Consider the following 52,739-nt stretch of genomic DNA (forward strand, 5'->3'; position numbering starts at 1 on the left):
CAGCATGCCGTTCAGGTAGTAACGCACGTCCTGATGGGCCATCGAGAACTGGGTGGCTTCGATCAGGCGCTTCAGCGTCGCCTGCGGCAAGGTGAACTCCACCTCGCTCTGCCAGTCGTCCAGGTTCGGGAAGTCCGCCGCGGGCAGCGTGGACAGCGAGAAGCGGCTGCGGCCGGACCGCACCAGCATGCGCTCGCTCTCCAGCGTGACGGCAATCTCCGCCCCTTCCGGCAGGCCACGGCAGATATCAAAGAATTTGCGCGCGGGCACAGTCGTCGCGCCCGGCTCGTGCGGCTGGGACAGGGCGACGCGCGCCACCATCTCCATCTCCAGATCGGTGCCGGTCAGCAGCAGGGAGCCTTCCGTCACCTGCAGCAGCAGGTTGCCCAGGATCGGCAAGGTCGGGCGGCCGCCCAGCGGGCTGCTCACCTGTTGCAGCGGTTTTAGCAGATGCTCACGTTCAACGATAAATTTCATAGCGCTATGAAGATAATGTTCTGATTAAATTGGAGAAATCTTCTTTGATGTCGTGACTTTCCTCACGCAACTGCTCGATCTTCCGGCAGGCGTGCAACACCGTGGTATGGTCGCGGCCACCAAACGCATCGCCGATTTCCGGCAGGCTGTGGTTGGTGAGTTCCTTCGCCAGCGCCATCGCCATCTGGCGCGGGCGGGCAACGGATCGCGAACGCCGCTTGGACAGCAAATCCGCGACTTTAATCTTGTAATACTCCGCCACCGTCTTTTGGATATTGTCGATGGTGACCAGCTTTTCCTGCAGCGCCAGCAGATCGCGCAGCGCTTCGCGCACGAAATCGATGGTGATGGCCCGGCCGGTAAAGTTGGCGTTGGCGATCACGCGGTTCAGCGCCCCTTCGAGCTCACGCACGTTAGAACGCAGGCGCTTGGCGATGAAGAACGCCACTTCGCCCGGCAGGCGAATGTCGTTTTCGTCGGCCTTTTTCATCAGGATCGCCACGCGGGTTTCCAGCTCCGGCGGCTCGATCGCCACCGTCAGCCCCCAGCCGAAGCGGGACTTCAGACGATCTTCCACCCCGTTGATCTCTTTAGGGTAGCGATCCGAAGTCAGGATGATCTGCTGATTGCCTTCCAACAGGGCGTTAAAGGTATGGAAGAACTCTTCCTGCGAACGCTCCTTGTTGGCAAAGAATTGGATGTCATCGATCAGCAGCGCGTCGACCGAACGGTAGTAGCGCTTAAACTCTTCGATGGCATTGTTCTGCAACGCTTTGACCATGTCCTGCACAAAGCGTTCCGAGTGCATGTAGACCACTTTGGCGTTGGCCTTGCGCGCCATGATGCCGTTGCCGACCGCGTGCAGCAGGTGAGTTTTACCCAGGCCGGTGCCGCCATACAGGAACAAAGGGTTGTAGGCGCCGCCCGGATTGTCCGCCACCTGGCGAGCCGCCGCGCGCGCCAGCTGGTTGGACTTACCCTCGACGAAGTTGTCGAAGGTGTGTTTAGGGTTGACGTTGGAACGGTAAGAGAGCTCGGGTTGCGCCGCCGCGTTGTCCCAGCTCGGGCGCGAAGGCGCGGCCGTGCGCGCCGCCGGAGCCGCAGGGGCGCTGCTGACGCTGGCGGTCACGGTCTGGCTGATCACCTGCGTGATCGGCTTGCTACCGACTTCAAAACGCAGCAAAGGCGCATCCGTGCCGCAGAAATCATTCAGCAGACCATTGATGTTGTTTAAGTACTTATCGCGAACCCAATCCAGCACAAAACGGTTAGGCGCGTACAGCGCCAGGGTGTTGTCACTCAGTTCCGCCTGCAATGGGCGAATCCACATACTAAATTCTGTGGCAGGTAACTCATCCTGCAATCGGGCAAGACACTGCTGCCAAAGCGAAAGTGACACGGCGGACTCCACTCGAACAAGATCAATAAAGAAAAGAAACGGGCAACTTTTTTATAACTCATGATTTTTGACACATACCCGGCATCGGCTGTTTGCCTGTGGGGGATGCGAACCGCCTTTCACGGTTTGTGTCCCTCACGATCCCGGCATGAGGGATCGCGATCGGAATGACGGATCATAGCGCAATCCGCGCAAGAGATCCTCCCCTTCCTCACAGATTAGATCCATTTTATCCACAGGCCGCGGCCGGCGGCGATCTTTTCACCGCCGGCGCCGAATGACCGCGCAGATCCCGGCCGCTGCGCCGCGTTTTTTACATTGTCAACCGGTTATACCTTGTTATCCACGCCGGATCCTGCGATCGCGCGCAAAGGATCTCACGGGGATCCTTGCGATTTCACCCCGAGTCCGTATAATCTTCGCCCTACGTGTGATACCTGGTTCCTTATGGTGCGTCATTAGCCAGACAGGATTCTGCGGTGACCACGGGCCAAGACCGGATTTTGTTCCGTTATTGGCAGACAACCAGGTAGGCTGGCGCGATGCGAATTGACTCAGGACTGTACAATTATTACAATCCCGCTTCTTTATGTATTGCGATTGAGGCGTCGGTCATCTTCACGCCGAGTAGCCAAACGCGTTTACTGATCAGTAATTATTTTAAGTTTAGGTAGAAATCGCTATGAAACGCACTTTCCAACCGTCCGTATTGAAGCGCAACCGTAGCCACGGTTTCCGTGCTCGTATGGCCACCAAAAATGGTCGTCAAGTTCTGGCCCGCCGTCGTGCGAAAGGCCGTGCTCGTCTGACTGTTTCTAAGTAATAAAGCTAACCCGCTGAGTGGTTAAGCTCGCTTTTCCCAGGGAGTTACGTTTGTTAACTCCCACTCATTTCACTTTCGTCTTCCAGCAGCCACAACGGGCTGGCACGCCGCAAATCACCATCCTCGGCCGCCTGAACCAGCTGGGGCATCCCCGCATCGGTCTTACCGTCGCCAAAAAACACGTCAAACGCGCGCACGAGCGTAATCGGATCAAACGCCTAACCCGCGAAAGCTTCCGCCTGCGCCAGCACGAATTACCGGCGATGGATTTTGTCGTGGTGGCCAAAAAGGGGATAGCGGATTTGGATAACCGCGCGCTGACGGAAGCTTTGGATAAATTATGGCGTCGCCACTGTCGCCAGGCTCCCGCATCCTGATCGGGCTGGTGCGGGCCTATCAGCTCGTCATCAGCCCGCTGCTAGGGCCTCGTTGTCGCTTCCAGCCGACATGCTCTCATTACGCAATTGAGGCATTAAGCAGGTTTGGCATGATAAAAGGCAGTTGGTTAGCATTGAAACGCGTATTAAAATGCCACCCTTTGAACCCAGGTGGCGATGATCCGGTGCCGCCAAAAACCGACGATAACAGAGAACACTAACGATGGATTCGCAACGCAATCTTTTTCTCATCGCTCTGCTGTTCGTGTCTTTCATGATCTGGCAGGCATGGCAAACGGACAACGCTCCGCAGCCGGCCGCACAGACCACGCAACAGACTTCGAACGCAGTAGCCGGTGATGCCGCCAGCCAGGCCGTGCCAGCCAGTGGTCAGGGTAAGCTGATTACCGTGAACACCGACGTGCTGTCACTGACCATCAACACCCGTGGTGGCGATATCGAGCAGGCTAAACTGTTGGCCTACCCGGATACTCTGGGTTCATCGACTCCGTTCCAACTGCTGGAAACCACCCCGTCGTTCGTCTATCAGGCGCAAAGCGGCCTGACCGGTAAAAACGGCCCGGACAACCCGGCCAACGGCGAACGCCCGCTGTACCAAGCGGCGCAAGACAGCTACACCCTGCCGGAAGGCCAGGACGAGCTGCGCATCCCGTTGACCTACACCGGTAAAGACGGCGCGATCTACACCAAGACCTTCGTGCTCAAACGCAACCACTATGCGGTCGGCGTGGATTACAGCATCGACAACAAAGGCGCGACGCCGCTGGAGCTGACCCTGTTCGGCCAGCTGAAGCAGACCACCGAATTGCCTAAGCACCGTGACACCGGCAGCAGCAACTTCGCGCTGCACACCTTCCGCGGCGCGGCGTACTCATCCAGCGAGGACAAGTACCAGAAATACGCGTTCGACAAAGACGAAAACCTGAGCGTCACCACCAAAGACGGTTGGGTTGCGATGCTGCAGCAGTACTTCGCCACCGCGTGGGTGCCGGCGACCAAGGGTGACAACACCTTCTACACCGCCAAACCGGGTGACAACCTGTCCACCATCGGCTTCAAATCTACGCCGGTCGTGGTGCAACCGGGCGCTCAGCAACAGCTGAACGCGACCCTGTGGGTCGGCCCGGAGTTGCAGGATCAGATGGCTCAGCTAGCGCCACACCTGGATCTGACCGTGGATTACGGTTGGCTGTGGTTCATCTCCCAGCCGCTGTTCAAACTGCTGAAGTTCATCCACGGCTTTATCGGTAACTGGGGCTTCTCCATCATCATCATCACCTTCATCGTGCGCGGCATCATGTACCCGCTGACCAAGGCGCAGTACACCTCGATGGCGAAAATGCGCATGCTGCAGCCGAAGCTGCAGGCGATGCGCGAGCGTATCGGCGATGACAAACAGCGCATGAGCCAAGAGATGATGGCGCTGTACAAGGCGGAGAAAGTGAACCCGCTCGGTGGCTGCCTGCCGCTGATCATTCAGATGCCGATCTTCCTGGCGCTGTACTACATGCTGATGGGTTCGGTCGAACTGCGCCACGCGCCGTTCGCCCTGTGGATCCATGACCTGTCGGCGCAAGACCCGTACTACATCCTGCCAATCCTGATGGGCGTGACGATGTTCTTCATTCAGAAGATGTCGCCGACCACCGTGACTGACCCGATGCAGCAGAAAATCATGACCTTCATGCCGGTGATCTTCACAGTGTTCTTCCTGTGGTTCCCGTCCGGTCTGGTGCTGTACTACATCGTCAGCAACCTGGTGACCATCTTGCAGCAGCAGCTGATTTACCGTGGTCTGGAAAAACGCGGTCTGCACAGCCGCGACAAGAAAAAAAGCTAAGCGTAGTGTAGGGGTTCGGCGCGCCGACCCTTGCAGTCACACCAAAGGCGGTCATTAGACCGCCTTTTTGCATCTTAATCGTCAGAGAGAACCGTTATGAGCACCACCGATACCATCGTAGCCCAAGCCACCCCGCCGGGACGCGGCGGCGTCGGCATTCTGCGCATTTCCGGAAGCAAGGCCAAAGACGTCGCCCAGGCGTTGCTCGGCAAGCTGCCGAAGCCGCGCTACGCTGACTATCTGCCGTTCCGCGACGCCACGGGCGCCACCCTCGATCAGGGCATCGCGCTGTGGTTTCCGGGGCCAAACTCCTTCACCGGCGAAGACGTGCTGGAGCTGCAGGGCCACGGCGGGCCGGTGATCCTCGATCTGCTGCTCAAGCGCGTGCTGGCGCTGCCCGACGTGCGCATTGCGCGGCCCGGCGAGTTTTCCGAGCGCGCGTTTCTCAACGACAAACTCGATCTGGCGCAGGCCGAAGCGATCGCCGATCTGATCGACGCCAGCTCCGAGCAGGCGGCACGTTCGGCGATGAACTCGCTGCAGGGCGCATTTTCCACCCGCATCCACCAGCTCGTGGAAGCGCTCACTCACCTGCGAATCTACGTGGAAGCGGCGATCGACTTCCCGGACGAGGAAATCGACTTCCTGTCCGACGGTAAAATCGAGGCGCAGCTCAACGACGTCATGGCGGATCTGGACAACGTGCGCGGTGAAGCGCGCCAGGGCAGCCTGCTGCGCGAAGGGATGAAGGTGGTCATCGCCGGGCGCCCCAACGCCGGTAAATCCAGCCTGCTCAATGCGTTGGCCGGGCGCGAGGCGGCGATCGTCACCGATATCGCCGGCACCACCCGCGACGTCTTGCGCGAACATATCCATATCGACGGCATGCCGCTGCACATCATCGACACCGCCGGCCTGCGCGACGCCAGCGACGAAGTGGAGCGTATTGGCATCGAACGTGCCTGGAACGAGATCGAACAAGCTGACAGGGTGCTGTTTATGGTGGACGGCACCACCACCGCCGCCACCGAGCCGGCGGAGATCTGGCCGGAGTTTATGGCGCGCCTGCCGGGCACGCTGCCGATCACCGTGGTGCGCAACAAGGCCGACATCACCGGTGAAACGCTGGGCCTGACGGAAGTGAATAACCACTCACTTATTCGCCTGTCGGCCCGCACCGGCGAAGGCGTCGATGTGCTGCGCGATCATCTGAAACAGAGCATGGGCTTCACCAGCAACATGGAAGGCGGCTTCCTGGCGCGCCGTCGCCACCTGCAGGCGCTGGAACTGGCGGCGCAGCATCTGGTGCAGGGCAAAGAACAGTTAGTGAGCGCTTACGCGGGCGAGCTGCTGGCCGAGGAACTGCGTCAGGCGCAGCTGGCCCTGAGCGAAATCACCGGCGAATTCACCTCTGACGACCTGCTAGGCCGCATTTTCTCCAGCTTCTGTATCGGTAAATAACGCGCTGCCAGAGGCCTTCACGGCCGGGATAAGCCCTTGTTCCGGCCGTTTTTCTTTCCCGCTCTCGCTCTGCGCGCTGGCTCACAGCGCCGCCGCAACTGCCCGCGATATACTGGACGGTCAGGTGTCTTTCTCAGGAACGAGTCAACATGGCGTTAACCCTCAAGGTATTGCTGGAAAACCGCCGCGCCGCCGGCGCCAACCCGCTATTGCAGGCCAAGGCCGGGTTAAGCCTGCTGATTGAAGACGAGACGACCTCCATACTGTTCGACACCGGCCCCGACGACAGCTTCCTGCGCAATGCGGCGCTGATGGGCGTCGATCTCTCCCGCATCACCGCGACGGTGCTCTCCCACGGCCACTATGACCACTGCGGCGGCGTCGCCTGGCTGCCGGACAACAGCCGCATCATCTGCCACCCGCAGGTCGGCGATGAGCGCTATGCGGCGCTGAAGGTGCTGGGCCACACCCACAAAATCAAAAAGCTCTCTTTGGACATCGACTACTCGCGCCATAACATGAACTACAGCCGCGAGCCGCTGGCGATCGGCGATCGCTTTATGTGGTCAGGTGAAATCGCCGTGCCCGCACCGCGCGCCTACGGGGTGATTACCGGGGAAAACGCGGCGGTGGATTACGTTATCGACGAAGGGGTGCTGATTTACAAATCGGATCGCGGTCTGGTGATCGTGACCGGCTGCGGGCATCGCGGGATCGTGAATATTGTGCGCCACTGCCAGAAAATCACCGGTATCGATCGGATCCACGCCTTGATTGGCGGTTTTCATCTGCGTTGCGCTTCTCCGCGTACCCTCTGGCGCGTCCGCCGTTTTTTACAGCAGCATCAGCCGGAAAAGATCATGGGTTGCCACTGTACCGGCGCGTGGGGCCGGCTATGGCTGCCGGAAGGGATCGCGCCGGCCACCGGCGATACGCTGATTCTGGATTAGACGTACCGCTTTACACGAATAGCGTCGCTATCACCGCGATGCCGCAGCACAGCACCGCTATTCCCACCATCTTTTGCCGGCCGTCGCCCCGCTGTAAAAAATACAGTGATGGGATGAAAAAGACGGTCATCACGATAACGGGTATCGACCAGCTTGAGATGATCTTGATGATGCTCGGATTAATCGTGCCGATGAGCGTACAGACAACAATGTTCCCCGCGATGATGCCCTTTTTTCCCGCCATGCCGAAGGACGTAATACCGTCGATGACCCCGGTCAAGGTGCCGATATAAGCGCCGCCGGTGAGCAAGCACAGCAGCAGGGCTGCGCCTAACCACGCCATCGAGTTACCGGTCAAACCTGCGGTATAAAACAGCGAATCCACATTGCGGCCGTTAATGATCGAGATATCATCCAACGTCAGCAAGCGACTGATAGCGATAACGATCATGGCGATAAACGCCAGGATCAGTATCTTGCCGAACAGAATACTGCGCGCCTGCGGCCGCACGGCACTTTGCGCAAACCGCTGGATACACGGGGTAAAGTTAAACGTAAAAAGAAAAATAGGCAGCAGCACCAACGTTTGCAATGAAATGCTCGGCGGCGCAGGCGCCCGCTGAGCCCCTGCAGGTTGTAACAGGAAAAACAGCGTAAGGATCGCCACCAGCGCGATAGAAACCAGTGCCATTCTGGAGATCAAGTGCTCGATTCGCTGGCTAAATGCCAGCCATGCGACCGACAGCGCCGCACTCAGCAACAGCGAAACACCGCCCCGAACCCAAAATCCATCGTGGAGAAAAGACGCGACCACGTTAACCAGGGTGATGAAATTTATCAGCACGATAATGATCATCGACAGAATAAACAGCACACAGACGATTGCCGCCGCCCGCTCACCGATAAACGTCGACGATGCCGCCAGGAAATCTTTCTGCGGGTGCGAGATGATGAATTTGAAAAAAAGATAGTGCGCCATCATCGATACCGACATGGCGATGACGATAAACAGCATGAACGCCTTCATCCCCAGCACGCCCGGCCCCACCGCCTGAGGCAAAAAGAAAATCCCGGCGCCGAATGCCGTGGAGAAGAAAGTGACTGGCCAATACAGGTGTGAAATTTTCATGATAATGCTCGACCATCATGGCTATGCAGCGACACATAGCCAGCTGGCACAAAAAATGTCATTCAAAACAGGATTTGCCGAAGAAAACCAGTAAGGAAGGCAAGGAAAAGTTATCGTAAAAAGTCGCGGCCGCGCGATAACCGTTAAGTACGTTAACGCGTGAACACAGCGGAAAAACGCCAATATGCGACGTGTAATTATCGAAGACTTTATTAGAGGAAATACGATACCGAATAGCCCTGAACGTCGCGGCATTGCCCGCCGCACAGGTCGGTTTATTTTCCTTGATGATATCGAACTCGTGCTCTCCCACCGTCATCTTCACATTACCGTCTTGGCGCTGAAAATACGCCTCTTTATCCATACGGTTTTTAATGTGGCGTTTAAAGCGATCCGCCATGTTTTTCTCACTGACATAAAATGCATTGATATCAATGTTATGACGTTGATTCGACGCCAGAATGTAGTCGTTTATTTTTTCTGGAATAATATACGGCGATGTCGCCATCCTCCTGAATTCGTTAGCGCCATCTATCTCGCTGCCATCGTTTTTTTCCATATAGAAATCATTTATTTCCATCAAGAAGTCAGGCTGAACGTTGAGCTGTCGGATGGATTCGGCTATGTAGTCAATGCAGAATCGCGCGGACTTTTCCACTTCACTGCTGACAGAAAAACGATCGTCCAAATTAACCACGGTATGCCCGCCGGAAATAACCACCTTATCCGTCAAAAAAGACGATGCCAGCGCGATGAGCTCTTCGAGGTTATTATTTGAAACCTCATTGTTGACGACCTCAATGATTCCATTCTGATCGGCCTTGTAGACGATAAAGCGATCTTCGCCCTTCCAACCTTTTTTGCAGTTGCATTTATATTCTTTAAAAACAACACGTTCAGCTGTCTTATAAAATTCGGCGCTTTGCAGCGGCATTAACTCGAGATCTGGCATGCCCTTCTTCCCTATTCGTAGCCAATGACGCCAACTTTTTATAACAATAGCTAATGTAAATTTAGTGATCTGACTCCGATAATTAACAAACACACAGATAAAATAGGGCTTTTGTGGCTTTAGTCACATTTCCAAGTTTAGGTTATTTTAACCATTTTTATTTTGTGGTTTTATGTTTCCAACAAACGAATGCGGAGAGGTGGGCGAGTGGTTTAAGCCAGATTTAAGAAACTAACCGTTTCTTAAATCCACACGAGTTATCGTGTCGTAGGTTCGAATCCTGCTCTCTCCGCCAACTCTTTCTTGTCTGATAGCTACTTTTATAGGCTCATTGGACGCCGTCGATTCGGATGTGGTTGGTTTCGGAACTGATTAATTTTGTGCACGCACCTATTCAGGTCCGTACGATCTTCTCCCCCCGCCTATACAGCGCAAAGCCAACAAATCGGATAAAACGCATAGTGTTTTTTGATGATAAATCCTCAACTTAGTCTTAATCTAACACCCCTGCGTTCTTAGCGACCCTCTGTCATGGAGCGAACAATGGCGTGTCATTTTGCCCGATGGACCCCGGCCTCCGCCGTCCTGGATACCCAGAGACTCGCCGACGAAGTGATAGCCGCCACCCGCACCTTTTCCGTTAAGCGCCGCACGCGTTACCTGCAAGGGCGCATTCTGCTCGCCGAAATGATGTTCTACCTGTACGGCCTGCCGACGCTGCCCCCCATCGCCACCACGCCGACCGGGCGCCCCTGCTTCGCCGATCATCAACTGCCCGATTTTAGCCTCGCCTACGCCAGCAACACCGTGGGCGTGCTGCTCAGCGACGAAGGCAAAGTCGGACTGGATATCGAAGTGATGCGGGCGCGCGGCAGCCGGCAAAGCGCGCTGCAGAACGCGCACCAGACGCCGGCGGAAAGCGCCTGGATCGGCGCGCAGGACGATCGGCTGGAGGCGGAGACTCAGCTGTGGAGCATTCGGCAAAGCGTGCTGAAAATTTCCGGCCTCGGCAACAGCGGCCAGTCTACGCTGCGTCTGCATCCCTTCTCCGGCCACCTGCGCTCCAGCGCCACGCCGGACGTTCAGGTGATGAGCGACACCGACGAATATCTGAGCTGGGCCTGCGCCGGCAGCCCCGGGCTGGATCGCCTGCTGTGCTGGCGCTACGAAGAGCGCGGCGGCCTGCATAAAGACGGGGAAATCTCGCCGCGCAGCCCGGCGGCATCCTCACGCTTCGTTAAACTGACGGGCCTGAAGACGCCAGGTTGACGCGGCGCAAAGCGGATAACGCGGTCTTTACCGCACGAGTTACTGGATTAAATTGTAAAGACAGCTAAATGTTGAGCAATCGCCTATTCTCGACCCGCGCTTTAGCCTACTATTCGCCCATGTTGTACGCTGAATCTGCTCATTCGAAAGGGAGAATCACCATGTCAGACCAAGCCTTAAAAATCGTCACTCTACTCGGCAGCCTGCGCAAAGGCTCCTACAACGCCATGGTGGCCCGCGCCCTGCCTGGCCTGGCCCCGCAAGGCGTCACCATTGAAGCGCTGCCCTCCATCCGCGATATCCCGCTGTACGACGCCGACATGCAACAGGGTGAAGGCTTCCCTGCCGCGGTCGAGGCGATCGCCGAGCAGATCCGCCAGGCCGACGGCGTGATCATCGTCACCCCTGAATATAACTATTCCGTACCCGGCGGGTTGAAGAACGCCATCGACTGGCTGTCTCGCGTACCGAATCAGCCGCTGGCCGGCAAGCCGGTCGCCATTCAAACCAGCTCAATGGGGCCGATCGGCGGCGCGCGCTGCCAATACCATCTGCGCCAGATCCTGGTGTTCCTCGATGCGATGGTCATGAACAAGCCTGAGTTTATGGGCGGCGTGATCCAGAGCAAGGTCGATGAACAGGCCGGTGAACTGAGCGACCAGGGAACGCTGGATTTCCTGACCGGCCAGCTGTCCGCGTTCAGCGATTTTATTCGCCGCGTGGAGTGAAGGTCTCGCGGCGCCCGCTGGGCGCCCCAACAGGACATGACGTCCGTCAATTTATTGAAATTAAAGCCATAGCATCATGTATTTTTTCATTTTAGCGTTATTTTTCGTTTCCATCACCAGTCCCGCTTTCGCCGCAGACATGCGTTATCCCGCCGGTGAAGAGCCGCTGGAGCTGCCGGCGCACAGCGCGCTCAACGCCCAACTGTCGCGTTCCGCGCAAACCCAGGAAGACAAAAAGCTCGGCGCCATGTCGCTGTACCTGACGCTGATGCGCGAAGACGGCCGCAACGTCTGGGCACCCTACCAGCTGGCGGTGTCGTCGGCGGAGAAGGGGCAAACCGAACTGGCGGAGCGTTACCTGCAGCTGAGCGCCGACCGCGGCCTGTGGTACTACTACAACCTGCTGGAGGACGACGCCTTCAACAGCATCCAACACTCCGCCACTTACCAATCCATTTTGGCCGCCACCAAAGCGCGCTATCTGCAGCACGCCCGTCAGTATGAAGGCAAGGCCAGCTACGCGATACCGGACGGCGAAGCGCCGCCCGCAGGCTGGCCAACGGTGATCTTCCTGCATACCTACGGCAAAGCCGCCGCCATCAGCCCCGAGGAGCGGCTGCTGTTCGGCGAAATGGGCGTGGCCTACATCGAGATCAACGGCACGCAGATGCTGTCGGAAAACAGCTTCCGCTGGTCAAATTACAGCGACGAGAGCACCCAAACCGCCCTGCAGCGCACGGTGCAACAGCTGGCTCCGCAGCTAAAGCTGGATCCCCGGCGGATTTACCTCAGTGCCCGCGGCCAGGGCGCGCTGCATGCCGCTAACCTGCTCGCGAAGTACCCGCAGTTTTACGCCGGCGCGCTCTTGATCGCCCCCCACGGCGAAATCAAACCGGCCCAGCAGTCGCTGGCGGCGAAAAAGAAAATCGTGATGGCGTATTACGATCGGCAGACCTTCAGCGAGCAGGCGCTGGCGTTGCACTTCGCCAATCTGTTCGGGGAGGATAATCAGGTGCAGACGCTGCACTTCGCCCAGGGAGAGGATGCCGCCGGCAGCTGGCAGGCGCGCTTCAGACGGCCGTTGCAGTGGGTGTTGGATCAGGCACCGGATGCGACGCCGGGCGTCTAGGGATTCAGGGCCGACCGCCGTCGGCCCTTTGGCTGTCAATGGCCGTCGACGAAGACGATCTTCAGCACGAACAGCAGCGCCACCACCACCACGCACGGGCTGATTTCACGCCAGCGGCCGGTACCCAGCTTCATCACGCAGTAGGAGATAAAGCCGAGCGCAATGCCTTCGGTGATCGAGAAGCTGAACGGCATCATCACCGCAGTGACAAACGCCGGTACCGCTTCGGTCAGATCGTCCCATTTCACCCGCGCCAGGCTGGAGGTCATCAGCACGCCGACGTAGATCAGCGCGCCGGCGGCGGCATACGCCGGCACCATGCCCGCCAGCGGCGACAGGAAGATCACCAGCAGGAACAGCAGGCCGGTGACCACCGCCGTCAAACCGGTGCGGCCGCCGACGGCGACGCCGGATGAGCTTTCGATGTAAGCGGTCACGGAAGAGGTGCCCGCCAGCGAACCGGCCACCGAGCTGATGCTGTCAACGTACAGCGCCTGCTTCATGCGTGGGAACTTGCCCTGGTTGTCGGTCAGACCGGCTTTATCGGTGACGCCGATCAGGGTGCCGGAGGAGTCGAACAGGTTCACCAGCATAAACGAGAAGATGACCCCGGCCAGCCCGATGTTCAGCGCGCCGGCCACGTCGACCTGGCCCACTACCGAGGTAATGCTCGGCGGCAGCGAGAACAGACCGCCGTATTTCACGTCGCCCAGCATCCAGCCGATCAGGGTGGTGACCACGATCGACACCAGCACCGCCGCGTGGAAGTTACGCGAAGAGAGCACGGCGATGATGAAGAAGCCGAGCGCCCCCAGCAGCACGTTGTGCGAGGTCAGGCTGCCGATGGTCACCAGCGTGTCCGGGTTGGCCACTACGATGCCGGCGTTTTTCAGCCCCATCATGCCGATGAACAGGCCGATGCCGCTGGTGATGCCGACGCGCAGGCTGACCGGAATGTTGGCGATCATCCAGTAGCGAATGCGGAAAATGGTCAGCAGCAGCAGGCCGACCGCGCCCCAGAAGATGGCGCCCATGCCCACCTGCCAGGAGATGCCCATCGCCCCGACCACCACGAAGGCGAAGAAGGCGTTCAGCCCCATCGCCGGCGCCAACGCCACCGGCAGGTTCGCCAGCAGGCCCATAAAGATGCTGCCGAAGGCGGCGATCAAACAGGTGGTGACAAATACCGCCTGGGTATCCATGCCCGCCGCGCCCAAAATTTGCGGGTTAACGAACACGATATACACCATGGTGAGGAAGGTGGTGATACCGGCAATCGTTTCCGTACGCGCCGTCGTGCCATGTTGCTTGAGTTTAAACACGCGCCCAAGCAAGCCTTGCTCAGCGTCAAGGCCAGATACTGGTTTGGTCATTATCAGAATTCCGAAAATGGGAATGGACAGTCGCCGGCTATCCTATAACAAAAAGTGGGGCTTTTGACGCCGGTCACAGGTTTTTTTCGCCGTCTTTACGGCTAAATGCGTCAACGGCTTGTATTTACAGACATTCATCCCCCGACCGACCGCTGCGTTGCCGTTTGTCGGCACGGCCGATAAAATGGCCTATCGCCCCTCTTTCCCTATCCGTTAACAAACAGGAACCCGCATGTCTTCGACCTTTATCGATAAGCTGGCGTTGATCGCGCTGAAAGATGACAAAGTGGCGCTGGTGCGCTCACACAACAAGACGCTGTTTTATATGCCGGGCGGAAAGCGCGAAGCGGGTGAAACCGACGAACAGGCGCTGTGCCGCGAAATCGACGAAGAGCTGACCGTCGCGCTGCAGCCGAACTCCATCGCGTTTTACGGCGAGTTCTCCGGCCCGGCAGACGGCAAGCAGGACGGCACCCAGGTGCGTATTCGCTGCTACCAGGCCGGCTTTACCGGGCAGTTGCAGCCGGCCGCCGAAATCGCCGAGCTGAAGTGGTGCGACAGCCGCGATCTGCCGCAGTGTTCACACGTCGCCGCGCTGATTTTGCACGATCTCAAGGCGCGTAGCCTGATCAAGTGATCGCTGAGTCGCCTCAGCGGCGTTAACCCGAAGGAACCAGTCCCGTATGAATCAGATTGACTGCATTTTGTTCGACTGCGACGGCACGCTGGTGGACAGCGAAGTGCTGTGCAGCAAAGCCTATGTACACATGTTCGCCCGCTACGGCATTCATCTGTCGCTGGAAGAGGTGTTCAAGAAATACAAAGGGGTGAAGCTGTACGAGATCATCGATCGAGTCAACGCCGAGCAGGGCACCGATCTGGCAAAAGAGGCGCTGGAGCCGCTGTATCGGCAGGAAGTGGCACGGCTGTTCGACAGCGAGCTGCAACAGATTGCCGGCGCCCGCGAGCTGCTGGCGCAGGTGACGGTGCCAGTCTGCACCGTCTCCAACGGGCCGGTCAGCAAGATGCAGCACTCGCTCGGCCTGACCGGCATGCTGCCTTATTTTGATGACCGGTTGTTCAGCGGCTATGACATTCAGCGCTGGAAGCCGGATCCGGCGATCGTGTTTCACGCTGCCGAACAGATGCAGGTGCCGGTGACGCGCTGCATCCTGGTGGACGATTCACCCGCCGGCGCGCAGGCCGGCATCAATGCCGGCATCCCGGTCTTTTACTTCTGCGCCGATCCGCATAACCCGCCGATCGATCACCCGCTGGTGACAACGTTTGACGACCTGGCTAAATTGCCCGCGCTGTGGCGCGAACGCGGCTGGCGGCTGACGGCCGATTAACTGGCCGGCAACGGCGGCTTGTTGCGCCACCAGCGCCAGGACCGCTTCAGCGCGCGGGTTTGCGCGCCGAAGCGGCGGTTGACCGCATTGGCCAGCAGATCGAGCGCCAGGCAGAATACGAAATAGACCAGCGCCACAAACAGGAACACTTCCATCGGGTAGACCATGCTGCGGTTGTTGACCTGGGTCGCCAGGAAGGTCAGTTCGCCAACGCCGACGATATAAGCCAGCGAGGTGTCTTTGATCAGGGAGATCCACTGGTTGATGAACGACGGCACCATCATGCGCAGCGCCTGCGGCAGCACGATCATGCGCAGCGTCTGCCAGCGGGTCAGCCCCAGAGAAAGCCCGGCCTGCCACTGGCCGGGGCCGATGGCGGCGATGCCGGCTTTCACCGCATGGGCCAGATAGGCCGAGGCGATCAGCGCCAGCGCGCACACCACGGTGGTGATTTCAGGGATCTCGACGCCAAACACCATCGGCAACAGAAAATAGGTCCAGAAGATCAACATGATGACCGGAATGGCGCGGAAAAAGCCCAACACCGCCGCCAGCAGCCCGGCGGCGACGCCGCGCGACATCGCCAGCGCCACGCCGAGTAAGGTGCCGAGCAGCGCCGAGGCCACGCCGGCCATCAGGCTGATCGCCAACGTCAACGCCGCGCCACCCAGCGGCCCGTCCGGCCAGGTGCCCCACAGCAGGTAACCCAGGTTGTCGTGAATCACGCTGAAATCCATCTTAATGCCCTCCCAGCGGTTTACGCTGTTGTCGCCACATGCCCCAGCCTTCCAGCAGCGCGATGATGGCGATGTACAGTACCGTCGCCACGCCGAACGCCTGGAAAGTGCGCAGGGTCTCGGTTTCGACCTGACGCGAGGCGTAAGAGAGTTCGGCCACACCGATCGCCATGGTCAGCGACGAGTTCTTGATCACGTTCATGTATTGGCCCAGCAGCGGCGGCAGCGCGATTTTCAGCGCCTGCGGCAGCACCACATAGCGCATCGCCTGCCAGCCGGTCAGCCCCAGCGCCTGAGCGGCATATTTCTGCCCGCCGGCGACGCCGCGAATGCCGGAGCGGATCTCTTCGGCGATAAAGGCGGTGGAGTACAGCGTCAGGCCGAAGAAACCGGCGAGAAACTCGAACGACGGCCACTCAAGCGGGCCGATCTGATGGGCGCTGTTCAGCCACTGCATGGCGGCGGACGGCAAGATCTGCCCGGCGGCGAAGTACCAGAAGAACAGCTGCACCAGCAGCGGCGTATTGCGAAACAGCGAGCTGTAGCCCATCGCCAGCCAGCGCAACGGCCGCAGGCTGCTGTCGCGCATCGCCGCCAGCACGAAGCCCAGCAGCGTGGCCGTCAAGCCCGCGCAGGCGGAAAGCCACAGCGTCAGCAGAAAGCCGTGCCACAGCCAGCTCAGGTATTGCGGCGCCAGCAGCCAGTCCAGGTTCATGTTCAATCCTTGTCTTGCAGAATGCATCAGGGGCGCAGCAAGCTGCGCCCCTCCGTACCGATCTCACCGCGCGCGGTTAAATCAGGCTTTCGGTTGCTGATCCAAAGGCGCGATTTTGAAATCGCCGCGCGGCTGGGCGGATTGGGTTTCCGGCCCGAACCAGCGATCGTAAATCTTAACCGCTTCACCGTCTTTTTCCAGCTTGATCAGCGTCTCGTTCACCGCGGCGGTCAGGCGATCTTCGCCCTTGGGAATGCCGACGCCCTGATACTCTTTGGTCAGGCTGAACGGCGAAATTTCAAACTCCGCCTTTTGCGCCGCCGGCAGGTTGCCGAGCAGGCCGACCAGCTTGGCGTCGTCCTGAGTGATCGCCTGCACGTTGCCGTTACGCAGCGCCACGAACGCCAGCGGGGTATCATCGTAGGAGATCACTTTCGCCGTCGGGAAACGCTCGCGCAGGGTGATTTCCTGCACCGTGCCCTTATCCGCGCCGATGCGCAGCTTCTTGATGTCTTCCGGCGTTTTCAATACGCCTTTGCGGGCGATGAATTTCTGGCCGGTGGCGAAATACGGCACGCTGAAGTTCACTTCCTTGGCGCGCTCGTCGGTAATGGTGAAGTTGGCGGCAATCAGGTCAACCTTCTTCGACACCAGCAGCGGAATGCGGTTGGCCGGGTTGGTGGCGCGCAGCTCCACTTTCACCCCCAACGCTTTGCCGATCGCGTCGGCGACATCCACATCGTAGCCCACCAGCTTCTTGCTCTGCGGATCGATGTAACCGAACGGCGGATTGCTGTCGAACACCGCGATGCGCACCACGCCGGCTTGCTTGATATCGTCAAGTTTGTCCGCGTGCGCGGCGCCGGCGGCGAGGCCGGTCAGACTGGCTAACAACGTTAAGGCCAAAGCGCGATGTTTCATAGAGAGCTCCTAAGTGGTTGATGTCCTGCTGGCGGATAAGCTAGCAAGCGTCACATAGGTCAGGAAATAATATAAAAAGCTATATTTATAACCTTTTTATCTTTACGCACTTAAGATGGAATAAAGGCGCGAGAAACCGCGCCTTGGAAGGATATTACCCGGAAAGGGTTAGTCGTCTTTTTCGTCTTTACCGCCCGGAGAGAGCAGCTTTTCCAGGGCGTCGCCGCCAAGATGACGGAAATCCTGTCCTTTGACGAAATAGAAGATAAATTCGCAGATGTTCTGGCAGCGATCGCCGATACGCTCGATAGAACGGGCGCAGAACAGCGCGGTCAGCACGCTCGGAATGGTGCGCGAATCTTCCATCATGTAGGTCATCAGCTGACGCACGATGCCTTCATATTCCTGATCGACCTTTTTATCTTCCCGGTAGATACGGATCGCTTCGTCCAGATCCATGCGCGCGAACGCGTCCAGCACGTCGTGCAGCATCTGCACGGTGTGGCGCCCCAGCGACTCCAGGCTGACCAGCAGCGGCTGGTGCTGGTGCGAGAACTTCTCCAGCGCGGTGCGGCAGATCTTGTCCGCCACGTCGCCGATGCGTTCCAGCTCGGAAATGGTTTTGATGATCGCCATCACCAGACGCAGATCGCTGGCGGTCGGCTGGCGCTTGGCGATAATGCGCACGCAGGCTTCGTCGATCGCCACTTCCATCATGTTGACCTTGGCGTCGCCTTCGATCACGCGCTTGGCCAGCTCGCCATCCTGATTGTGCATCGCGGTGATGGCGTCGGTCAGCTGCTGCTCCACCAGCCCGCCCATGGTCAACACCTGGGTGCGGATATGCTCGAGCTCTGCGTTGAACTGGCCGGAAATGTGTTTGTTTAAATTCAGGTTATCCATGATGCTTCCTATCAACCATAACGGCCAGTGATGTAGTCTTCAGTCTGCTTTTTCTGCGGCGCAGTGAACAGGTTATCAGTATCACTGAACTCGATCAGCTCGCCCAGATACATAAATGCGGTAGAGTCGGAGCAGCGCGCCGCCTGCTGCATGTTGTGCGTCACAATCACCACGGTGTAATCGGCCTTCAGTTCGCTGATCAGCTCTTCAATCTTGCCGGTGGAGATCGGATCCAGCGCCGAGCAAGGCTCATCCAGCAACAGCACTTCCGGACGAATGGCGATGCCGCGGGCGATGCACAGACGCTGCTGCTGGCCGCCGGAGAGGCTGTAGCCGCTCTGGTGCAGCTTGTCCTTGGTTTCGTTCCACAGAGCCGCCTTGGTCAGCGCCCACTGCACGCGCTCGTCCATATCGGCGCGCGACAGCTTTTCAAACAGGCGGACGCCGAAGGCGATGTTGTCGTAAATCGACATCGGGAACGGCGTCGGCTTTTGGAACACCATGCCGACCTTGGCGCGCAGCAGCGCGATATCCGAGTTGTCGGTCAGGATGTTCTGGCCGTCCAGCAGGATGCCGCCTTCCGCACGCTGTTCCGGGTACAGCTGGTACATCTTGTTGAAGGTGCGCAGCAGGGTGGATTTGCCGCAGCCGGAGGGGCCGATAAACGCGGTGACCTTGTTCTTGGCGATATCCAGCGTGATGTTCTTCAGCGCATGGAATTTGCCGTAGTAGAAGTTCAGATCGCGTACCTGAATTTTGCTGCTGGAAGCGTCAGTAACCATACTCATCAAGACTTCTCTCTTTTCATCAGCGCCGCCAAAGCGGCGCTCAAAATTTTATGAATGCTTTTTCTTGGCGAAAATTACGCGCGCCAGGATATTCAGTAACAGTACGCACAGGGTGATCAACAGCACCCCGGCCCAGGCCAGCTGCTGCCATTCGGCGAACGGGCTCATGGCGAATTTGAAGATGGTCACCGGCAGGTTGGCGATCGGCTGCATCAGGTCGGTGCTCCAGAACTGGTTCGACAGCGAGGTGAACAGCAGCGGCGCCGTTTCCCCCGCGATACGCGCAATCGCCAGCAGCACGCCGGTGATGATGCCGGACACCGACGCCTTCAGCGTGATAGCGGAAATCATGCGCCATTTCGGCGTGCCCAGGGCATAGGCGGCCTCGCGCAGCGTATCCGGCACCAGCTTCAGCATGTTCTCGGTGGTGCGAATGACGATCGGCACCTGCAGCAGCGCCAGCGCCACGATGCCGGCCCAACCGGAGAAGTGTTCCATCTTCGCCACCACGATGGTGTAAACGAACAGGCCCACCACGATCGACGGTGCGGAGAGCAGAATGTCGTTGATAAAGCGGATCACTTCCGCCAGCCAGGATTTACGGCCGTATTCCGCCAGATAGATGCCGGCCATGATGCCCAGCGGCGTACCGAAGAGGGTCGCCCACAGGATCAGCAGGCCGCTGCCGGCGATGGCGTTGGCCAGGCCGCCGCCCGCGGTGTTCGGCGGCGGGGTCATTTCGGTGAACAGCGCCAGCGACATGCCGTCGAAGCCTTTGGTGACGGTGGCGATCAGGATCCAGATCAGCCAGAACAGCCCGAACGCCATGGTCGCCATCGACAGGAACAGCGCGAGGCGGTTTTTCTGCCGGCGCCAGGCCTGCATTTTGCGGCGGCTTTCCGCCAGAACGACTGCGTTTTGCATATCCATCGTCGCCATGTTAACGCCCCTCATTCTTGGCCAGACGCATGATCATCAGTTTCGACAGCGCCAGCACGATAAAGGTGATAACAAACAGAATCAGGCCCAGCTCCATCAACGCGGCGGTGTGCACGCCGGACTCGGCTTCGGCGAATTCGTTGGCCAGCGCCGAGGTGATGCTGTTGCCCGGCATGTACAGCGAAGCGCTGTCGAGCTGGTAGGTGTTGCCGATGATAAAGGTCACCGCCATGGTTTCCCCCAGCGCGCGGCCCAGGCCCAGCATCACGCCGCCGATGACACCGTTTTTGGTGAACGGCAGCACGATGCGCCAGATGACTTCCCAGGTGGTGCAGCCGATGCCGTAGGCCGACTCTTTCATCATTACCGGGGTCTGTTCGAACACGTCGCGCATGACCGCAGCGATGTAAGGGATGATCATGATCGCCAGGATCACCCCGGCGGCCAGGATGCCGATGCCGAAGGCCGGGCCGGAGAACAGCTCACCGACGATTGGAATGCCAGACAGTACTTCGCCCACCGGCGTCTGGAAGTATTCGGCGAACAGCGGGGCGAACACGAACAGGCCCCACATGCCGTAGACGATGCTCGGAATGGCCGCCAGCAGCTCAATGGCGATGCCCAGCGGCCGCTTCAGCCAGTTCGGCGCCAGTTCGGTCAGGAACAGCGCGATGCCGAAGCTCACCGGCACGGCGATGATCAACGCGATAAGCGAGGTGACCACGGTGCCGTAGATCGGCACCAGCGCGCCGAACTGCTCCGCCGGCGCGTCCCACTCTTTGGTCCACAGGAACGCAAAGCCGAATTTCTGCATGCTTGGCCAGGAGGCGAAGATCAGCGAGACGATGATGCCGCCCAGCAACAATAGGGTAATCAGCGCAGCCAGTCTCACCAGCGCGCTGAAAATGATGTCACCGTTTTTGCCCGGTGCTTTGATGGTCGGCTTGTACTCAGCCATAGATTACTCTCTGTTTGAACCCTGGCAGCCCCAACCGTGATCGGAGCCTGAAGAACTGTGTGGGGCGCGGCGAACCCGCGCCCCTGCGTTGTTAGTACAGCGCTTTACCTGAACTGTCTTTTACGTTGGTTTTCCAGGCCGCACGCACCTGCTCAACCACTTCTGCCGGCAGGGTGGCGTAATCCAGTTCGTTCGCCTGCTTGGCGCCGGTTTTGTAGGCCCAGTCGAAGAACTTCAGCACTTCGGCGCCCTGAGCAGGGTTTTTCTGCTCTTTGTGCACCAGGATGAAGGTGGTGGAGGTGATTGGCCACACGTTATCGCCTTTCTGGTCAGTCAGATCCTGAGCGAAGGTTTTGCTCCAATCCGCACCCTTGGCGGCGTTGCTGAAGCTCTCTTCGGTCGGGCTGACCGGTTTGCCGTCGGCGGACACCAGCTTGGTGTAAGCCAGGTTGTTCTGCTTGGCGTAAGCGTATTCTACGTAACCGATAGAGCCAGGCAGACGCTGAACGAAGGCGGCGATGCCGTCGTTGCCTTTACCGCCCAGACCGGTCGGCCAGTTAACGGTAGAACCGGCGCCAATCTTTTCTTTCCACTGCGCATTGGCCTTGGACAGGTAGCTGGTGAATACGAACGAGGTGCCGGAACCGTCGGCGCGGCGCACTACGGCGATGTTCTGGTCAGGCAGTTTCACGCCTGGGTTCAGCTTGGTGATAGCCGGATCGTTCCACTTTTTGACGTTGCCCAGGTAGATATCGCCCAGGGTTTTGCCGTCCAGCGTCAGTTCGCCGGATTTGATGCCCGGGATATTCACCGCCAGCACCACGCCGCCAATCACGGTCGGGAACTGGAACAGGCCATCGGCCGCCAGTTTGTCGTCAGACAGCGGGGCGTCGGAAGCGCCAAAGTCAACGGTGTTGGCCACGATTTGCTTTACGCCGCCAGAGGAGCCGATGCCCTGATAGTTAACTTTATTGCCGGTTTCTTTCTGATAAGAATCTGCCCACTTGGCGTAAACCGGAGCGGGGAATGTCGCACCTGCACCGGTCAGGCTGGCAGCAGCGAACGCGGACACGGCGGTCAGGGAGAAGGTCGCTGCCACAATACTGGCGACGGTGGTACGCATCAGTTTCATAATCCCTCCTAATGGGATACTTAAAATCGACTTCGAGTCGTTTTAATCAGAGTAAGTATTGCTGCAGGAGGGAAAATAGGACAGTTTGGTGACAGAAAAATGTACGCAATATGACAGTTATATTACAGCGTATTTGATAGGTGTTTGTTTGTATGTAAATCAGAAGGTTAGCCGTGAAACAGCACATTTCACAAGCAATAAAAAACCGGCTTGGCGCGGCCTATCCGCTTGAATATGACAACGTTTATCACCGAAACGGCAGCGCTGTCATCTTTAAGGTCACTCATGAAAAAAGCCGGCGCTAAGGCCGGCTTTTGCAGTTTACCTGCAACAAATTACTCTACGGTGACAGACTTCGCCAGGTTGCGCGGCTGGTCAACGTCGGTGCCCTTGATCAGCGCCACGTGGTAAGACAGCAGCTGCAGCGGCACGGTGTAGAAGATCGGCGCGACGATTTCCTCGACGTGCGGCAGAGGAATGAGGGTCATGCCTTCGCTGCTGACGAAGCCGGCGTCCTGATCGGCGAACACGTACAGCTGGCCGCCGCGCGCGCGCACTTCTTCAATGTTGGACTTCAGCTTTTCCAGCAGTTCGTTGTTCGGCGCCACCACAATCACCGGCATGTCGGCGTCGATCAGCGCCAGCGGGCCGTGTTTCAACTCGCCCGCCGCATAAGCTTCAGCGTGAATATAGGAGATCTCTTTCAGCTTCAGCGCCCCTTCCATGGCGATCGGATACTGATCGCCGCGGCCGAGGAACAGCGCATGGTGCTTGTCGGAGAAGCCTTCCGCCAGCGCTTCGATCTCTTTATCCATCGACAGCATCTGCTCGATACGCGCCGGCAGCGCCTGCAGACCATGCACGATCTCGTGCTCCACGCTTTCCGCCATGCCTTTCAGACGGCCCAGGCGCGCCACCAGCATCAACAGCACGGTGAGCTGCGTGGTGAAGGCTTTGGTCGAGGCTACGCCGATTTCCGTACCCGCTTTGGTCATCAACGCCAGATCGGATTCGCGCACCAGCGAAGAGCCGGCAACGTTACAAACGGCCAGCGAACCGAGATAACCCAGCTCTTTGGACAGGCGCAGCGCCGCCAGGGTGTCGGCAGTTTCGCCGGACTGCGACAGAGTGATGATCAGGCTGCCCGGACGCACCGCCGATTTGCGGTAACGGAATTCGGACGCGATCTCGACATCGCACGGCACGCCGGCCAGCGCTTCGAACCAGTAACGCGCCACCATACCGGAGTGGTAAGACGTCCCACAGGCGATAATCTGCACGTGCTGCACCTTGGCGAGCAGCTCGTCGGCGTGCGGCCCCAGCTCACTCAGGTTGATTTGGCCATGACTGAAACGCCCTTCCAGGGTGTTTTTCAGCGCCAGCGGCTGTTCGTAAATCTCTTTTTGCATGTAGTGGCGATAAGCGCCCTTGTCGCCGGCGTCATACTGCACCTGGGATTCGATCTCAGGACGCTCGATGGCGTTGCCCTGTTTGTCGAAGATGTTGACGGTGCGGCGAGTCACTTCCACCACGTCGCCCTCTTCCAGGAAGATGAAGCGGCGGGTGACCGGCAGCAGCGCCAGCTGATCGGAAGCGATGAAGTTTTCCCCGACGCCGCGGCCGATAACCAGCGGGCTGCCGGAACGCGCCGCGACCAGCACGCTCGGATCGCGGCTGTCCATCACCACGGTGCCATAAGCGCCGCGCAGCTGCGGGATCACGCGCTGAACCACTTCCAGCAGCGTACCGCCTTGCAGTTGTTCCCAGTGCACCAGGTGCGCAATCACTTCGGTGTCGGTTTCAGAGCTGAAACGGTAACCGCGTTCAATCAGCAGTTCGCGCAGCGGCTCGTGGTTTTCGATGATGCCGTTATGCACCACGGTAATGTAGTCGGAAACATGCGGGTGCGCGTTCGCTTCGGTCGGTTCACCGTGCGTAGCCCAACGGGTGTGAGCGATGCCGGTACCGCCGTGCAGATCGGTTTGTTCCGCCGCTTCGGCCAGCTTTTGTACCTTGCCAACGCGACGCAGGCGACTGACGTTGCCTTTTTCATCGACCACCGCCAGACCAGCGGAGTCATAACCGCGGTACTCGAGACGACGTAAGCCTTCCAACAGGATTTCTGCGATATCACGTTGCGCTACTGCGCCTACAATTCCACACATCAGTTATATTCCTAATGAACGCCCTTCATGGGCGCTTTCGATGCCTTGACCTGATTTTTGCCGGTTTTTACCGTGCATCCCCCGAGCCTGTAGATGGTGGGGGTTATTATGTTTTGTATTGGGCTCTGAACGGAGCCCAACGCAAAACACACTATGGCTTCTTCTTCACCGGACGTTGCCAACCCTGAATGTGCACCTGCTTGACGCGGCTCAGCACCAGTTCGTTCTCGGCGATATCGCGCGTTACCGTGGTGCCGGCGGCGATGGTGGATCCTTTGCCGACCGACACCGGCGCCACCAGCTGAGTATCGGAACCGACGAATACGCCGTCGCCGATCAGCGTTTTGTGCTTGTTGGCGCCATCGTAGTTACAGGTGATGGTGCCGGCGCCGATATTCACGTCATCACCGATTTCGGCATCGCCCAGGTAGCTGAGGTGGCCGGCCTTGGAGCCTTTGCCCAGACGCGCCTTTTTCATTTCCACGAAGTTGCCGACGTGAGCCCCTGCCGCCAGCTCCGCGCCTGGGCGCAAGCGGGCGAACGGCCCCACCGTGCAGTCGGCTTCCAGCACGCTGTCTTCCAGCACGCTGTAAGGGCTGATCTCGCAGTCATCACCGATCACGCAGTTTTTCAGCACGCAGCCGGCGCCGATTTTCACCCGGTCGCCCAGCTTGACGTGACCTTCGATAATCACATTCGCATCAATAGTGATGTCACGGCCGTGAACAAGTTCCCCGCGCAGATCGAAACGCGCCGGATCCAACAACATCACGCCGGCCAACAGCAGCTTTTCAGACTGTTCCGACTGGAATACGCGCTCCAGAGTCGCCAGCTGCAGACGGTTGTTTACACCTTCCACTTCACTTAAACGCGACGGGTGCACGGCTTCGATTTTCTTGCCGTCGGCATGGGCCAACGCAATGATATCGGTGATGTAAAACTCGCCCTGTGCGTTGTCGTTATTCAACATTCCCAGCCAGCGCTTCAGATCGCGCCCGTTCGCCACCAGGATGCCGGTATTGATCTCGTTGATCTGGCGCTGTGCCTCGCTGGCGTCCTTGTGTTCGACGATGCCCACCACGTTACCCTGCTCACGCACGATGCGGCCGTAACCGCTCGGATCGTCCAGCTTGACCGTCAGCAGGCCGATGCCGCCCTGCGGCTTGGCCGCCAGCAGGCGTTGCAGCGTATCCACGGAGATTAACGGCACATCGCCATACAGCATCAGCACGTCTTCATCGTCGGCAAAGTGCGGCGCGGCCTGCTGCATCGCATGGCCGGTACCCAGTTGCTCGGCCTGCAGCACCCAGTTCAGCGCGCCTTCGGTCAACGTGCTTTTCAACAGATCGCCGCCGTGGCCGTATACCAGATGAACCTGTTGCGCGCCCAGTTTCATCGCGGCATCAATGACGTGTTGCACCATCGGCTTGCCGGCCAACGGATGTAAGACCTTGGGAAGATCGGAATACATGCGTGTTCCCTTGCCCGCGGCGAGGATGACCACGCTCATTGCGCTGTTCGACATAAGCAACCTGATAACTCCATTTTGATAGACGAAAGTAAAACCGTTTAGCGACGATATTACTACATATTTCTCTGCACGAACCCGGCGCAGGCCGCGTGGGCCTTGGTCTGCCGCTATCACGGCTAATTCGGCGTCGGGACGAAAAAACTGTCGGCGATCGGCGACGTTTATTTCCCGATATCAGCGGTTATACACCACACCGCCCGCCGGGCTGAAATGCTTATTTTAAAGTAAAAAAAAAGCGACCCTATAGGCCGCTTTCTTAAAGTTGGGTGCCGGGCACCCAAACATTACATCGCTTTTCTGGTGAGCTCGATAACGCGCAGTTTTGCGATCGCTTTCGCCAGTTCAGCGGATGCCTGAGCATAGTCGACATCGCCATGAGAGCTGCGAATGTGTTCTTCAGCTTTACGCTTAGCTTCCAACGCTCTCGCTTCGTCGAGGTCAGTACCACGGATAGCAGTGTCCGCCAGCACGGTAACCACGCTCGGCTGCACCTCGAGGATGCCGCCGGACAGGTAGATGAACTCTTCTTCACCGTGCTGCTTAACAATACGCACCATGCCAGGCTTGATGGCAGTCAGCAGCGGCGCATGGCCAGGGAAGATCCCCAGTTCACCTTCGCTGCCTGTCACCTGGATCTTCTGCACCAGGCCGGAAAACATCTGTTTTTCCGCGCTGACTACATCCAGATGGTAAGTCATAGCCATATCACCCTCCTCTCAAGGCGTTACAGTTTCTTGGCTTTTTCCACTGCTTCTTCAATGGTGCCAACCATGTAGAACGCCTGCTCCGGCAGGTGGTCATAGTCGCCGTCCATAATGCCTTTGAAACCACGGATGGTGTCTTTCAGCGATACGAACTTGCCCGGAGAACCGGTGAAGACTTCTGCCACGAAGAACGGCTGAGACAGGAAACGTTGGATCTTACGCGCACGGGATACGACCAGTTTGTCTTCTTCAGACAGCTCGTCCATACCCAGGATCGCGATGATATCTTTCAGTTCCTGGTAGCGTTGCAGAATGGACTGCACGCCACGCGCTACGTCGTAGTGCTCCTGGCCAACAACCAGCGGATCCAGCTGACGGCTGGTGGAATCCAGCGGGTCAACGGCCGGGTAGATACCCAAAGAAGCGATGTTACGGCTCAGTACCACGGTTGCGTCCAAGTGCGCAAAGGTGGTGGCTGGTGACGGGTCAGTCAAGTCATCCGCAGGAACGTAAACGGCCTGTACGGAAGTGATGGAACCGGTCTTGGTCGAGGTGATACGTTCTTGCAGAACGCCCATCTCTTCCGCCAGCGTTGGCTGATAACCTACCGCGGATGGCATACGGCCCAGAAGTGCGGACACTTCGGTACCGGCCAGGGTGTAACGGTAGATGTTGTCAACGAACAGCAGTACGTCACGGCCTTCGTCACGGAATTTCTCCGCCATGGTCAGACCGGTCAGCGCAACGCGCAGACGGTTACCTGGTGGCTCGTTCATCTGGCCGTAAACCAGGGATACTTTGTCCAGAACGTTGGAGTCGGTCATTTCGTGGTAGAAGTCGTTACCCTCACGAGTACGCTCGCCCACGCCCGCAAACACGGAATAACCGGAGTGCTCGATCGCGATGTTACGGATCAGCTCCATCATGTTTACGGTTTTACCCACGCCCGCGCCGCCGAACAGACCGACTTTACCGCCCTTGGCGAATGGACAAATCAGGTCCATTACCTTGATACCGGTTTCCAGCAGTTCCTGGGAGTTGGACAGCTCTTCGTAGCTTGGCGCCGCGCGGTGAATCGCCCAACGCTCTTCTTCGCCGATGTCGCCTTTCATGTCGATCGGTTGACCCAATACGTTCATGATACGGCCCAGGGTAGCTTTACCCACCGGCACTTCAATCGGGTGGTCCAGGTTGTTCACTTTCAGACCGCGACGCAGACCGTCGGAGGTCCCCATTGCGATACAGCGAACCACGCCACCGCCCAGCTGTTGCTGAACTTCCAACACCAGTTTTTCGGTGCCGTTTTCTACCTCAAGGGCGTCGTACACTTTCGGTACGGCATCCTGAGGGAACTCGACGTCCACCACGGCGCCGATTACCTGGATAATCTTTCCAGTAGCCATCTTGAATCCTCTACGTAATTCGTAAACCTAGCTTAAACCGCGGAGGCTCCCGAAACGATCTCGGTGAGTTCCTGAGTGATGCTGGCCTGACGCGCCTTGTTGTATACCAACTGCAGCTCTTTGATCAGGCTACCGCCGTTATCGGTTGCGGCTTTCATCGCGACCATTCGTGCGGCCTGCTCGCTGGCCAGGTTTTCCACGACGCCCTGATAAACCTGCGACTCCACATAGCGGCGCAGCAAGGTATCAAGCAGCACTTTTGGATCGGGTTCATACAGGTAATCCCAAGGCGTTTTCTTCAGCTCTTCGTCATCGGCTGGCGGTAACGGCAGCAGCTGAAGCACTTGCGGCTCTTGGGACATCGTATTAACAAATTTGTTGCTGACAATGTACAGCTTGTCCAAACGACCTTCGTCGTAGGCCTGCAGCATCACTTTCACCGGCCCGATCAGATCCGACAGGGAAGGTTTATCCCCCATGCCGGTCACCTGGGCAACCACGTTGCCGCCCACGGAACCAAAGAAAGAGGCCGCTTTAGAGCCAATCAGCGCCAAATCGGTTTCGACGCCTTTTTCGGACCAGGCTTTCATCTCCGCCAGCAGCTTTTTGAACAGGTTGATGTTCAAGCCGCCGCAGAGACCACGGTCAGTAGACACCACCAGATACCCGACGCGCTTAACGTCACGCTCATCCAGGTACGGGTGCTTGTACTCCAGATTCCCTAACGCAAGGTGACCAATCACTTTGCGCATGGTCTCTGCATAAGGACGGCTGGCCGCCATGCGATCCTGCGATTTACGCATTTTGGAGGCGGCGACCATTTCCATCGCTTTAGTGATCTTTTGCGTGTTTTGCACGCTAGCGATCTTACTACGTATCTCTTTTGCGCCGGCCATCTCTGCTTCTCCTCAGTGCCAGACGGCCTGCTGTCTTTCAACAGCAGGGCCGTTCGGCGTTACCAGGACTGGGTTTTCTTGAAGGTCTCGAGGATGTCTTTCAACTTGCCCTCGATCTCATCATTGAAGTTGCCAGTTTGGTTGATGTGGTTCAGCAGCTCGGCGTGCTCGCGGTCCGCATAGGCGACCAGCGCGGCTTCGAAGCTCACCACTTTGGCGACTTCGACGTCGTTCAGGTAACCGCGTTCTGCGGCAAACAGCACCAGAGACTGTTGTGCAACCGACATCGGCGCATACTGTTTCTGTTTCAGCAGCTCGGTCACTTTCTGACCGTGGCTCAGCTGTTTGCGGGTCGCGTCATCCAGATCGGATGCGAACTGGGAGAACGCAGCCAGTTCACGATACTGCGCCAGCGCGGTACGGATACCACCGGACAGTTTCTTCATGATCTTGGTCTGCGCGGCGCCACCAACACGGGATACGGAGATACCCGGGTTAACTGCCGGACGAATACCGGAGTTGAACAGGTTGGATTCCAGGAAGATCTGACCATCGGTAATCGAGATTACGTTGGTCGGAACGAACGCGGAAACGTCACCCGCCTGGGTTTCAATGATCGGCAGAGCGGTCAGTGAACCGGTTTGGCCTTTAACTTCACCTTTGGTGAAGGCTTCAACGTATTCGGCGTTGACGCGCGCTGCGCGCTCCAGCAAGCGGGAGTGCAGGTAGAATACGTCGCCTGGGTAAGCTTCACGACCTGGCGGACGACGAAGCAGCAGGGAAATCTGGCGGTAAGCAACGGCCTGTTTGGACAGGTCATCGTACACGATCAGCGCGTCTTCACCGCGGTCACGGAAGTATTCGCCCATTGCGCAACCGGCGTATGGCGCCAGGTATTGCAGTGCAGCGGATTCGGAAGCGGTCGCCACCACCACGATGGTGTTGGCCAATGCGCCGTGCTCTTCCAGTTTGCGCACCACGTTAGCGATGGTGGACGCTTTCTGGCCGATAGCCACGTAAACGCATTTGATGCCGGAGTCGCGTTGGTTGATGATCGCATCGATCGCCAGCGCGGTTTTACCGGTCTGACGGTCACCGATCACCAGCTCACGCTGGCCACGGCCGATTGGAATCATGGCGTCAACGGATTTGTAGCCAGTTTGAACCGGCTGATCAACGGACTGACGCTCGATAACGCCTGGCGCGATAGCTTCTACCGGAGAGAAGCCGTCGTTCTCAATCGGGCCTTTGCCGTCGATTGGCGCGCCCAGGGTGTTAACTACGCGGCCCAGCAGACCACGACCGACTGGAACTTCCAGGATACGGCCGGTGCATTTAACCTTCATGCCTTCGGCCAGATCCGCGTACGGCCCCATGACCACGGCACCGACGGAGTCGCGCTCCAGGTTCAATGCGATTGCGTAACGGTTGCCAGGCAGTGCGATCATTTCGCCCTGCATAACTTCGGCCAGGCCGTGTACGCGGATGATCCCGTCACTGACGGAAACGATAGTACCTTCATTGTGAGCTTCGCTCACTACATTGAACTGAGCAATGCGCTGCTTGATCAGTTCGCTGATTTCGGTGGAATTCAGTTGCATGCTCCAGTCCCCTTAAGACTGCAAGACGTCTGTCAGGCGTTCAAGACGACCGCGAACGCTGCCATCAATCACCATATCGCCGGCGCGAACAACGATGCCGGCCAGTACAGACTTGTCAATTTTGCAATTCAGCTTAACTTTGCGTGACAGACGTTTTTCCATCGCAGCGGCGATTTTCGCCTGCTGTTCGTCGTTCAGCGCGCTCGCAGAGAGCACTTCGACTTCGACGGTGGATTCCAGCGAGGCGCGCAGTTCGATGAACTGCTGCAGCACGGCAGGAAGAACCAGTAAACGTCCATTTTCGGCCATTACACGGATAAAGTTCTGGCCATGTTCGTCGAGCCGATCGCCACAAACCGCGATGAACGTCTTGGACAGCGTTTCTGGCGCAACCGCGCCAGACAGCAGTTCAGAAATCTGTTCATTGCGAGTGACTTCAGCCGCAAACGCCAGCATTTCCTGCCAGCGCTCTACGCTTTGGTGCTCAACGGCAAAGTCAAAAGCTGCTTTGGCGTAGGGGCGAGCTACAGTTACAAATTCAGACATCAGCCCCTCCCTCCTTACAGTTCAGCGACCAGTTTATCAACGATGTCGCTGTTAGCAGCTTCATCCACGGAACGTTCGATGATCTTCTCGGCGCCGGCAATTGCCAGCATCGCGACTTGCTTACGCAACTCTTCACGAGCGCGCTTACGTTCGGCTTCGATCTCAGCCTGAGCCTGCGCCACGATTTTGTTACGTTCCTGCTCGGCTTCGGCTTTCGCTTCATCCATGATCTGAGCTTTGCGTTTGTTCGCTTGCTCGATGATCACCTGAGCTTCTGCTTTAGCAGTTTTCAGCTGGTCGGTCGCATTGGCTTGCGCTAAGTCCAGATCTTTTTTGGCACGCTCTGCAGAAGCGAGGCCGTCAGCGATTTCTTTCTGACGCTTCTCGATGGCAGCCATGATCGGCGGCCATACGTACTTCATGCAGAACCAGACAAACAGAACGAACGCGATGGCCTGGCCGAGGATTGTTGCGTTAAGATTCACAGCACAATGCCTCTTTAAAAGTTAATAGTTTGGTTACGTCGTAGAGGGTTGCTCTACTTACGCGACGGCGAACATCACGTACAGACCCAGACCTACAGCGATCATCGGGATGGCGTCGACCAGACCCATAACGATAAAGAACTGTGTACGCAGCAGAGGAATCAGGTCAGGCTGACGAGCAGCGCCTTCCAAGAATTTACCACCCAGGATGCCGATACCGATCGCAGCACCGATTGCCGCTAAACCCATCATCACAGCGGCAGCCATGTACAGCAGATCCATACTCAGGTTTTCCATGACAGTCTCCAGTTTGTTTCAGTTTAAAAGTGCAAGTGTTTTAAGAAAATCAGTGCTCTTCAGACGCCATCGACAGATAGACGATCGTCAGAACCATGAAAATAAAGGCTTGAAGCGTAATGATCAGGATGTGGAAGATAGCCCAAGGCAAGCTCAGGACCCACTGTGACCACCACGGCAACAGGCCGGCAATCAGGATGAAGATCAACTCACCCGCATACATGTTGCCGAACAGTCGCAGACCCAGTGAAACAGGTTTGGACAGCAGGCTGACACCTTCAAGAATCAGGTTGATAGGAATGAATACAGGGTGGTTGAACGGCTGCATGGTCAACTCTTTAACAAACCCGCCAACGCCTTTCATTTTGATGCTATAGAACAGAATCAGGATAAACACGCCCAGCGCCATCGACAGCGTGACGTTCACATCGGCGGTAGGCACCACGCGCAGCGCAGGCAGGCCGAGGATGTGTTCGCCAACGTAAGGCAGGAAGTCGATGGGCAGCAGGTCCATCAAGTTCATCAGGAACACCCAGACGAACACGGTCAGCGCCAGCGGCGCAATCACCTTGCTCTTGCCGTGGTACATGTCGCGCACGCTGCTGTCGACGAAACCGACCACCAGCTCCACGGCGGTTTGCAGTTTACCCGGCACGCCGCTGGTGGCGTTTTTAGCCACTTTGCGGAAGATCACCAGGAAAAGCGCCCCGAGGACGACGGAGAAAAACATCGAGTCGATGTTGATCGACCAGAACCCAGTCCCGACCTGAAGCTGCGTCAGGTGGTGACCGATATACTCCTGTGGAGTCAAGACTTCTCCTGCAGACATGATGCCTCTTACCCTTATTTAGTTAAGTTCGGTAACTGTTAATCACGGCCGGTGCCACTATCTGCACCACTAACACCGCTAAATAGGTCAGGCCAAGCGGTATAAACTCCGCCTTGAACACCCCCAGCGCCACGATCAGCAAAACGATGGTGATCACGACCTTTAGCCCCTCGCCGATGGCGAACGACCAGGCAACCCTACCGGGCGCCGGCGTTTGCGCCTGATGGCGCAAGGCAAACAGCATAAACATTGCACTCGGCAACCAGGCGGCGAGACCGCCTGCCAACGCCGAAGCGCTCCATTCCGGGCTTTTCAGCCAGAAAGCAACGCTGATCAGAACAAAAGTCATTAACTGCAAAAACAGCAGTTTGCGTGCGACTTTCCCGCTGTAAAGGGACACAGACATGACGTTTGTTCTCTCCGTACCCCAGAGGGGGTATGCTGAGTGACGTATACAACTGTTTTTGCTGTCCTGAGTCAAGCAGCAAAAAACGAGCAAATTATACGGGGCATACCAACGAATTCAATCGATAAGTAGCGAAAAGGTGAACAATTATTTAAATTTCCCTATTCCAGCCTATTTTCACAAGAAAACGGTCGGAATAATAGGGCGCATTTAATTGTCTGATTATTCCAGCGTTGCGTTTAGAAACGCGAAGCCGATCACAGTAATGTCCCTTCCTGATTTATAGCCGATGGTCAACCAAACCGTCTTTAGCAATTTGAGCGATCAAAAAATTATATAAATCAAAACATTACTAGTTAACTGTTCAAAAACAATCCGTATACCCGATGAAAACCTTTTATTGACAAGCAGCGGGGCAATATTCCAACAGCCAATTAACATTAGCAGCAAACGCCAATCTTTCGCACATGATTGCTAACGTGACTATTTCTAAATGCAATTACTCTATTGTCGCTAATTAGCCGCGTTTTTTGTGTTAATAAAAAGTAAATTAACTAAAAAAAGCGACCAACTAATTAGCCTGCTTATCTTTCTGCTGGGTACGACCTTTAATTCACGCTTGTTTGATCAAAAGCAAACTCAGTTTGCCTTAAGAATCACCAGATGACGTTCGCCTTCCAGTTCAGGCACCTGCAGCCGCACGATGGACTCCAGGCTAACGCCAGCCGGCAGTTGCGTCAGTTCTTCATCCGGGCGCACGCCTTTCAACGCGTAAAAACGCCCCTGCCCTTTCGCCGGCAGGTGATGGCACCAGGACAGCATATCCTGCAGCGAAGCGAATGCCCGGCTGATCACGCCATCGAACGGTGGCTCGGCCGGAAACGCTTCGACGCGGCTCTGCACCGGCTCGATATTGTTCAGGCCCAGCTCATGCTGCACCTGGCGCAGGAAACGCACGCGCTTGCCCAGGCTGTCGAGCAGCGTGAAATGCGCGTCCGGGCGCACAATCGCCAGCGGAATGCCCGGCAAGCCGGGGCCGGTGCCGACATCGATAAAACGCGAGCCCTGCAGATGCGGATTGACCACAATACTGTCGAGGATGTGGCGCACCAGCATTTGCTGCGGATCGCGCACCGACGTGAGGTTATAAGCCTTGTTCCACTTATCCAGCATGCCGACATAGCCCAGCAGCTGCTGTTTCTGCTGATCGGGCAGCTCAATGCCTGCTGCCGCGAGCAGCGAGTCTAATTTTTTTTGCACAACGGATCCTCTGGCAGGCGCTGAACGACCAGCGGATGGTTAGCTGGCGCAATGAGGCGACTATGATAATTCAGGGCGCAAGTGATGTCAGCGGCCGTTTGGCTACGGGTTGAGCAAACGGCCGCCTGGAAGCGGGATTTATGCGCTGCGGCGCAGCAGTCCCTGCTTTTTCAGCCAGATCAGCAAAATCGAGATCGCCGCCGGTGTAATGCCGGAGATGCGCGAAGCCTGGCCGATGGAGTTCGGTTTGTGATCGTTCAGCTTGGCGATCACTTCGTTCGACAGTCCCGAAACCTGACGGTAGTCAAGATCCAGCGGCAGCACGGTGTTCTCGTTGCGCTGTTGTTTTTCGATCTCTTCCTGCTGGCGAGCGATGTAGCCTTCGTATTTGACCTGGATCTCGACCTGCTCGGCGGCTTGTACGTCGTCCAACGGCGGCGCGAAGGCGTCGATGCCGGTCAACTGCGCGTAATCCATCTCTGGACGGCGCAGCAACTCTTCGCCGTTCGCTTCACGCGACAGCGGCGCTTTCAGCAACGCATTGACCTGTTCGACGTTCTCGGCGTGCGGATGCATCCAGATGTCGCGCAGGCGTTGACGTTCACGTTCGATTCGCTCCAGCTTCTCGCTGTAACGCGCCCAGCGCACGTCGTCCACCAGACCGAGTTCACGGCCTTTTTCCGTCAGGCGGAGATCGGCGTTGTCTTCGCGCAGCATCAGACGATACTCGGCGCGTGAGGTAAACATGCGGTACGGTTCTTTGGTGCCGAGGGTGCTGAGATCGTCCACCAGCACGCCGAGGTAGGCCTGATCGCGACGTGGCGCCCAGCCCTCTTGTTCATCGGCGAAACGCCCGGCGTTCAGACCGGCCAGCAAGCCCTGCGCGGCGGCTTCTTCATAGCCGGTGGTGCCGTTGATCTGGCCGGCGAAGAACAGGCCCTGAATAAATTTGCTTTCCAGCGTCGGTTTCAGATCGCGTGGATCGAAGAAATCGTACTCGATGGCATAACCAGGGCGAATAATACGCGCGTTCTGCATCCCTTCCATTGAACGGACGATCTGCATCTGCACGTCGAACGGCAGGCTGGTGGAGATCCCGTTAGGGTAAATCTCGTTGCTGGTCAGGCCTTCCGGCTCAAGGAAGATCTGGTGCGCGTTGCGATCGGCAAAACGCATGACCTTGTCTTCGATCGACGGACAGTAACGTGGGCCGATCCCTTCGATGATCCCGGCATACATCGGGCTGCGATCGAGGTTATTGCGGATCACGTCATGGGTTTTTTCATTGGTGTGGGTGATGTAGCACGCCATTTGTTCCGGGTGCTGGCTGGCATCGCCCAAGAACGAGAATACCGGCACCGGCGTATCGCCGTGTTGAGGTGCCAATACGCTGAAATCGATAGTGCGGGCGTCGATGCGCGGCGGTGTACCGGTTTTCAAGCGGTTAACGCGCAGCGGCAGTTCACGCAAACGCTGCGACAGCGAGATCGAAGGAGGATCCCCGGCGCGGCCGCCGCTGTAATTCTCCAGGCCGATATGGATCTTGCCGTCCAGGAAGGTGCCTACGGTCAATACCACCGCCTTGGCGCGGAATTTCAGACCCATTTGGGTGACGGCGCCCACGACGCGATCGTTTTCGACGATCAGATCCTCAACCGGCTGTTGGAAGATCATCAGGTTGGGCTGGTTCTCCAACGCGGTACGGATCGCTTGCCGATACAGGACGCGATCCGCCTGAGCGCGAGTGGCGCGAACGGCAGGGCCTTTGCTGGCGTTTAGTATCCTAAACTGGATGCCGGCGTGGTCGATCGCCGTTGCCATCAGGCCGCCGAGTGCATCAATTTCCTTAACCAGATGCCCTTTACCAATACCGCCAATCGCCGGGTTACAGGACATCTGTCCCAGCGTATCGATATTGTGTGTCAATAATAAAGTCTGACGTCCCATGCGCGCCGCGGCCATGGCGGCCTCGGTACCTGCATGGCCACCACCGATGATGATGACGTCAAATTGATCTGGATAAAACATGGAACTGCACCTCGCCGTATTGCGAACGATCGTATTTGCCCTGGGGTCGGGGATTCTACTCAAGTTTAGACGATCGACCAAGTGGTCAGGATCGTCGGTAATTAAAAGAAGATCTTTTTTATTTAAAGATCTCTTTATTAGATCTCTTATTAGGATCGCGATCCTCTGTGGATAAGTGACTATTCACGATGAAGATCAGCAGATTAAGGAGGATCTTTTGCTGTGAATGATCGGTGATCCCGACGCAGATAAGCTGGGATCTAAAAGGCTTGTTATACACAGGGCAAAAAGTGCACTACGGTTGTTATTGGGATAACTACTGCTTTTACCCTGCTTTTAAGTATAGTTATCCACAATCGTTCGCACGATCTTTAGACGAATTAGAGTAAATTAATCCAGTTTTTTACCCATTCCTCGGCCGGATCCTCGGGAATTTCATGCTCGGTCACGTCGATCTCGAGACGATCGCCGATCCTTTTAGCGCCTCTGGCGATCAACAGATCGTCGATCTGTTTGATTGCGCCACAGAAGGTGTCGTATTCCGAACTGCCCAAACCGACGGCGCCGAACTGTACCTCGGAAAGATCCGGCTGCTGCTCAGCGATCTGTTCCAACAGCGGTTGAAGGTTATCTGGCAGTTCGCCGGCGCCGTGCGTGGAAGAGACCACCAGCCAGCGGCCGGTCAACGGCAGTTCATCCAGTTCAGGGCCGTGCAGCATCTCGGTAGAGAAACCCGCGTCTTCCAGCTTTTCAGCCAAATGTTCAGCCACGTATTCGGCGCTGCCAAGCGTACTGCCACTGATCAGAGTAATGTCTGCCATGAACCAACGATCCCAACCTTCTCACTCAAAGTGGCTGCATTGTACGCTGTGAATCGGCTGGGATCTACCTGTGGATAATGTGGGTATGCAATTTGGCGGGTTACGGCACGATGGTACGCATAATGGGGTTCTGCAGTGAGATCAGCGTTTCGGTGGACTGGATCTCGTCGATGGTCTGGATCTTGTTGATAAGTACCTGTTGCAACGCGTCGATCGATCGGCACATTACCTTAATAAAGACGCTGTAGTGGCCGGTGGTGTAATAGGCTTCCACCACTTCTTCCAGGCTTTCCAGCTTCTTCAGCGCCGAAGGGTAATCCTTGGCGCTCTTTAATATGATGCCGATAAAGCAGCACACGTCGTAGCCCAGCTGTTTGGGGCTGACGTCGATGCGCGCGCCGGTGATGATCCCGGCCTGCTTCATCTTCTCCACCCGCACATGAATGGTGCCGGGGCTGACGGCGAAGTTTTTCGCCAGTTCGGCGTACGGTGTGCGCGCATTGTCCATCAGGGCGTTGAGAATGCCGCGATCGAGATTATCGATCTGATAAATTTCCGCCATTTAATCCCCCATTAATTAACGATTGTTGAATTCTGTCCGGGTAAAAATGAACGATTAAAAGTGAAAAGGCAATATTGATTGATGGATATTGAATTGTTGTGTCATTTTGTTGCTTAATCGATGGCAACAGAGACAGGTTTACAAGAGATACGGCAATGAAAAAACAGTTTATCCAAAAACAACAACAAATCAGCCAGGTCAAATCCTTCTTCTCCCGCCAGCTGGAGCAACAGCTCGGTCTGATCGAAGTGCAAGCCCCGATCCTTAGCCGCCTGGGCGACGGCACGCAGGATAACCTTTCCGGCAGCGAGAAAGCGGTGCAGGTCAAAGTCAAAACCTTGCCGGACGCCACCTTCGAAGTGGTGCATTCGCTGGCGAAATGGAAACGCAAAACTCTGGGCAGCTACGATTTCGGTGCCGGCGAAGGCCTGTATACCCATATGAAGGCGCTGCGCCCGGATGAAGACCGCCTGACGCCTATCCACTCGGTGTACGTCGATCAGTGGGACTGGGAGCGGGTGATGGGCGACGGTGAGCGCAGCCTGGACTACCTGAAAAACACCGTGCGCAGCATTTACGCTGCGATCAAGGCGACGGAGGCGGAAGTCAGCCGCGAGCATGGCCTGACCCCGTTCCTGCCGGAACAGATCCACTTCATGCACAGCGAAACCCTGCTGCAGCGCTACCCTGATCTGGACGCCAAGGGGCGCGAGCGGGCGATCGCCAAAGAATTGGGCGCAGTGTTCCTGATTGGCATCGGCGGCAAGCTGTCACACGGTAAATCGCACGATGTGCGGGCGCCGGATTATGATGACTGGACCACGCCGACGGCGGATGGCCTGGCGGGCCTGAACGGCGATATCGTGGTGTGGAACCCGGTGCTGCAGGACGCTTTCGAGCTGTCCTCCATGGGGATCCGCGTTGACGCCGCCGCGCTGAAACACCAGTTGGCGCTGACCGGCGATGAAGAGCGCATGAAGCTGGAATGGCACCAGTCGTTGCTGCGCGGCGATATGCCGCAGACCATCGGCGGCGGCATCGGTCAGTCGCGTCTGGTGATGTTGTTGCTGCAACTGTCGCATATCGGCCAGGTGCAATGCGGCGTGTGGTCGCCGGAAGTGCGCGGCGCGGTCGAAGGCCTGCTCTAATGCCGCCTAGCGCCGCCAGCGGCGCATCAAACGGCTTTTCAGCCCGGTATCAAAGCGCCAGATATGATCGAAGATGCGCATGATGCCGGGTTTGCCGTAAGCGGACATCGCCACCGCGTGGAAACGTTGCTGGTGGCTTTGCTGCTGCTGTTTCACCTTCTTTATTACCTCCTCCGGCAACCGCTGGGCAATAAAATCGGAAATGATCACCGCATCGGCGTCGAACCAGCCGCTCTCCGCCATTTTGGTGACGGTGGCGTTCAGGCAGGCCGCCAGATCGGTGCCGCCGCGAAACTGCTGGCCGAGAAAGCGCACTGCCTGCTCGATGCCGCTGGCGGCGGTGAGTTCGTAATGCACGATCTGGTTGGCAAACAGCATGATATAGCAGCGGCGGTTGTCCGCCAGCGCAATGCGCAGCAGCGCCAGACAGAACGCCTTGGCGCACTGTTCGTTGAAACCGCCCATCGATCCGGAGGTGTCCACGCAGACGATAAACGGCCCGCGCGGCTGTTGATCCTGCTGCTGGTGAGTGACCTGGCGGATCAGGATCTGTTCCTGCCAGACGTCGCCCTGCAGACGGTAGCTCAGCAGCCGCTTTTCCAACAGGCGGCGATAAAACTCGAATTCCAGCTCTTCTATCCCCAGCGTCGCCAGCTCCGGCGGCAACAGGCGCAGGATGTCGTCGCTTTGATGAATGCCGCTCACTTCTTCCGGCAGCGTGGCCGGCACCTGCACCATGACCCTGAACGGCTCCGGCTGCGCGTCCTGTTGCTGCACCGCCTTGGCCTGATAGCTGCGGCCCAGCTGTTGCGCCAGTTTTTTCAGCTCCGGCTGCTGCTGCAAAAAGTTGCCGTACTCCACCAGCCGCTGATAATCGCCACGCTGCAGCTGGCCTTTGCTCATGTCCCACAGCCTGCCGGCGGCGGTGTCGTTTTCCGACAGCAGCGGTTCCAGCGCGCCGCTCAGCGCCAACCGCTCCTGCAGTTCCGCCATCAGCTGCTCGCGCTCTTGTTCCAGCAGTTGGTGGTGCAGCATGGTGGCCTGCAGCGTCAGGCTGATGCGCCAGCGCTGCAGAAACAGCGTTTGAAAGCTGTCGTCCAGCGGATGATTGGGCAGATCGGCGGCGTCCACCAGCGCGCGCGCCTGTTCATAAAACGGTGAGACCAGCTGGCGCAGCAGCTCCATGGTGTCGTTGAGGTTGTGATAGAACTGGGTGTTGTTCTCCAGCTGGCACTGTTGGTAGCGATAGAATTCCTGCGCCAGCGCCGGCGGCACCATCGCCTCCTGCAGACGCTCCTTGAGCTGCAGCTTCCAGCGCGGCAGATCGCGATCCAGCGCCCGGCGAAGGGCCGGAAACTTTTTAAAGAATACCGACAGCTGCGGCGCCGCCAGCATGCCGACGATCATCTCCTCGATCATCTCGCCTTCGGTGATCGCCAGCAGCAGATCGAGCGTCTCCAGACTGAGCATGGTTACTGGCCGCGCATTTGCAGCAGTTGCTGTTTAACCTGTTCCGCGACCTGCAGCAGACTGGCTTCGATCTTGGCCAGGCCGGCGGCGGGGGTGAACAGACAGGGCTGATGTTGGCTGAAGGCGCGGCGTTGCTCCGCCAGGCGCTGGGCCAATGCGTCCATTTCATCCAGCAGCGCCTGCGGCGTGGCGGTGGCCTGTTTGCCCGGCAGCGCCAGCAATGACGGCTGGCGGCTGACGTCCAACACCGTGAGGTGCAGTTGGTCATCCACTTCCAGGTCGATCGGCTGCGCAAAGCCGATGCCGTTCAGCTTGGCGCGCACGTCGCCGCCTTTTTGCAGCCAGTTGTCCAGCGCGCTGCTTTCGATGCTCAGATGGTTGACCTGAATGTCATGCAGCTGCAGCGGCTTTTGCAACAGGAGGGTGAGGGTGCCGCCGGCGAACGGCGTGGCCGGCGCGTATTGCGGTTTGCGGCTGAACATGCCGCCTTTTTTCACCAGGCTGATGGCCTGCCGGTCGCTTTGTTGCTGCTGGTCCTGCAGCCAGCGGGTGTGGATTTGTTGCAACTGGATCAGCATCGACTGCTGCTGATAGGCCGACTCGGTCAGCAATTGGTCGATCTGCTGTTGCAGCAGCTTCAGCGAGGTGAGATCGTGCCACAGGCAGTCTTTCAACAGCATCAGATCGAGCGGGGCGATGGCGTCGCGCCCGCTGAAGAAGGCGCAGGCTTGCAGCAGGCGCAGGGCTTTTTTCCAGCGCCGATCGGAGACGTATGGCGCCTGCTCCAGTGCGTCCAGCCGCTGGCGCAGCTGGAAAATCAGCTCAAAACAGGTTTCCGGCAGCGCGACTTTGTCGATCTGCGGTTGCCACTGCAGAAACTCTTCGTCGCTGATGCTCAGCGCCGCCGGCACCGGGTTTTGGCTTTCGCTCTGGCGGTTGACCAGCAGCGAGCGGAAATTCTGTTTATCCTGCACCTTGTCCAGCCACAGGCGGATCAGCATGCGGTCATATAAGGCTTCGAGGCTGTTGTCCGCTTCGGGCAGTTCGTTGGAGGCGGTGACCAGCAGGCGCAGCGGGATCGGTTCTTCGCTGTTGCCGTTGCGAAAGCGGCGTTCGTTGATCGCCGTCAGCAGGGTGTTGAGGATCGCCGGGCCGGCCTTCCAGATCTCGTCCAGAAACACGATCTCCGCTTCCGGCAGATAGCCGGCGGTCAGACGTTGATAGCGCCCCTCATCTTTCAGCGCCTGGATAGAGAGCGGGCCAAAGACCTCTTCCGGCGTGGAAAAACGCGTCATCAGGTATTCAAAGGAGCGGGCGTTGCGGAAGGCAAACTTCAGCCGGCGCGCGATCAGGCTCTTGGCGATGCCGGGCGGGCCGAGCAGGAATACGCTTTCGCCGCTCAGCGCCGCCAGCAGGCACAGGCGGATCGCCTCTTGCCGCTCATAAAGGCCGCTCTCCAGCGCGCTGCTGAGGCGGGAAATTCGTTCTGCCAGAAGGGATGATGGCGTCATATAATTGTCGCATTGTCCGAGAGTTAGCCAATCTTGGTCGATAATTCGATGATAAACCACCATTATTTTTAATGGTATAGCTTATTGATTAGTAAAAATTTTCTCAGTTGAGTCGGATATTCGGTTCACATTTTGTTTATTTTTCGGCTCTGATATAAGGGTAGGCAAGCGGTATAAATGGTGCATACTGTGCGGCTTTCTGGTGGGCGTGACGGATCTTTGAGCCCGTATTTTGCCTGATGCGGATGCATCGCTAACGGATGTTCTGATAAAGAAACGAATTATGAGCGCAGAGCATAAGCAGTCCCTATCGGCGGTAACCCTGGCTGCCATCGGCGTGGTCTACGGTGATATCGGCACCAGCCCTCTCTATACGCTGAGAGAGTGTTTCTCCGGCCATTACGGCTTCGATGTTCGTCCAGACGTGGTTTTCGGCTTCCTGTCGCTGATTTTCTGGATGCTGATCGTGATCGTTTCCCTCAAATATCTCACCTACGTGATGCGCGCGGACAACGCCGGCGAGGGCGGTATTCTGACGCTGATGTCGCTGGCCGGGCGCAATACCTCGGCGCGCACTACTGCGGTGCTGGTGATACTGGGCCTGATCGGCGGCAGCTTCTTCTATGGCGAGGTGGTGATCACCCCGGCTATCTCGGTGATGTCGGCGATAGAGGGGTTGGAAATCGCCGCGCCTGCGCTTGACGCCTATATCGTGCCGCTCTCCATTCTGGTGTTGACGCTGCTGTTCGTTATCCAAAAGCACGGCACCGGCAGCGTCGGCAAGCTGTTCGCCCCGGTAATGCTGCTGTGGTTCATCGTGTTGGCGGTACTGGGCGCGCGCAGCATCATTTCAAACCCGGAAGTGCTGCAGGCGCTGAATCCCAAATGGGCGCTCAACTTCTTCATGGAATATAAGAAGGTGTCGTTCTTCGCCCTGGGGGCCGTGGTGTTGTCGATCACCGGCGTCGAGGCGCTGTATGCCGATATGGGGCACTTCGGCAAGTTCCCGATCCGCCTGGCCTGGTTCACCGTGGTGCTGCCTTCGCTGGTGCTCAACTACTTCGGCCAGGGGGCGCTGCTGCTGAAAAATCCGGAGGCGATCAAAAACCCGTTCTTCCTGCTGGCGCCCGACTGGGCGCTGATCCCGCTGCTGATTCTGGCAACCCTGGCGACGGTGATCGCTTCACAGGCGGTGATTTCCGGTGTCTTCTCGCTGACTCGCCAGGCGGTGCGCCTGGGCTATCTGTCGCCGATGCGCATCATTCACACCTCGGAAATGGAATCCGGCCAGATCTACATTCCGGTGATCAACTGGACGCTGTACATCTCGGTGGTGCTGGTGATCATCGGTTTCGAGCACTCCAGCAACCTGGCGGCGGCGTATGGCATCGCCGTCACTGGCACCATGGTGTTGACCAGCATTCTGGTCACCTCGGTGGCGATCAACAACTGGCACTGGAATCGCTTCCTGGCGATCGGCATCGTGACCATCTTGCTGATCATCGACGTGCCGATGTTTTCCGCCAACGCCCTGAAGCTGTTCTCCGGCGGCTGGCTGCCGCTGACCTTGGCGCTGGTGATGTTCATCATTATGACCACCTGGAAGAGCGAGCGCTTCCGCCTGCTGCGCCGCCTGCATGAACACGGCAACTCGCTGGAGGCGATGATCGCCTCGCTGGAGAAATCGCCGCCGGTGCGGGTGCCGGGTACGGCGGTGTTCTTGTCGCGCGCCACCAACGTTATTCCTTTTGCGCTGTTGCACAACCTGAAGCACAACAAGGTGCTGCATGAGCGTGTGGTGCTGCTGACGCTGCGCACCGAGGATGCGCCTTACGTGCACAACGTGCGCCGGGTGACCATCGAGCAGCTGTCGCCGACCTTCTGGCGGGTGGTGGCCAGCTACGGCTGGCGCGAAACGCCGAACGTCGAGGAGGTGTTCCACCGCTGCGGGCTGGAAGGGTTGCCGTGCCGCATGTCGGAGACGTCGTTCTTCATGTCCCATGAATCGCTGATCCTCACCAAGCGGCCATGGTACCTCTATCTGCGCGGCAAACTGTTCGTCGCCCTGAGCCGCAATGCGCTGCGCGCGCCGGATCAGTTTGAGATCCCGCCGAACCGGGTCATCGAGCTCGGCACGCAGGTCGAGATCTAACCCGCCTGACAGGGGCTCAGCTAGGCTGGGCCCCTTTTGTTTGCGCTTTCTCCGTGCGCGAACGAAACGTTTCGATAACGATCACACTTCTGCATTGTCCCGGTTGCCTTCCCCTGCCGTTTTTTTAAACTCCCCCAAAGAGCGAAACGTTTCGCTAGCGGAGTGAGAAGATGAAAAAAGGCGTATTACTGAATTCCGACGTGTCTGCCGTGATTGCCCGGCTGGGGCATACCGACCAGCTCACCCTGTGCGATGCGGGCCTGCCGATACCGGCGGCGACGCAGCGCATCGATCTGGCGTTGACGCAGGGCGTGCCGACCTTCATGCAGGTGTTCGCGGCGGTCACGCAAGAGATGCAGGTAGAAAGCGCCATCCTGGCGGAAGAGATCGTGAAACAGAATCCGTCGCTCCACGAGGCTCTGTTGGCTGAACTGACCGCACTGGGCCAACGCCAGGGCAATACCATCAGCGTGCGCTATATCAGCCATCAGGCGTTTAAAGCGCAAACCGAGCACAGCCGGGCGGTGATCCGCAGCGGGGAGTGTTCGCCTTACGCGAACGTGATCCTGTGCGCCGGCGTAACTTTCTGAGGCGTTTATGCAACCTTTACTGCAACTGAAAGGGATTGATAAAGCCTTTCCCGGCGTGAAGGCGCTTTCCGGCGCTGCCCTCAGCGTTTATCCCGGCAAGGTGATGGCGCTGGTGGGGGAAAACGGCGCCGGGAAGTCCACCATGATGAAAGTGCTGACCGGCATCTACCAGAAAGACGCCGGCAGCCAGTATTTTCTCGGTAAAGAGGTGGCGTTCAACGGGCCCAAGGATTCGCAGGAAGCGGGCATCGGTATTATCCATCAGGAGCTGAACCTGATCCCGCAGCTGACGATTGCGGAAAACATCTTCCTCGGCCGCGAGTTCGTCAACCGTTTCGGCCGCATTGACTGGAAGCGCATGTACGCCGAGGCCGATCGCTTGTTGGCGCGGCTCAATATCCGCTACAGCAGCCACCGGCTGGTGGGCGAGCTGTCGATCGGCGATCAGCAGATGGTGGAGATCGCCAAGGTGCTGAGCTTCGAATCGAAAGTGATCATCATGGACGAACCGACCGATGCGCTGACCGACACCGAAACCGCCTCGCTGTTCAAGGTGATCAATGAGCTGAAGGCCGAAGGGCGCGGCATCGTCTATATCTCGCACCGCCTGAAAGAGATCTTTGAAATCTGCGACGACGTGACCGTGTTCCGCGACGGGCAGTTTATCGCCGAGCGGCCGGTGAGCGAGCTGCAGGAAGATTCGCTGATTGAGATGATGGTCGGCCGCAAGCTGGAAGAACAATATCCGCGCCTGGATTTGCCGCGTGGTGAAAAGCGGCTGGAAGTCAGTCATCTTTCCGGCCCCGGCGTTGAAGACGTCAGCTTTACGCTGTACCGCGGCGAGATCCTCGGCGTGGCCGGGCTGATGGGCGCCGGGCGCACCGAATTGATGAAGATCCTGTACGGCGCCGCGCCGCGCAAGGCCGGCACCGTCAGCCTGGACGGCCGCGAGGTGGTCGCCCATTCGCCGCAGGATGGGTTGGCGAACGGCATCGTCTATATCTCGGAAGACCGCAAGCGCGACGGCCTGGTGTTGGGCATGTCGGTGAAGGAAAACATGTCGCTGACCGCGCTGCGCTACTTTAGCCGCGCCGACGGCAGCCTGAAACAGGCCGACGAGCGGCAGGCGGTGGGGGATTTCATCCGGCTGTTCAATATCAAAACGCCGTCGATGGAGCAGCCTATCGGCCTGCTTTCCGGCGGCAATCAGCAAAAAGTGGCGATCGCCCGCGGCCTGATGACCCGGCCGAAGGTGCTGATCCTCGATGAGCCGACGCGCGGCGTCGATGTCGGCGCCAAAAAAGAGATCTATCAGTTAATCAACCAGTTCAAACAGGAAGGGCTGAGCATCATTCTGGTGTCTTCGGAAATGCCGGAGGTGATGGGCATGAGCGATCGCATTCTGGTGATGCATGAAGGGCATCTCAGCGGCGAGTTCCCGATTGAACAGGCCACCCAGGAAGCGTTGATGGCGGCAGCCGTCGGCAAGCAATACGGCGTAAAGCAGGAGTAATCAGATATGAGTTCCCAGACTATCGCAGCTAAGCGCTGGTTCAGTAAAGAGTGGCTGTTAGAGCAGAAGTCGTTGATTGCGCTGCTGGTGCTGATCGCCGTGGTCTCTTCCATGAGCCCGAACTTCTTCACCCTGAACAACCTGTTCAATATTCTGCAGCAGACTTCGGTGAACGCCATCATGGCGGTGGGGATGACGCTGGTGATCCTCACGTCCGGCATCGATCTGTCGGTGGGATCGCTGCTGGCGCTGACCGGCGCGGTGGCGGCGTCGATCGTCGGCTTTGAGGTCAACGCGCTGGTGGCGGTGGCGGCGGCCTTGGCGCTGGGCGCCGCGATTGGCGCCTGCACCGGGGTGATCGTCGCCAAAGGCAAAGTGCAGGCCTTTATCGCCACGCTGGTGATGATGCTGCTGTTGCGCGGCGTCACCATGGTGTACACCAACGGCAGCCCGATCAACACCGGTTTTACCGACGTGGCCGACACCTTCGGCTGGTTCGGCATCGGCCGTCCGCTGGGCGTGCCTACGCCGATCTGGATCATGGCGATCGTGTTCATCGCCGCCTGGTATATGCTGCACCATACGCGCCTGGGCCGCTATATTTATGCCCTGGGCGGCAACGAGGCGGCGACCCGTCTGTCCGGCATCAGCGTCGATAAAGTGAAGATTATCGTCTACTCGCTGTGCGGCCTGCTGGCGGCGCTGGCGGGGGTAATCGAAGTGGCGCGCCTGTCGTCGGCACAGCCGACCGCCGGCACCGGCTATGAGCTGGACGCCATCGCCGCCGTGGTGCTGGGCGGCACCAGCCTGGCCGGCGGCAAGGGGCGCATCGTCGGCACGCTGATCGGGGCGCTGATCCTCGGCTTCCTGAACAACGGCCTGAATTTATTGGGTGTTTCTTCCTACTACCAAATGATCGTGAAGGCAGTGGTGATACTGCTGGCGGTTCTGGTAGATAACAAAAGCAACAAGTAACCTCCCCCTACAGGAATCACGATGATGAAAATGAAAAAACTGGCAACCTTAGCTTCCGCCATCGCGCTGAGCGCCACCCTGAGCGCCAATGCCATGGCCAAAGAGACCATCGCGCTGGTGGTGTCCACTCTCAACAACCCGTTCTTCGTCTCGATGAAGGACGGAGCGCAGCAAGAGGCCAATAAGCTGGGCTACAACCTGGTGGTGCTGGACTCCCAGAACAACCCGGCGAAAGAGCTGGCCAACGTGCAGGATCTGATGGTGCGGGCGCCTAAGCTGCTGCTGATCAACCCGACCGACTCCGATGCGGTCGGTAACGCCATCAAGATGGCCAACCAGGCTAAGATCCCGGTCATCACGCTGGACCGCGTGGCGAGCAAGGGCGACGTGGTGAGCCACATTGCCTCGGACAACCGCGTGGGCGGTAAAATGGCCGGTGACTTCATCGCCAAAAAAGCAGGTGCCGATGCCAAAGTGATTCAGCTGGAAGGCATCGCCGGCACTTCCGCCGCGCGTGAACGCGGCGAAGGCTTCAAACAGTCGCTGGATCAGAATAAATTCAAACTGCTGGCCAGCCAGCCGGCCGATTTCGACCGCACCAAGGGCCTGAACGTGATGCAGAACCTGCTGACCGCTCACCCGGATGTGCAGGCGGTATTTGCCCAGAACGATGAAATGGCGCTGGGCGCGCTGCGTGCGCTGCAAACCGCCGGTAAAACCGACGTGATCGTGGTAGGCTTCGACGGCACCGCCGACGGCGTGAAAGCGGTCGAAGGCGGCAAGCTGGCGGCGACCGTGGCGCAGCGTCCCGATCAGATCGGCGTGATCGGCGTGGAAACCGCCGATAAGGTGCTGAAAGGCGAAAAAGTGCCGGCGACCATTCCGGTCGATTTGAAATTGGTCACTCAGTAAGTCATACCAGCGCCATCGGGACGGGGCGTTTACGATGGCGCGCAATTCAGGAATCAATGCGATGGAAACAGGTAAGCTGGTGGTTCTGGGCAGCATCAATGCCGATCATATCCTCAATATTGAACAGTTCCCCCTCCCGGGCGAAACGGTGATCGGGAAACAGTATAAGGTGGCGTTTGGCGGCAAGGGCGCGAATCAGGCGGTGGCGGCCGGGCGCAGCGGGGCGGAGATCGCCTTTATCGCTTGCGTAGGCGCCGACGATATCGGCGAGCGTATCCGCCGGCAGCTGGCGAGCGATCGCATTGATACTCAACCGATTGAAGCCATCGCCGACAGCACCACCGGTGTGGCGCTGATCTTCGTCAACGCCGAGGGCGAGAACGTGATCGGCATCGATGCCGGCGCCAACGCCGCGGTGACGCCGGATTACCTGGCGCGCTACCAACAAAAAGTGATCGACGCCGATGCCCTGCTGATGCAGCTGGAGTCGCCGCTGGAGACGGTGATCGCCGCCGCCCGCCTGGCGAAGCAACATCAAACGCAGGTGATCCTCAACCCGGCCCCGGCGCGCGAGCTGCCGGACGAGCTGCTGGGGATGATTGATATGATCACCCCGAATGAAACCGAAGCGCAGCGCTTGACCGGCATCGCCGTGGACAACGACGCCGATGCGGCGCGTGCGGCGCAGGCGCTGCACGATAAAGGCATCGCAACGGTGATCATCACCCTCGGTAGCCGCGGCGTGTGGCTGAGCGAAAACGGCAACGGCAAACTGGTGCCTGGCTTCAAGGTGCAAGCGGTGGACACCATCGCCGCCGGCGATACCTTTAACGGTGCGCTGGTGACCGCCCTGTTGGAAGGTAACAGCATGGCCGACGCGGTGCGTTTCGCCCATGCGGCGGCGGCGATCGCCGTAACCCGCCCCGGCGCGCAGCCTTCGGTGCCGTGGCGCGAAGAGATCGACGCCTTCTTGCAGCAGCAGGGGTGATCCTTTGGCCACCATGAAAGATGTCGCTCGCCTGGCGGGCGTTTCAACCTCAACTGTTTCGCATGTGGTCAACAACAATCGCTTTGTCAGCGACAGCGTGCGCGACAAGGTCATGGCGGCCGTGGAACAGTTGAACTATGCGCCTTCCGCGCTGGCGCGCAGCCTGAAGCTTAATCAAACCCGCACCATCGGCATGCTGGTGACCGCCAGCAACAACCCGTTTTATGCCGAAGTGGTGCGCGGCGTGGAGCGCAGCTGCTATGAACGTGGCTATAGTCTGATCCTGTGCAATACCGAAGAAGACGCCGCGCGCATGAACCGCAGCATGGAGACGCTGCTGCAAAAGCGCGTCGACGGTTTGCTGTTGATGTGCACCGAAAACCATCGGCCATCGCAAGATGCCCTGAGCCGCTACCCGTCATTGCCGATCGTGATGATGGACTGGGCGCCGTTCGAGGGTGCCAACGACATTATTCAGGATAACTCGCTGCTGGGCGGCGAGATGGCGACCGATCATCTGATCGCCCGCGGCTACCGCAAGATCGCCTGCATCGCCGGCCCGCAGGATAAAACCACCGCCCGTCACCGGCTGGAAGGCTATCGCAACGCGATGCGGCGCGCCGAATTGCCGGTTCCGTCAGGGTATGAAGTGCATTGCGACTTTGAGTTTGAGGGCGGCGTGAACGCCATGCGCCAACTGTTGGCGCTGGACGAACCGCCGCATGCGGTGTTCGCCGGCAACGACGCGGTGGCGGTAGGCGTTTATCAGGCGCTGTATCAGGCTGGGCTTTCCGTGCCGCAGGATATGGCGGTGATGGGTTACGATGATATTGAGCTGGCGCGTTATCTAGCGCCGCCGTTGAGCACCATTCATCAACCGAAGGATTCGCTGGGCGAATTGGCGATCGATGCGCTGATCAACCGCCTGCAGAACCCGGAGCGCGCGCCCCAGGTGCTGGTGCTGACGCCCGAGCTGGTGGAGCGCGCCTCAGTGGGCCGCCGTTAACTCGTCGCCTTCGCTTCTTTCTTGCTTTCCTGGCCGCTGATCAAATTGCGGCCATCTTTCCTTCTCAGCAACATAAACACCAGCGCCGACGCCACGGTGACGATCCCCATGGTGATAAAGGTGTAATGGAAGTGGTCGATCATGGTGCCTAACGACAGGGATTCGTAAAAACGCAGCACCGCCGCGCTGATCGCCACGCCGAAGCTGATGGACAGTTGTTGGGTGACCGCCAGGACGCTGTTGCCGGCGCTGGCGTTGGCGTCGTTCAAATCCGCCAGGCTGATGGTGTTCATGGCGGTGAACTGGGTGGACATCGCCATGCCCAGCACGAACAGCGGCAGGATCATCAGCCACAGCGGCATGCCCGGGCTTTGCAGGGCAAACTGGGCAATCAGCACCCCGATAATAACGGTGATGCCGACCAGTGTTTTGCGGTAGCCAAACCAGCGCAGCACTTGAGTGACGGTGGATTTCGCCATCAGCGAGCCGATGGCGGTCGGCGCCATCATGCAACCGGCGACGATCGCCGTGTAGCCGAAGCCCACCTGCAGCATGAGCGGCATTAAAAACGGCACGCAGCCGGTGCCCAACCTGGAAGCGACGTTGCCGGCGATGCCGACCGAGAAGGTACGGGTTTTGAACAGGTCGAGACCGATCAGCGGCTGAGGATGACGGCGGGCGTGCGCGATGTAGCCGAACAGCATGACGAAACCGCTGAGCAGAATACCCAACGAAACGTAGCTGGCCAGCACCCGCTCGCCAAACAGCTCCAGCCCGGTAGAGATCAGCACCAGACTCAGGCCGAACAGCATAAAGCCAAGGAAATCGAAGCGGCGTTTGGGCGTGGTGAAGTCCGGCATGTATTTGCGTGCATAGAAGATGCCGAGCAGACCGATAGGGATATTGATCAGGAAAATCCAGTGCCAGGTGGCGTAGGTTACCAGCCAGCCGCCCAGCAGCGGCCCGAGAATCGGCCCGACCAGGCCGGGCATGGTGACGAAGTTCAGCACCGGCAGCAGTTCGCTGCGCGGGTAGGCGCGCAGCAGCGCCAACCGCGCGACCGGCATCATCATCGCGCCGCCGATGCCTTGCAGCACGCGAGAGGCGACCAGCACGCTCAACGTAGGAGACAAGGCGCACAGCAGCGAACCGAGGGTGAATAACGTGACGGCGAAGATGAACACGCGCCGGGTGCCGAAGCGATCCGCCAGCCAGCCGCTGACCGGGATCAGCATCGCCACAGTCAGCGTGTAGCTGATGACGGCCGATTGCATCGCCAGCGGCGAACGCCCCAGGCTTTGGGCGATCGCCGGCAGCGCGGTGTTGAGGATAGTGGCGTCCAGCGCCTGCATAAAGAACGCCATTGCGGCGATCCACGGGAGTCCTGCCATACTGCGCGCGGATTGGGTCATGGTCGGTCCTGGTTAAATGGTCGTCTGTCCCTCGTCTCTTTCTTCTATATATAAGCGGGGAGCGTGTCTAGTCTTTCTCTTTCAGCAGCACCTGGCAGGCGACAAGCGCGCCGGCGCTGTCTCCGGCGAGTATCGCATCGACGATAGCCTGATGATGGCGCAGCTTGATCACTTCATTGCCGGTGATGGCGCGGAAGTAGCTTTGGTACACCGAACTGAACAGGTTGGCGAACGAGGTCAGGAACGGGTTGCCGCTGGCCTCGTAGATAAGCTGGTGGAATTGGGTATCGACCTGGATCCAACGCTCGCGATCAAACTGGGTATGCAGCGCGCGCATTTCCGCCATCAGCCCCGCCAGCAACTTGGTTTGCTGCGGGCTGGCGTGGTTTGCCGCCAACGCGCAGGCCTGCGGCTCCAGCGAGGTGCGCAAGATAAGGAAGTGTTGCATCACCTGATCGAAGTTTTCCCGCGTCATCCACCAGGTCAGTAAATCTTGATCGAGGAAATTCCATTGGCTTTGCGGCATCACGCGGGTGCCAATGCGCGGGCGCGGCAACAACATGCCTTTGGCGGCTAACATCTTTACCGCTTCGCGCACCGCGGTGCGGCTGACGCCGAATTGCTCGCCCAGTTCCATTTCACCAGGCAGGATGCTGCCGGCCTGATAATCGCCTGCCAGAATTTGTTGGCCGAGCTTTTCTGCAAGCAGATAAGAAAGATTGCGTTGGGCGGCCTGTTGTTGTGCATTTAACGGCATGGCTGCGGATCCTTACTGACATCGTTATTTCTATTTTACTCCAGTGATCGCCAGCTTTTATGGCTGTTTGCCTGAAAAAGTGACATTAATTCGCCGCTTTTTCGCCCTTTTGTTGAAAAAATCCGCGCTTGAAAAGTTTTTTGCAATTAGGGGTTGCGGCTCGCCGAGAACTCCCTATAATGCGCCTCCACTGACCGGGAACAACGACTGACAAGCCGCCGGGTCAGCGAGAAGAAAGCGAAATAAACGCTTGACTCTCCGGGCGAAAAGCGTAGTATGCGCAGCCCGCGCCGATGAGTTTCTCGGCACTGCTCTTTAACAATTTATCAGACAATCTGTGTGGGCACTCCACAAGACGATATCCAGCATCTTCGGATGCAAAAAAATATCAAGTCTTG

General features: G+C 58.1%; 52 protein-coding genes and 1 pseudogene (1 of these 53 cut by a window edge). 21 read left to right on the forward strand and 32 right to left on the reverse strand.

The genetic code is table 11. The annotated features are described in order from the left end of the window. Both dnaN and dnaA read right to left on the reverse strand, forming a co-directional pair. On the reverse strand, positions 1 to 477 hold the beginning of the coding sequence (gene dnaN / locus ACJ8PN_RS18170; protein ID WP_004933892.1) for a DNA polymerase III subunit beta. It extends 624 nt beyond the left edge of the window; the window shows 477 of its 1,101 coding nt (coding positions 1–477); it begins with the start codon at positions 475 to 477; the stop codon falls past the left edge of the window. A 4-nt stretch (positions 478 to 481) separates the two neighbouring features. Continuing rightward, positions 482 to 1,876, reverse strand: coding sequence for a chromosomal replication initiator protein DnaA (dnaA, locus tag ACJ8PN_RS18175; RefSeq protein ID WP_004933889.1), 1,395 nt, complete (start codon positions 1,874 to 1,876; stop codon positions 482 to 484). A gap of 682 nt (positions 1,877 to 2,558) precedes the next feature. On the opposite strand from dnaA, the gene rpmH reads away from it, so the two are divergent. The 6 genes from rpmH (at position 2,559) to ACJ8PN_RS18205 (ending at position 7,348) form a co-directional block, all read left to right on the forward strand. Beyond that, positions 2,559 to 2,699: a 50S ribosomal protein L34 gene (gene rpmH, locus ACJ8PN_RS18180; protein WP_000831330.1), complete on the forward strand. Its 141-nt coding sequence runs from the start codon at positions 2,559 to 2,561 to the stop codon at positions 2,697 to 2,699. 17 nt (positions 2,700 to 2,716) lie between these two features. Continuing rightward, positions 2,717 to 3,076, forward strand: coding sequence for a ribonuclease P protein component (gene rnpA / locus ACJ8PN_RS18185; protein ID WP_004933883.1), 360 nt, complete (start codon positions 2,717 to 2,719; stop codon positions 3,074 to 3,076). Next, entirely contained in the window at positions 3,040 to 3,297 is a 258-nt protein-coding gene (gene yidD, locus ACJ8PN_RS18190) for a membrane protein insertion efficiency factor YidD (protein WP_004933881.1), read from the forward strand. Before rnpA ends, yidD begins: the two co-directional genes overlap by 37 nt. 2 nt (positions 3,298 to 3,299) lie before the next feature. Next, positions 3,300 to 4,937: a membrane protein insertase YidC gene (gene yidC, locus ACJ8PN_RS18195; protein WP_442535133.1), complete on the forward strand. Its 1,638-nt coding sequence runs from the start codon at positions 3,300 to 3,302 to the stop codon at positions 4,935 to 4,937. Between the two features lie 96 nt (positions 4,938 to 5,033). Next, on the forward strand, positions 5,034 to 6,398 hold the full coding sequence (gene mnmE, locus ACJ8PN_RS18200) for a tRNA uridine-5-carboxymethylaminomethyl(34) synthesis GTPase MnmE (RefSeq protein WP_004933873.1): 1,365 nt from the start codon (positions 5,034 to 5,036) through the stop codon (positions 6,396 to 6,398). Between the two features lie 149 nt (positions 6,399 to 6,547). After that, a complete protein-coding gene (locus tag ACJ8PN_RS18205) occupies positions 6,548 to 7,348 on the forward strand; it encodes an MBL fold metallo-hydrolase (RefSeq protein WP_351108112.1) in 801 nt (266 codons plus the stop codon). 10 nt (positions 7,349 to 7,358) lie between these two features. Here ACJ8PN_RS18205 and ACJ8PN_RS18210 read toward each other — a convergent pair whose 3' ends face one another. Next, a complete protein-coding gene (locus ACJ8PN_RS18210; protein ID WP_442535134.1) occupies positions 7,359 to 8,408 on the reverse strand; it encodes a threonine/serine transporter in 1,050 nt (349 codons plus the stop codon). 127 nt (positions 8,409 to 8,535) lie between these two features. Next, positions 8,536 to 9,429 (reverse strand): hypothetical protein, encoded by an 894-nt coding sequence (locus ACJ8PN_RS18215; protein ID WP_351108115.1) that lies wholly within the window; start codon positions 9,427 to 9,429, stop codon positions 8,536 to 8,538. 193 nt (positions 9,430 to 9,622) lie between these two features. On the opposite strand from ACJ8PN_RS18215, the pseudogene ACJ8PN_RS18220 reads away from it, so the two are divergent. From ACJ8PN_RS18220 to ACJ8PN_RS18235, 4 genes and pseudogenes are all read left to right on the forward strand, one after another. Continuing rightward, a pseudogene (locus ACJ8PN_RS18220) lies at positions 9,623 to 9,724 on the forward strand. 248 nt (positions 9,725 to 9,972) lie between these two features. Beyond that, positions 9,973 to 10,698 carry a 4'-phosphopantetheinyl transferase family protein gene (locus ACJ8PN_RS18225; protein WP_442535135.1) on the forward strand — a complete coding sequence of 242 codons (726 nt, stop codon included), beginning with the start codon at positions 9,973 to 9,975 and terminating at the stop codon, positions 10,696 to 10,698. Positions 10,699 to 10,859: 161 nt separating this feature from the next. Continuing rightward, on the forward strand, positions 10,860 to 11,426 hold the full coding sequence (locus ACJ8PN_RS18230; protein ID WP_004933859.1) for an NADPH-dependent FMN reductase: 567 nt from the start codon (positions 10,860 to 10,862) through the stop codon (positions 11,424 to 11,426). Positions 11,427 to 11,502: 76 nt separating this feature from the next. After that, positions 11,503 to 12,555 carry a hypothetical protein gene (locus tag ACJ8PN_RS18235; protein WP_171455007.1) on the forward strand — a complete coding sequence of 351 codons (1,053 nt, stop codon included), beginning with the start codon at positions 11,503 to 11,505 and terminating at the stop codon, positions 12,553 to 12,555. Between the two features lie 35 nt (positions 12,556 to 12,590). On the opposite strand, the gene ACJ8PN_RS18240 is transcribed toward ACJ8PN_RS18235, so the two are convergent. Next, the gene (locus tag ACJ8PN_RS18240; protein ID WP_004933851.1) at positions 12,591 to 13,928 is read right to left on the reverse strand and encodes an NCS2 family permease; all 1,338 of its coding nucleotides are present in this window, start codon (positions 13,926 to 13,928) and stop codon (positions 12,591 to 12,593) included. Positions 13,929 to 14,160: 232 nt separating this feature from the next. Here ACJ8PN_RS18240 and ACJ8PN_RS18245 point away from each other — a divergent pair, with 232 nt between their 5' ends. Both ACJ8PN_RS18245 and yieH read left to right on the forward strand, forming a co-directional pair. Then, positions 14,161 to 14,565 (forward strand): NUDIX hydrolase, encoded by a 405-nt coding sequence (locus tag ACJ8PN_RS18245; protein ID WP_085337615.1) that lies wholly within the window; start codon positions 14,161 to 14,163, stop codon positions 14,563 to 14,565. A 46-nt stretch (positions 14,566 to 14,611) separates the two neighbouring features. After that, complete coding sequence (yieH, locus tag ACJ8PN_RS18250; RefSeq protein ID WP_411261664.1) at positions 14,612 to 15,280, forward strand: 6-phosphogluconate phosphatase; 669 nt, start codon at positions 14,612 to 14,614, stop codon at positions 15,278 to 15,280. Here yieH and ACJ8PN_RS18255 read toward each other — a convergent pair. The 8 genes from ACJ8PN_RS18255 to pstS form a co-directional block, all read right to left on the reverse strand. Continuing rightward, on the reverse strand, positions 15,277 to 16,017 hold the full coding sequence (locus ACJ8PN_RS18255; protein WP_442535136.1) for an amino acid ABC transporter permease: 741 nt from the start codon (positions 16,015 to 16,017) through the stop codon (positions 15,277 to 15,279). The genes yieH and ACJ8PN_RS18255 overlap by 4 nt on opposite strands. A gap of 1 nt (position 16,018) precedes the next feature. Next, positions 16,019 to 16,732 (reverse strand): amino acid ABC transporter permease, encoded by a 714-nt coding sequence (locus ACJ8PN_RS18260; protein ID WP_442535137.1) that lies wholly within the window; start codon positions 16,730 to 16,732, stop codon positions 16,019 to 16,021. Between the two features lie 81 nt (positions 16,733 to 16,813). After that, the gene (locus tag ACJ8PN_RS18265) at positions 16,814 to 17,653 is read right to left on the reverse strand and encodes an ABC transporter substrate-binding protein (RefSeq protein WP_019455482.1); all 840 of its coding nucleotides are present in this window, start codon (positions 17,651 to 17,653) and stop codon (positions 16,814 to 16,816) included. Between the two features lie 168 nt (positions 17,654 to 17,821). Beyond that, positions 17,822 to 18,556 (reverse strand): phosphate signaling complex protein PhoU, encoded by a 735-nt coding sequence (gene phoU / locus ACJ8PN_RS18270; RefSeq protein WP_004933833.1) that lies wholly within the window; start codon positions 18,554 to 18,556, stop codon positions 17,822 to 17,824. 11 nt (positions 18,557 to 18,567) lie between these two features. Further along, the gene (gene pstB, locus ACJ8PN_RS18275; protein ID WP_016929614.1) at positions 18,568 to 19,338 is read right to left on the reverse strand and encodes a phosphate ABC transporter ATP-binding protein PstB; all 771 of its coding nucleotides are present in this window, start codon (positions 19,336 to 19,338) and stop codon (positions 18,568 to 18,570) included. 54 nt (positions 19,339 to 19,392) lie between these two features. Then, complete coding sequence (gene pstA, locus ACJ8PN_RS18280; RefSeq protein WP_004933824.1) at positions 19,393 to 20,283, reverse strand: phosphate ABC transporter permease PstA; 891 nt, start codon at positions 20,281 to 20,283, stop codon at positions 19,393 to 19,395. 1 nt (position 20,284) lies between these two features. After that, positions 20,285 to 21,241: a phosphate ABC transporter permease PstC gene (gene pstC, locus ACJ8PN_RS18285; protein WP_004933822.1), complete on the reverse strand. Its 957-nt coding sequence runs from the start codon at positions 21,239 to 21,241 to the stop codon at positions 20,285 to 20,287. Between the two features lie 91 nt (positions 21,242 to 21,332). Beyond that, complete coding sequence (gene pstS / locus ACJ8PN_RS18290) at positions 21,333 to 22,373, reverse strand: phosphate ABC transporter substrate-binding protein PstS (protein WP_004933819.1); 1,041 nt, start codon at positions 22,371 to 22,373, stop codon at positions 21,333 to 21,335. A gap of 173 nt (positions 22,374 to 22,546) precedes the next feature. Between pstS and ACJ8PN_RS18295 the strand changes: the two genes are divergently transcribed. Further along, on the forward strand, positions 22,547 to 22,678 hold the full coding sequence (locus ACJ8PN_RS18295; protein ID WP_256364571.1) for a hypothetical protein: 132 nt from the start codon (positions 22,547 to 22,549) through the stop codon (positions 22,676 to 22,678). Between the two features lie 30 nt (positions 22,679 to 22,708). On the opposite strand, the gene glmS is transcribed toward ACJ8PN_RS18295, so the two are convergent. From glmS to asnC, 15 genes are all read right to left on the reverse strand, one after another. Next, on the reverse strand, positions 22,709 to 24,538 hold the full coding sequence (gene glmS / locus ACJ8PN_RS18300) for a glutamine--fructose-6-phosphate transaminase (isomerizing) (protein ID WP_004933817.1): 1,830 nt from the start codon (positions 24,536 to 24,538) through the stop codon (positions 22,709 to 22,711). Positions 24,539 to 24,689: 151 nt separating this feature from the next. Continuing rightward, positions 24,690 to 26,063 (reverse strand): bifunctional UDP-N-acetylglucosamine diphosphorylase/glucosamine-1-phosphate N-acetyltransferase GlmU, encoded by a 1,374-nt coding sequence (gene glmU, locus ACJ8PN_RS18305; protein ID WP_442535138.1) that lies wholly within the window; start codon positions 26,061 to 26,063, stop codon positions 24,690 to 24,692. A gap of 290 nt (positions 26,064 to 26,353) precedes the next feature. Beyond that, positions 26,354 to 26,773 carry a F0F1 ATP synthase subunit epsilon gene (locus ACJ8PN_RS18310; RefSeq protein ID WP_004933814.1) on the reverse strand — a complete coding sequence of 140 codons (420 nt, stop codon included), beginning with the start codon at positions 26,771 to 26,773 and terminating at the stop codon, positions 26,354 to 26,356. A 20-nt stretch (positions 26,774 to 26,793) separates the two neighbouring features. After that, positions 26,794 to 28,176, reverse strand: a complete 1,383-nt coding sequence (atpD, locus tag ACJ8PN_RS18315) for a F0F1 ATP synthase subunit beta (RefSeq protein ID WP_033631385.1) — start codon at positions 28,174 to 28,176, stop codon at positions 26,794 to 26,796. Between the two features lie 32 nt (positions 28,177 to 28,208). Next, positions 28,209 to 29,072: a F0F1 ATP synthase subunit gamma gene (atpG, locus tag ACJ8PN_RS18320; RefSeq protein ID WP_004933811.1), complete on the reverse strand. Its 864-nt coding sequence runs from the start codon at positions 29,070 to 29,072 to the stop codon at positions 28,209 to 28,211. A 59-nt stretch (positions 29,073 to 29,131) separates the two neighbouring features. Continuing rightward, positions 29,132 to 30,673 (reverse strand): F0F1 ATP synthase subunit alpha, encoded by a 1,542-nt coding sequence (gene atpA, locus ACJ8PN_RS18325; protein ID WP_004933808.1) that lies wholly within the window; start codon positions 30,671 to 30,673, stop codon positions 29,132 to 29,134. A gap of 12 nt (positions 30,674 to 30,685) precedes the next feature. Then, positions 30,686 to 31,219, reverse strand: a complete 534-nt coding sequence (atpH, locus tag ACJ8PN_RS18330) for a F0F1 ATP synthase subunit delta (protein ID WP_004933806.1) — start codon at positions 31,217 to 31,219, stop codon at positions 30,686 to 30,688. 14 nt (positions 31,220 to 31,233) lie between these two features. After that, positions 31,234 to 31,704 carry a F0F1 ATP synthase subunit B gene (atpF, locus tag ACJ8PN_RS18335; RefSeq protein ID WP_004933804.1) on the reverse strand — a complete coding sequence of 157 codons (471 nt, stop codon included), beginning with the start codon at positions 31,702 to 31,704 and terminating at the stop codon, positions 31,234 to 31,236. 57 nt (positions 31,705 to 31,761) lie between these two features. After that, positions 31,762 to 32,001, reverse strand: coding sequence for a F0F1 ATP synthase subunit C (gene atpE / locus ACJ8PN_RS18340; RefSeq protein ID WP_004093904.1), 240 nt, complete (start codon positions 31,999 to 32,001; stop codon positions 31,762 to 31,764). Positions 32,002 to 32,050: 49 nt separating this feature from the next. Beyond that, complete coding sequence (gene atpB, locus ACJ8PN_RS18345; RefSeq protein WP_015376132.1) at positions 32,051 to 32,830, reverse strand: F0F1 ATP synthase subunit A; 780 nt, start codon at positions 32,828 to 32,830, stop codon at positions 32,051 to 32,053. 22 nt (positions 32,831 to 32,852) lie between these two features. Beyond that, the gene (atpI, locus tag ACJ8PN_RS18350; protein WP_004933796.1) at positions 32,853 to 33,236 is read right to left on the reverse strand and encodes a F0F1 ATP synthase subunit I; all 384 of its coding nucleotides are present in this window, start codon (positions 33,234 to 33,236) and stop codon (positions 32,853 to 32,855) included. A gap of 639 nt (positions 33,237 to 33,875) precedes the next feature. Beyond that, complete coding sequence (gene rsmG, locus ACJ8PN_RS18355; protein WP_015379471.1) at positions 33,876 to 34,496, reverse strand: 16S rRNA (guanine(527)-N(7))-methyltransferase RsmG; 621 nt, start codon at positions 34,494 to 34,496, stop codon at positions 33,876 to 33,878. A gap of 138 nt (positions 34,497 to 34,634) precedes the next feature. After that, the gene (mnmG, locus tag ACJ8PN_RS18360) at positions 34,635 to 36,524 is read right to left on the reverse strand and encodes a tRNA uridine-5-carboxymethylaminomethyl(34) synthesis enzyme MnmG (protein WP_044030154.1); all 1,890 of its coding nucleotides are present in this window, start codon (positions 36,522 to 36,524) and stop codon (positions 34,635 to 34,637) included. 380 nt (positions 36,525 to 36,904) lie between these two features. Beyond that, positions 36,905 to 37,345 carry an FMN-binding protein MioC gene (gene mioC / locus ACJ8PN_RS18365; RefSeq protein WP_016929621.1) on the reverse strand — a complete coding sequence of 147 codons (441 nt, stop codon included), beginning with the start codon at positions 37,343 to 37,345 and terminating at the stop codon, positions 36,905 to 36,907. A 100-nt stretch (positions 37,346 to 37,445) separates the two neighbouring features. After that, complete coding sequence (gene asnC, locus ACJ8PN_RS18370; protein ID WP_004933786.1) at positions 37,446 to 37,907, reverse strand: transcriptional regulator AsnC; 462 nt, start codon at positions 37,905 to 37,907, stop codon at positions 37,446 to 37,448. 155 nt (positions 37,908 to 38,062) lie between these two features. Between asnC and asnA the strand changes: the two genes are divergently transcribed. Then, positions 38,063 to 39,055: an aspartate--ammonia ligase gene (gene asnA / locus ACJ8PN_RS18375; RefSeq protein WP_171455000.1), complete on the forward strand. Its 993-nt coding sequence runs from the start codon at positions 38,063 to 38,065 to the stop codon at positions 39,053 to 39,055. A 6-nt stretch (positions 39,056 to 39,061) separates the two neighbouring features. On the opposite strand, the gene viaA is transcribed toward asnA, so the two are convergent. Together viaA and ravA are read right to left on the reverse strand one after the other, a co-directional pair. Next, on the reverse strand, positions 39,062 to 40,525 hold the full coding sequence (gene viaA / locus ACJ8PN_RS18380) for an ATPase RavA stimulator ViaA (protein WP_004933781.1): 1,464 nt from the start codon (positions 40,523 to 40,525) through the stop codon (positions 39,062 to 39,064). Between the two features lie 2 nt (positions 40,526 to 40,527). Beyond that, positions 40,528 to 42,036 (reverse strand): ATPase RavA, encoded by a 1,509-nt coding sequence (gene ravA / locus ACJ8PN_RS18385; protein ID WP_171454999.1) that lies wholly within the window; start codon positions 42,034 to 42,036, stop codon positions 40,528 to 40,530. A 283-nt stretch (positions 42,037 to 42,319) separates the two neighbouring features. On the opposite strand from ravA, the gene kup reads away from it, so the two are divergent. From kup to rbsR, 7 genes are all read left to right on the forward strand, one after another. Continuing rightward, positions 42,320 to 44,188, forward strand: a complete 1,869-nt coding sequence (kup, locus tag ACJ8PN_RS18390) for a low affinity potassium transporter Kup (RefSeq protein ID WP_015379467.1) — start codon at positions 42,320 to 42,322, stop codon at positions 44,186 to 44,188. A 170-nt stretch (positions 44,189 to 44,358) separates the two neighbouring features. After that, on the forward strand, positions 44,359 to 44,778 hold the full coding sequence (gene rbsD, locus ACJ8PN_RS18395) for a D-ribose pyranase (protein ID WP_015379466.1): 420 nt from the start codon (positions 44,359 to 44,361) through the stop codon (positions 44,776 to 44,778). A 7-nt stretch (positions 44,779 to 44,785) separates the two neighbouring features. Then, positions 44,786 to 46,291: a ribose ABC transporter ATP-binding protein RbsA gene (rbsA, locus tag ACJ8PN_RS18400; RefSeq protein ID WP_351108134.1), complete on the forward strand. Its 1,506-nt coding sequence runs from the start codon at positions 44,786 to 44,788 to the stop codon at positions 46,289 to 46,291. A gap of 6 nt (positions 46,292 to 46,297) precedes the next feature. Next, complete coding sequence (gene rbsC / locus ACJ8PN_RS18405; RefSeq protein WP_033652333.1) at positions 46,298 to 47,266, forward strand: ribose ABC transporter permease; 969 nt, start codon at positions 46,298 to 46,300, stop codon at positions 47,264 to 47,266. A 24-nt stretch (positions 47,267 to 47,290) separates the two neighbouring features. After that, positions 47,291 to 48,178: a ribose ABC transporter substrate-binding protein RbsB gene (rbsB, locus tag ACJ8PN_RS18410; RefSeq protein ID WP_004933760.1), complete on the forward strand. Its 888-nt coding sequence runs from the start codon at positions 47,291 to 47,293 to the stop codon at positions 48,176 to 48,178. A gap of 61 nt (positions 48,179 to 48,239) precedes the next feature. Continuing rightward, on the forward strand, positions 48,240 to 49,166 hold the full coding sequence (rbsK, locus tag ACJ8PN_RS18415; protein ID WP_171454997.1) for a ribokinase: 927 nt from the start codon (positions 48,240 to 48,242) through the stop codon (positions 49,164 to 49,166). A gap of 4 nt (positions 49,167 to 49,170) precedes the next feature. After that, a complete protein-coding gene (gene rbsR, locus ACJ8PN_RS18420) occupies positions 49,171 to 50,172 on the forward strand; it encodes a ribose operon transcriptional repressor RbsR (protein WP_088382019.1) in 1,002 nt (333 codons plus the stop codon). On the opposite strand, the gene mdtD is transcribed toward rbsR, so the two are convergent. Next, positions 50,169 to 51,584: a multidrug transporter subunit MdtD gene (mdtD, locus tag ACJ8PN_RS18425; protein ID WP_156866332.1), complete on the reverse strand. Its 1,416-nt coding sequence runs from the start codon at positions 51,582 to 51,584 to the stop codon at positions 50,169 to 50,171. The genes rbsR and mdtD overlap by 4 nt on opposite strands. 67 nt (positions 51,585 to 51,651) lie before the next feature. Further along, positions 51,652 to 52,341, reverse strand: coding sequence for a FadR/GntR family transcriptional regulator (locus tag ACJ8PN_RS18430; RefSeq protein WP_004933751.1), 690 nt, complete (start codon positions 52,339 to 52,341; stop codon positions 51,652 to 51,654). Positions 52,342 to 52,739 lie beyond the last annotated feature (398 nt).

It is taken from the genome of Serratia sp. CY76391 (assembly GCF_052166695.1).
Classification (GTDB): Bacteria; Pseudomonadota; Gammaproteobacteria; order Enterobacterales; family Enterobacteriaceae; genus Serratia; species Serratia nematodiphila.

What these genes read in the sequence shown, in the direction of transcription:
- rpmH (WP_000831330.1), top strand. Translation starts at nt 2,559, where the DNA reads ATGAAACGCACTTTCCAACCGTCCGTATTGAAGCGCAACCGTAGCCAC.
- yidD (WP_004933881.1), top strand. Translation starts at nt 3,040, where the DNA reads ATGGCGTCGCCACTGTCGCCAGGCTCCCGCATCCTGATCGGGCTGGTG.
- yidC (WP_442535133.1), top strand. Translation starts at nt 3,300, where the DNA reads ATGGATTCGCAACGCAATCTTTTTCTCATCGCTCTGCTGTTCGTGTCT.
- mnmE (WP_004933873.1), top strand. Translation starts at nt 5,034, where the DNA reads ATGAGCACCACCGATACCATCGTAGCCCAAGCCACCCCGCCGGGACGC.
- ACJ8PN_RS18205 (WP_351108112.1), top strand. Translation starts at nt 6,548, where the DNA reads ATGGCGTTAACCCTCAAGGTATTGCTGGAAAACCGCCGCGCCGCCGGC.
- ACJ8PN_RS18215 (WP_351108115.1), bottom strand. Translation starts at nt 9,429, where the DNA reads ATGCCAGATCTCGAGTTAATGCCGCTGCAAAGCGCCGAATTTTATAAG.
- ACJ8PN_RS18225 (WP_442535135.1), top strand. Translation starts at nt 9,973, where the DNA reads ATGGCGTGTCATTTTGCCCGATGGACCCCGGCCTCCGCCGTCCTGGAT.
- ACJ8PN_RS18230 (WP_004933859.1), top strand. Translation starts at nt 10,860, where the DNA reads ATGTCAGACCAAGCCTTAAAAATCGTCACTCTACTCGGCAGCCTGCGC.
- ACJ8PN_RS18235 (WP_171455007.1), top strand. Translation starts at nt 11,503, where the DNA reads ATGTATTTTTTCATTTTAGCGTTATTTTTCGTTTCCATCACCAGTCCC.
- ACJ8PN_RS18240 (WP_004933851.1), bottom strand. Translation starts at nt 13,928, where the DNA reads ATGACCAAACCAGTATCTGGCCTTGACGCTGAGCAAGGCTTGCTTGGG.
- ACJ8PN_RS18245 (WP_085337615.1), top strand. Translation starts at nt 14,161, where the DNA reads ATGTCTTCGACCTTTATCGATAAGCTGGCGTTGATCGCGCTGAAAGAT.
- yieH (WP_411261664.1), top strand. Translation starts at nt 14,612, where the DNA reads ATGAATCAGATTGACTGCATTTTGTTCGACTGCGACGGCACGCTGGTG.
- ACJ8PN_RS18255 (WP_442535136.1), bottom strand. Translation starts at nt 16,017, where the DNA reads ATGGATTTCAGCGTGATTCACGACAACCTGGGTTACCTGCTGTGGGGC.
- ACJ8PN_RS18260 (WP_442535137.1), bottom strand. Translation starts at nt 16,732, where the DNA reads ATGAACCTGGACTGGCTGCTGGCGCCGCAATACCTGAGCTGGCTGTGG.
- ACJ8PN_RS18265 (WP_019455482.1), bottom strand. Translation starts at nt 17,653, where the DNA reads ATGAAACATCGCGCTTTGGCCTTAACGTTGTTAGCCAGTCTGACCGGC.
- phoU (WP_004933833.1), bottom strand. Translation starts at nt 18,556, where the DNA reads ATGGATAACCTGAATTTAAACAAACACATTTCCGGCCAGTTCAACGCA.
- pstB (WP_016929614.1), bottom strand. Translation starts at nt 19,338, where the DNA reads ATGGTTACTGACGCTTCCAGCAGCAAAATTCAGGTACGCGATCTGAAC.
- pstA (WP_004933824.1), bottom strand. Translation starts at nt 20,283, where the DNA reads ATGGCGACGATGGATATGCAAAACGCAGTCGTTCTGGCGGAAAGCCGC.
- pstC (WP_004933822.1), bottom strand. Translation starts at nt 21,241, where the DNA reads ATGGCTGAGTACAAGCCGACCATCAAAGCACCGGGCAAAAACGGTGAC.
- pstS (WP_004933819.1), bottom strand. Translation starts at nt 22,373, where the DNA reads ATGAAACTGATGCGTACCACCGTCGCCAGTATTGTGGCAGCGACCTTC.
- glmS (WP_004933817.1), bottom strand. Translation starts at nt 24,538, where the DNA reads ATGTGTGGAATTGTAGGCGCAGTAGCGCAACGTGATATCGCAGAAATC.
- glmU (WP_442535138.1), bottom strand. Translation starts at nt 26,063, where the DNA reads ATGTCGAACAGCGCAATGAGCGTGGTCATCCTCGCCGCGGGCAAGGGA.
- ACJ8PN_RS18310 (WP_004933814.1), bottom strand. Translation starts at nt 26,773, where the DNA reads ATGGCTATGACTTACCATCTGGATGTAGTCAGCGCGGAAAAACAGATG.
- atpD (WP_033631385.1), bottom strand. Translation starts at nt 28,176, where the DNA reads ATGGCTACTGGAAAGATTATCCAGGTAATCGGCGCCGTGGTGGACGTC.
- atpG (WP_004933811.1), bottom strand. Translation starts at nt 29,072, where the DNA reads ATGGCCGGCGCAAAAGAGATACGTAGTAAGATCGCTAGCGTGCAAAAC.
- atpA (WP_004933808.1), bottom strand. Translation starts at nt 30,673, where the DNA reads ATGCAACTGAATTCCACCGAAATCAGCGAACTGATCAAGCAGCGCATT.
- atpH (WP_004933806.1), bottom strand. Translation starts at nt 31,219, where the DNA reads ATGTCTGAATTTGTAACTGTAGCTCGCCCCTACGCCAAAGCAGCTTTT.
- atpE (WP_004093904.1), bottom strand. Translation starts at nt 32,001, where the DNA reads ATGGAAAACCTGAGTATGGATCTGCTGTACATGGCTGCCGCTGTGATG.
- atpB (WP_015376132.1), bottom strand. Translation starts at nt 32,830, where the DNA reads ATGTCTGCAGGAGAAGTCTTGACTCCACAGGAGTATATCGGTCACCAC.
- atpI (WP_004933796.1), bottom strand. Translation starts at nt 33,236, where the DNA reads ATGTCTGTGTCCCTTTACAGCGGGAAAGTCGCACGCAAACTGCTGTTT.
- mnmG (WP_044030154.1), bottom strand. Translation starts at nt 36,524, where the DNA reads ATGTTTTATCCAGATCAATTTGACGTCATCATCATCGGTGGTGGCCAT.
- mioC (WP_016929621.1), bottom strand. Translation starts at nt 37,345, where the DNA reads ATGGCAGACATTACTCTGATCAGTGGCAGTACGCTTGGCAGCGCCGAA.
- asnC (WP_004933786.1), bottom strand. Translation starts at nt 37,907, where the DNA reads ATGGCGGAAATTTATCAGATCGATAATCTCGATCGCGGCATTCTCAAC.
- asnA (WP_171455000.1), top strand. Translation starts at nt 38,063, where the DNA reads ATGAAAAAACAGTTTATCCAAAAACAACAACAAATCAGCCAGGTCAAA.
- viaA (WP_004933781.1), bottom strand. Translation starts at nt 40,525, where the DNA reads ATGCTCAGTCTGGAGACGCTCGATCTGCTGCTGGCGATCACCGAAGGC.
- ravA (WP_171454999.1), bottom strand. Translation starts at nt 42,036, where the DNA reads ATGACGCCATCATCCCTTCTGGCAGAACGAATTTCCCGCCTCAGCAGC.
- kup (WP_015379467.1), top strand. Translation starts at nt 42,320, where the DNA reads ATGAGCGCAGAGCATAAGCAGTCCCTATCGGCGGTAACCCTGGCTGCC.
- rbsD (WP_015379466.1), top strand. Translation starts at nt 44,359, where the DNA reads ATGAAAAAAGGCGTATTACTGAATTCCGACGTGTCTGCCGTGATTGCC.
- rbsA (WP_351108134.1), top strand. Translation starts at nt 44,786, where the DNA reads ATGCAACCTTTACTGCAACTGAAAGGGATTGATAAAGCCTTTCCCGGC.
- rbsC (WP_033652333.1), top strand. Translation starts at nt 46,298, where the DNA reads ATGAGTTCCCAGACTATCGCAGCTAAGCGCTGGTTCAGTAAAGAGTGG.
- rbsB (WP_004933760.1), top strand. Translation starts at nt 47,291, where the DNA reads ATGAAAATGAAAAAACTGGCAACCTTAGCTTCCGCCATCGCGCTGAGC.
- rbsK (WP_171454997.1), top strand. Translation starts at nt 48,240, where the DNA reads ATGGAAACAGGTAAGCTGGTGGTTCTGGGCAGCATCAATGCCGATCAT.
- mdtD (WP_156866332.1), bottom strand. Translation starts at nt 51,584, where the DNA reads ATGACCCAATCCGCGCGCAGTATGGCAGGACTCCCGTGGATCGCCGCA.
- ACJ8PN_RS18430 (WP_004933751.1), bottom strand. Translation starts at nt 52,341, where the DNA reads ATGCCGTTAAATGCACAACAACAGGCCGCCCAACGCAATCTTTCTTAT.